Origin of the sequence: Sphingomonas adhaesiva, from assembly GCF_036946125.1 — a bacterium.
GTDB lineage: Bacteria > Pseudomonadota > Alphaproteobacteria > Sphingomonadales > Sphingomonadaceae > Sphingomonas > Sphingomonas adhaesiva_A.
Genome location: NZ_JAQIJT010000002.1, coordinates 155001 through 212468 on the forward strand (window position 1 = coordinate 155001; position 57468 = coordinate 212468).

51 protein-coding genes, 1 pseudogene and 1 other annotated feature (1 of these 53 cut by a window edge) are annotated in these 57468 nt (G+C 66.9%); of the genes and pseudogenes, 29 read left to right on the plus strand and 23 right to left on the minus strand.

The annotated features are described in order from the left end of the window. Positions 1-50: 50 nt before the first annotated feature. From PGN23_RS07235 to PGN23_RS07290, 12 genes are all read right to left on the minus strand, one after another. Positions 51-1571, minus strand: a complete 1521-nt coding sequence (locus PGN23_RS07235) for a hypothetical protein (protein WP_335302225.1) — start codon at positions 1569-1571, stop codon at positions 51-53. Then, on the minus strand, positions 1568-2158 hold the full coding sequence (locus tag PGN23_RS07240; RefSeq protein WP_335302226.1) for a hypothetical protein: 591 nt from the start codon (positions 2156-2158) through the stop codon (positions 1568-1570). Before PGN23_RS07240 ends, PGN23_RS07235 begins: the two co-directional genes overlap by 4 nt. A gap of 9 nt (positions 2159-2167) precedes the next feature. Then, a complete protein-coding gene (locus PGN23_RS07245) occupies positions 2168-2695 on the minus strand; it encodes a papain-like cysteine protease family protein (protein ID WP_335302227.1) in 528 nt (175 codons plus the stop codon). A gap of 37 nt (positions 2696-2732) precedes the next feature. Beyond that, a complete protein-coding gene (locus PGN23_RS07250) occupies positions 2733-4532 on the minus strand; it encodes a hypothetical protein (RefSeq protein ID WP_335302228.1) in 1800 nt (599 codons plus the stop codon). Position 4533: 1 nt separating this feature from the next. Further along, positions 4534-5256, minus strand: coding sequence for a glycoside hydrolase family 75 protein (locus tag PGN23_RS07255; RefSeq protein ID WP_335302229.1), 723 nt, complete (start codon positions 5254-5256; stop codon positions 4534-4536). A 104-nt stretch (positions 5257-5360) separates the two neighbouring features. Further along, on the minus strand, positions 5361-6065 hold the full coding sequence (locus PGN23_RS07260) for a hypothetical protein (RefSeq protein WP_335302230.1): 705 nt from the start codon (positions 6063-6065) through the stop codon (positions 5361-5363). Then, a complete protein-coding gene (locus PGN23_RS07265; protein ID WP_335302231.1) occupies positions 6062-8395 on the minus strand; it encodes a hypothetical protein in 2334 nt (777 codons plus the stop codon). Before PGN23_RS07265 ends, PGN23_RS07260 begins: the two co-directional genes overlap by 4 nt. A gap of 354 nt (positions 8396-8749) precedes the next feature. After that, entirely contained in the window at positions 8750-9796 is a 1047-nt protein-coding gene (locus tag PGN23_RS07270; protein WP_335302232.1) for a ParB/RepB/Spo0J family partition protein, read from the minus strand. Continuing rightward, a complete protein-coding gene (locus PGN23_RS07275; RefSeq protein WP_335302233.1) occupies positions 9793-12102 on the minus strand; it encodes a hypothetical protein in 2310 nt (769 codons plus the stop codon). Before PGN23_RS07275 ends, PGN23_RS07270 begins: the two co-directional genes overlap by 4 nt. Further along, on the minus strand, positions 12099-12461 hold the full coding sequence (locus tag PGN23_RS07280; RefSeq protein ID WP_335302234.1) for a hypothetical protein: 363 nt from the start codon (positions 12459-12461) through the stop codon (positions 12099-12101). Before PGN23_RS07280 ends, PGN23_RS07275 begins: the two co-directional genes overlap by 4 nt. Positions 12462-12467: 6 nt before the next feature. After that, the gene (locus PGN23_RS07285) at positions 12468-13046 is read right to left on the minus strand and encodes a hypothetical protein (RefSeq protein ID WP_335302235.1); all 579 of its coding nucleotides are present in this window, start codon (positions 13044-13046) and stop codon (positions 12468-12470) included. Beyond that, positions 12953-13357, minus strand: coding sequence for a hypothetical protein (locus PGN23_RS07290; protein WP_335302236.1), 405 nt, complete (start codon positions 13355-13357; stop codon positions 12953-12955). The genes PGN23_RS07285 and PGN23_RS07290 overlap by 94 nt, the downstream gene beginning before the upstream one ends. Before the next feature lie 280 nt (positions 13358-13637). On the opposite strand from PGN23_RS07290, the gene PGN23_RS07295 reads away from it, so the two are divergent. The 5 genes and pseudogenes from PGN23_RS07295 to PGN23_RS07315 all read left to right on the plus strand — a co-directional run bounded on the left by PGN23_RS07295 (position 13638) and on the right by PGN23_RS07315 (position 19688). Continuing rightward, a complete protein-coding gene (locus PGN23_RS07295; protein ID WP_335302237.1) occupies positions 13638-15776 on the plus strand; it encodes a MobA/MobL family protein in 2139 nt (712 codons plus the stop codon). Between the two features lie 354 nt (positions 15777-16130). Further along, a complete protein-coding gene (locus PGN23_RS07300; RefSeq protein ID WP_335302238.1) occupies positions 16131-16775 on the plus strand; it encodes a hypothetical protein in 645 nt (214 codons plus the stop codon). Positions 16776-16847: 72 nt separating this feature from the next. Then, positions 16848-17501: a hypothetical protein gene (locus tag PGN23_RS07305; protein WP_335302239.1), complete on the plus strand. Its 654-nt coding sequence runs from the start codon at positions 16848-16850 to the stop codon at positions 17499-17501. A 25-nt stretch (positions 17502-17526) separates the two neighbouring features. Then, positions 17527-18228, plus strand: a complete 702-nt coding sequence (locus PGN23_RS07310) for a MobA/MobL family protein (RefSeq protein WP_335302240.1) — start codon at positions 17527-17529, stop codon at positions 18226-18228. A 251-nt stretch (positions 18229-18479) separates the two neighbouring features. Then, positions 18480-19688 (plus strand): annotated as a pseudogene (locus tag PGN23_RS07315) (IS3 family transposase). Between the two features lie 21 nt (positions 19689-19709). Here PGN23_RS07315 and PGN23_RS07320 read toward each other — a convergent pair. Continuing rightward, positions 19710-20042: a hypothetical protein gene (locus tag PGN23_RS07320; protein ID WP_335302241.1), complete on the minus strand. Its 333-nt coding sequence runs from the start codon at positions 20040-20042 to the stop codon at positions 19710-19712. A 547-nt stretch (positions 20043-20589) separates the two neighbouring features. Next, positions 20590-21606 (minus strand): aldo/keto reductase, encoded by a 1017-nt coding sequence (locus tag PGN23_RS07325; RefSeq protein ID WP_335302242.1) that lies wholly within the window; start codon positions 21604-21606, stop codon positions 20590-20592. A gap of 150 nt (positions 21607-21756) precedes the next feature. Between PGN23_RS07325 and PGN23_RS07330 the strand changes: the two genes are divergently transcribed. The 4 genes from PGN23_RS07330 to PGN23_RS07345 all read left to right on the plus strand — a co-directional run bounded on the left by PGN23_RS07330 (position 21757) and on the right by PGN23_RS07345 (position 24891). Then, positions 21757-22653: an AraC family transcriptional regulator gene (locus PGN23_RS07330; RefSeq protein ID WP_335302243.1), complete on the plus strand. Its 897-nt coding sequence runs from the start codon at positions 21757-21759 to the stop codon at positions 22651-22653. 40 nt (positions 22654-22693) lie between these two features. Further along, complete coding sequence (locus tag PGN23_RS07335) at positions 22694-23611, plus strand: bifunctional helix-turn-helix transcriptional regulator/GNAT family N-acetyltransferase (RefSeq protein WP_335302244.1); 918 nt, start codon at positions 22694-22696, stop codon at positions 23609-23611. Then, positions 23608-24165: a GNAT family N-acetyltransferase gene (locus tag PGN23_RS07340; RefSeq protein ID WP_335302245.1), complete on the plus strand. Its 558-nt coding sequence runs from the start codon at positions 23608-23610 to the stop codon at positions 24163-24165. The genes PGN23_RS07335 and PGN23_RS07340 overlap by 4 nt, the downstream gene beginning before the upstream one ends. Before the next feature lie 72 nt (positions 24166-24237). Further along, on the plus strand, positions 24238-24891 hold the full coding sequence (locus PGN23_RS07345; RefSeq protein ID WP_335302246.1) for a glutathione S-transferase family protein: 654 nt from the start codon (positions 24238-24240) through the stop codon (positions 24889-24891). Positions 24892-24913: 22 nt separating this feature from the next. On the opposite strand, the gene PGN23_RS07350 is transcribed toward PGN23_RS07345, so the two are convergent. Further along, on the minus strand, positions 24914-26077 hold the full coding sequence (locus tag PGN23_RS07350) for an MFS transporter (protein ID WP_335302247.1): 1164 nt from the start codon (positions 26075-26077) through the stop codon (positions 24914-24916). Between the two features lie 97 nt (positions 26078-26174). On the opposite strand from PGN23_RS07350, the gene PGN23_RS07355 reads away from it, so the two are divergent. Beyond that, positions 26175-27077, plus strand: coding sequence for a LysR family transcriptional regulator (locus tag PGN23_RS07355; protein WP_335302248.1), 903 nt, complete (start codon positions 26175-26177; stop codon positions 27075-27077). Positions 27078-27145: 68 nt separating this feature from the next. Here the strand turns inward: PGN23_RS07355 and PGN23_RS07360 are convergent, their stop codons facing one another. Beyond that, positions 27146-27718, minus strand: a complete 573-nt coding sequence (locus PGN23_RS07360) for a glutathione S-transferase family protein (RefSeq protein WP_335302249.1) — start codon at positions 27716-27718, stop codon at positions 27146-27148. 69 nt (positions 27719-27787) lie between these two features. Between PGN23_RS07360 and PGN23_RS07365 the strand changes: the two genes are divergently transcribed. Continuing rightward, complete coding sequence (locus tag PGN23_RS07365; protein ID WP_335302250.1) at positions 27788-28510, plus strand: helix-turn-helix transcriptional regulator; 723 nt, start codon at positions 27788-27790, stop codon at positions 28508-28510. 15 nt (positions 28511-28525) lie between these two features. On the opposite strand, the gene PGN23_RS07370 is transcribed toward PGN23_RS07365, so the two are convergent. Continuing rightward, on the minus strand, positions 28526-30022 hold the full coding sequence (locus PGN23_RS07370; protein WP_335302252.1) for a SulP family inorganic anion transporter: 1497 nt from the start codon (positions 30020-30022) through the stop codon (positions 28526-28528). 55 nt (positions 30023-30077) lie between these two features. Next, positions 30078-30133 (minus strand) — a sequence feature (sul1 is cis-regulatory element that is thought to sense ions involved in sulfur or methionine metabolism; They are found in Alphaproteobacteria). A gap of 87 nt (positions 30134-30220) precedes the next feature. Here PGN23_RS07370 and PGN23_RS07375 point away from each other — a divergent pair. From PGN23_RS07375 to PGN23_RS07390, 4 genes are all read left to right on the plus strand, one after another. Beyond that, positions 30221-30460, plus strand: coding sequence for a DUF3253 domain-containing protein (locus PGN23_RS07375; RefSeq protein ID WP_335302253.1), 240 nt, complete (start codon positions 30221-30223; stop codon positions 30458-30460). A 47-nt stretch (positions 30461-30507) separates the two neighbouring features. Beyond that, positions 30508-30762, plus strand: coding sequence for a hypothetical protein (locus tag PGN23_RS07380; protein WP_335302254.1), 255 nt, complete (start codon positions 30508-30510; stop codon positions 30760-30762). A gap of 200 nt (positions 30763-30962) precedes the next feature. Then, positions 30963-31985 (plus strand): metallophosphoesterase, encoded by a 1023-nt coding sequence (locus tag PGN23_RS07385; RefSeq protein ID WP_335302255.1) that lies wholly within the window; start codon positions 30963-30965, stop codon positions 31983-31985. Positions 31986-32043: 58 nt separating this feature from the next. Next, positions 32044-33216 carry a winged helix-turn-helix domain-containing protein gene (locus PGN23_RS07390; RefSeq protein ID WP_335302256.1) on the plus strand — a complete coding sequence of 391 codons (1173 nt, stop codon included), beginning with the start codon at positions 32044-32046 and terminating at the stop codon, positions 33214-33216. A gap of 8 nt (positions 33217-33224) precedes the next feature. Here PGN23_RS07390 and PGN23_RS07395 read toward each other — a convergent pair whose 3' ends face one another. Both PGN23_RS07395 and PGN23_RS07400 read right to left on the minus strand, forming a co-directional pair. Continuing rightward, positions 33225-33830, minus strand: a complete 606-nt coding sequence (locus tag PGN23_RS07395) for a DJ-1/PfpI family protein (RefSeq protein WP_335302257.1) — start codon at positions 33828-33830, stop codon at positions 33225-33227. Further along, positions 33830-34672, minus strand: a complete 843-nt coding sequence (locus tag PGN23_RS07400; RefSeq protein WP_335302258.1) for a PhzF family phenazine biosynthesis protein — start codon at positions 34670-34672, stop codon at positions 33830-33832. Before PGN23_RS07400 ends, PGN23_RS07395 begins: the two co-directional genes overlap by 1 nt. A gap of 110 nt (positions 34673-34782) precedes the next feature. Between PGN23_RS07400 and PGN23_RS07405 the strand changes: the two genes are divergently transcribed. The 4 genes from PGN23_RS07405 to PGN23_RS07420 all read left to right on the plus strand — a co-directional run bounded on the left by PGN23_RS07405 (position 34783) and on the right by PGN23_RS07420 (position 40315). Then, the gene (locus PGN23_RS07405; RefSeq protein ID WP_335302259.1) at positions 34783-36171 is read left to right on the plus strand and encodes an aminotransferase-like domain-containing protein; all 1389 of its coding nucleotides are present in this window, start codon (positions 34783-34785) and stop codon (positions 36169-36171) included. Positions 36172-36423: 252 nt separating this feature from the next. Then, the gene (locus PGN23_RS07410) at positions 36424-39006 is read left to right on the plus strand and encodes a MobA/MobL family protein (RefSeq protein ID WP_335302260.1); all 2583 of its coding nucleotides are present in this window, start codon (positions 36424-36426) and stop codon (positions 39004-39006) included. Between the two features lie 146 nt (positions 39007-39152). Beyond that, positions 39153-39683 (plus strand): hypothetical protein, encoded by a 531-nt coding sequence (locus PGN23_RS07415; protein WP_335302261.1) that lies wholly within the window; start codon positions 39153-39155, stop codon positions 39681-39683. Then, complete coding sequence (locus PGN23_RS07420; protein ID WP_335302262.1) at positions 39683-40315, plus strand: hypothetical protein; 633 nt, start codon at positions 39683-39685, stop codon at positions 40313-40315. The genes PGN23_RS07415 and PGN23_RS07420 overlap by 1 nt, the downstream gene beginning before the upstream one ends. A 75-nt stretch (positions 40316-40390) precedes the next feature. On the opposite strand, the gene PGN23_RS07425 is transcribed toward PGN23_RS07420, so the two are convergent. Together PGN23_RS07425 and PGN23_RS07430 are read right to left on the minus strand one after the other, a co-directional pair. Next, complete coding sequence (locus tag PGN23_RS07425; protein WP_335302263.1) at positions 40391-40612, minus strand: hypothetical protein; 222 nt, start codon at positions 40610-40612, stop codon at positions 40391-40393. Positions 40613-40690: 78 nt separating this feature from the next. Continuing rightward, entirely contained in the window at positions 40691-41824 is a 1134-nt protein-coding gene (locus PGN23_RS07430; protein ID WP_335302264.1) for a DNA N-6-adenine-methyltransferase, read from the minus strand. Between the two features lie 523 nt (positions 41825-42347). Between PGN23_RS07430 and PGN23_RS07435 the strand changes: the two genes are divergently transcribed. From PGN23_RS07435 to PGN23_RS07480, 10 genes are all read left to right on the plus strand, one after another. After that, positions 42348-44543, plus strand: a complete 2196-nt coding sequence (locus tag PGN23_RS07435) for a S8 family serine peptidase (protein WP_335302265.1) — start codon at positions 42348-42350, stop codon at positions 44541-44543. Between the two features lie 21 nt (positions 44544-44564). Then, positions 44565-45278, plus strand: a complete 714-nt coding sequence (locus tag PGN23_RS07440) for a hypothetical protein (protein WP_335302266.1) — start codon at positions 44565-44567, stop codon at positions 45276-45278. A gap of 12 nt (positions 45279-45290) precedes the next feature. Then, positions 45291-45767, plus strand: a complete 477-nt coding sequence (locus PGN23_RS07445) for a hypothetical protein (protein WP_335302267.1) — start codon at positions 45291-45293, stop codon at positions 45765-45767. Between the two features lie 36 nt (positions 45768-45803). Next, complete coding sequence (locus PGN23_RS07450) at positions 45804-46202, plus strand: lysozyme inhibitor LprI family protein (protein WP_335302268.1); 399 nt, start codon at positions 45804-45806, stop codon at positions 46200-46202. A 451-nt stretch (positions 46203-46653) separates the two neighbouring features. Continuing rightward, complete coding sequence (locus tag PGN23_RS07455) at positions 46654-48015, plus strand: metallophosphoesterase (RefSeq protein ID WP_335302269.1); 1362 nt, start codon at positions 46654-46656, stop codon at positions 48013-48015. Continuing rightward, positions 48012-49040: a GTPase-associated system all-helical protein GASH gene (locus PGN23_RS07460; protein WP_335302270.1), complete on the plus strand. Its 1029-nt coding sequence runs from the start codon at positions 48012-48014 to the stop codon at positions 49038-49040. The genes PGN23_RS07455 and PGN23_RS07460 overlap by 4 nt, the downstream gene beginning before the upstream one ends. Positions 49041-49108: 68 nt before the next feature. Continuing rightward, complete coding sequence (locus PGN23_RS07465; RefSeq protein ID WP_335302271.1) at positions 49109-50056, plus strand: TRAFAC clade GTPase domain-containing protein; 948 nt, start codon at positions 49109-49111, stop codon at positions 50054-50056. Beyond that, on the plus strand, positions 50053-50898 hold the full coding sequence (locus PGN23_RS07470) for a hypothetical protein (RefSeq protein WP_335302272.1): 846 nt from the start codon (positions 50053-50055) through the stop codon (positions 50896-50898). Before PGN23_RS07465 ends, PGN23_RS07470 begins: the two co-directional genes overlap by 4 nt. A gap of 1 nt (position 50899) precedes the next feature. Continuing rightward, a complete protein-coding gene (locus tag PGN23_RS07475) occupies positions 50900-53542 on the plus strand; it encodes a GAP1-N1 domain-containing protein (RefSeq protein WP_335302273.1) in 2643 nt (880 codons plus the stop codon). Positions 53543-53852: 310 nt separating this feature from the next. Further along, positions 53853-54932: a DUF4062 domain-containing protein gene (locus PGN23_RS07480; RefSeq protein WP_335302274.1), complete on the plus strand. Its 1080-nt coding sequence runs from the start codon at positions 53853-53855 to the stop codon at positions 54930-54932. Positions 54933-55075: 143 nt separating this feature from the next. Here PGN23_RS07480 and PGN23_RS07485 read toward each other — a convergent pair whose 3' ends face one another. Continuing rightward, positions 55076-56254 carry a Fic family protein gene (locus PGN23_RS07485; RefSeq protein ID WP_335302275.1) on the minus strand — a complete coding sequence of 393 codons (1179 nt, stop codon included), beginning with the start codon at positions 56252-56254 and terminating at the stop codon, positions 55076-55078. Between the two features lie 264 nt (positions 56255-56518). Further along, on the minus strand, positions 56519-57468 hold the end of the coding sequence (locus PGN23_RS07490) for a hypothetical protein (protein WP_335302276.1). Its footprint extends 1078 nt past the window's final position; the window shows 950 of its 2028 coding nt (coding positions 1079-2028); its start codon lies off the right edge, out of view; its stop codon occupies positions 56519-56521.

Consider the following 57468-nt stretch of genomic DNA (forward strand, 5'->3'; position numbering starts at 1 on the left):
GTCCATCGACTATGAAAGTCTGGACCAAGGTGACCGTCCGGGCGTTGCCGCTATTGTCCTCCTTGCGCCTGTTGGAGGGCGATTTCCGCCTTGAGCCGCGCAAGTTTGGCGTTGAGCAGCGTGGTCTCGGCGTTGAGCGAGGTGGTCTCATCCGCGACCGGGTCGTCCGGGGCGGGGCGGGAGGCGGCGAGGGCGGCCTGGTATTCCTTGAGCGCCTTTAGGTAGGCTGTCTTGGAGTTCAGCCGCGCCGTTGGGTCGAGGATTGTGCTGAGGTTCGTCGCCGTATCGGCGAGCGCGCCCGTGGCTCCTTCGAGCGGCGCGGACTTTTGTTCGGTGCCGTAGGATTCCAGGCTACCGTCCGGCGCCAGCTCCGCCGTGAAGCTCGTCGTGCCGAAGGCGCGGCTTCTGAACGGCAGCACGTTGACAAAGCCCAACTGAGCGACCGGGCCGTCGAACGAGGCGATCACCGACGTCGGGTCAGCCGTTCCGCATGGGGAGTTCGAGCAGACGACCAGTCGGCCCCTCGCCATCATTCGGTAGTGCAGGCCGGGACTGCTGGTGTCCGGCAGGCGGTAGGCGGCGTCGCCGGGCTGGATCTTGACCGGGTTGGCCGGATCGGGGGCTGGGCCTCCCGTCCGCATGTCCGCGCGCGACGGCGCTCGCCCGAATGTCCCGCGTCGTTCGATCTGGAAGTAGACGGGCCGCGGGCGGGGAGCGGACGCCGGGTCGAACCACTTCGCGAACGCCGCCGCGTCTGGCAGCAGCGGCGCCCCGGAGAACTCCGCGCTGGAAGTCGGCCACTCCAGCTTGCGGACGATCGAGACCTTCGCCAGTGCGCTCTCGAGCGCCGCCGCCAGGTCCGTCTGGCGAGACTTCGCTTGCGCGAGCGCGGTGTAGGCACGGTCAAGATCCGTTCTGGCGGCGTCGGTGACGGCGGACCCCAACGCCGCGATCCGTGCGTTGGCCGCCGTCAGCGTCTCGGCTGCGGCCTCGACTGCAGTGTTCGCGGCGTCGAGGTTGCCCTTCGCTGCCTTTGCGGCTGCAAGCGCCTTTGCGCTATCGGCCGAGCAGAAGATGGTTGCGGTCGGGGAAGGCGAAGGCGGCGCCCCGGCTCCGGCCAACAGCGGAATGACCTTGGTGGCCGTCCTAACCAAGTTGGCGACCACTTGGGCCGACCTGTCCTCGACGGACGCGTTGATCGATTGCAGGTTGTTCGTGCCTTCGTAGTACTTGACGCCGAAGCTCGTCACGCTGGTCGGCGTCTGGAGAAGTCGCGGATCGATGATGAAGGCGAGCGTGCCGTCGTCTGCGGTTCCCGCCAAGGCGTCGACTTTCACCAGCACTTGCGCATCCGCGCCGTTGTTCGCCGTCGGGTTGGCCGGATCGGGGCAGTAGCCGAGCCGCCAGGTCACGGTGGTGGCCCACTGCGTGAACGGAAGGGAGTATCCGACGCCTTCCCGTTGCCCTTCCGGTGTCAGCGGCGTCGAGACGAGCGTGCCGGTGCAGCTTGCGAGCGCGAGGGCCGCCGTTGCGGAGGTGAGCGCTTTCCTTCTCGTCACTGACGTCATCATTCTTCCCCCTCCAAGTCGATCCTGAGCCCCATTCCCGGGATTGCGGGCGTCCGCGATAGTGCCTCGATGAACGTACGCTGCTCGACTGGACGCTTCGTGATGAATTCCTCAATCCATCGCGGTGCGGAGAGCACGAGGACGTGGTCGAGTCCGGGTCCGTCCAGCCACAGTGCCGCGACCTGATGCGACGGCGCCATGATAAGGCGTGCGATGCCCTCGTCCGGGACGTTTTCGTCGATCCACGCCATCGCGGCGCGGATGTCGCCAGCGAGGGACGAGTGCGAGATCTCGGCTAGCTCGACAGGCTGATCCCCACCGTCGGGGGTCTCGCTGCGGGCGTATGCCGGCACCGCATCGCCGACGTAGATCTGGTGATGCCATCGGCCCTGGTCCAAGACGCGGCGTCCGAGTGGTCCGCCGTCCGGATCAAGGATGGCTTCCTCGGTCAGCAGTAGGATCGGCAGGCTCTCCCCGAGGGCTGGTTGGCCTTCCAGCGGCGCGACCGCGGTCAGCGCCCCGAGCGCGGGGCCGAGTTGCGCGGCGACGCATGCCCTCGTCTCATCACTCAGTTCAGGCGTCGAGACCATCGCCGCTCCTCAGAAGGTGAACGTCATGATCCAGTCCCCCTCGCCGTGCGCGGTCGCGAGATCCTGGAACCGGTACGTGGCTTGGGCGACCTTCTTGTCTGGATCGAGCACGCCGTAGCGGCCCTGCGCGAGCTGCGCGATGACGAGGGCCACGTGCGTCGAGGACGATCCCTTCCAACGGTAGCAGACCTGAACCGGCTTCCCGGCGGCCAGCTCTTGGATCAGCCTCGTTTCAGTTATCTGTCCGTCGACCGGAAAGGTCGGCAGACGCGGTGGATACACTTGGTCCGGCCACGCAACCTTGTCGCAGCCGTGCGGTGCGCCGGGACTGGGGCAGCAGGCCAGCTTGAACTTCTGCGAGGCGAGCGAACACTGCGTCTCGTTTATCCCGTGGGCCTGCATGAGCATCTCGCCGCAGGCCGCCCAGCACCAGTTGTTTTCCGTCTGCGACACGTAGCGGTAGGCGCCGGCGGCGCGGGCGACGACCGCGCGGCGCTCGACGGGGATCCGGATGCGGTCAGCCCGCAGCAGCGCCATCAGGACGCCCGGCTCGTCGGCATGGCCTTGGCGCCGCTCACGCCTTGCGCCGCTTCCGGATGCACGGGACGTCGCTCCGTCCTCTGGCCCGCCGCAGTTCCCAGCCTCCGAAGAAGGAGGGGTCGTACACCGACCAGCACACCCCGTCGCACGAACTTGAGGACTCGAGCATCAGCCACTCGTCGTTGCCTCCGTCGAGCGTCATGGCGCTGGCGAACAGCATGACGTGGTTGACCTGCTTCGTATGGGTGTTGAGCGCGTCGCCGGGGCGCAGGTACTCGGGAGCGGGCAGGGCGGCGTCGCAGACTAGGTCGCCCTCGAAGTTGCCGAGTGAGGCAGTGCTGAGCCGAGACGCGGCCGTCCGGCCGTTCCATGCGATCTGGACGAGGCCCGAGCAGTCGACGCCGAGGTCTCCCTCGAAGCCATCGGCGAGGTTGCCCGGTTGTGAGCCGGCGCCGCTCCTCACGGCGGCTAGGGCGTTCGACAGCGCGGCGGGTGTCGCCTGCATGAGCCTGTCAGCGTCTCCCGGCACCCCGGCTTGGGCGTAGGGCACGCCGGTGCGCTCGAATGTCCCACGGGTGAGCCGCACGCCGCGGATCGGCACGAAGTTCGTGGAGGAGCCGGTGACCGTGCAGCCTTGGATCACACGGCAGGCCTCCGGCATCCGCGTCGTGTCCACCCGGAAAGGGAATTTCGCCAGCGCGGCCACGTTGGCGAAGATCCGCTGGCTGTTGAAGGAGCCGGTCGGCCTCGGCTCGTCGGCCGCGTATTCCTGTGCCGGCGGCGTGGTCTGCGAGACCGCCACTAGGTCCGCCGACGAGCGGCCGGCGATCGTGTCCTGTGTCGCGTCGCAGAGCGGTGTCGTCGTCGGCAGTGCGGACATCAGCCTGCCGCACGAGAACAGCTTGAACACGGGGACCGCGCCCGTGCCGGCCGCCTTCCCCATCACGAGCACCTCGCCGGTCGAGAGTATGGCGATCGGGCGCTGGCCCAGCTTGCTGCGGATCGTCGATGGGTCGAACCGCAGCTCCCTCACGGGCTGACGGGTGGCTGCGGAGAACGCTAGCAGCCGTTGCGTCACGTTGACGGTGCCGCTTTCCGCCCGGGCCGCCTCAGCGGTCAGGACGAACCGGTAGCCGCCGGCCGGCTCCAGCTCCCGCGCGCTGATCATCCGGTAACGGGCATCGGCCGGTGATCGGACGATTAGCTGTTCGGTTGGCGCGAGCGCGGACGGCCGGTTTGTCAGGATGATCGTCCTAGCGGGATTTTTAGCCCCTCTCACCGCGCGCTCCGGCGCCGCGGCGTAGGGACGTCCGGAGCTGACGACGGTGCCGCATGGCGGAGCGGTCGCCGGTGTCCACGCCTGCGTGTCAAGGATGGCGCCGGCCTGCACCTGCGTGTCGGCGCCGGCGGCCAACGTGGCCCGGTCGATCGAGTAGACCGTCGTGCGCAGGTTCTCGGGGCGCACCAGGTAGCCGGCGGTGCCGGGATCCGGCATCGACTCGATGAGAATCTTGTCGGAAAGCGAGTGGATCCGCCACGGTCGGAAGGAGACCGGCAGCGCGCAGGCGCCACGGCTGCTGATCCGGGTCGCGAGCGTCTCGTCACTTGCGGCGTCGCGGACCTCGAAGATCCGGACGGCGGAGAGCAGGGGGTCGACGATCGCGACGACGTCCCCGGTTGCGGCCCGCGTGCGGCCGACCCGGACGATGTGGCTGGGTCCTGCTCCGTCCGAGTAGAGCCTGATGGTGTCGACGCCGCTCGACTGTGCGTTGGCGTTCGCGGCGGTTCCCGAGACGATCGCCAGTGCGATCCGAAGGATGGTGGATGCGCGCATGTCAGCTGATCCCCGGCGTGTCGCGCAGGAGGCCGGCCACCTGCGCCGCGATGTCGGCGTTGCTCCGCGGCCAGATGGCCACGCCCGGTCGCCGGCTGTCCGGGAAGACGATGTACTGCACCTTGTCGCGTGGCAGGCCGGCCCCGGTGCGGGGATTGGCGCCGGGGAAGCCGAGCGCCGCGAACAGCGCGATCGAGCCCTCACCGAGCCGCGCGTCGTCACCCCCGCCGGCGTCGCCGATGATGAACGCGGTCGTCCGTCCCGACGCCAAGTGCGTGGCGAAGCCGACGTCCCCGGGTCTGCCGATGTGCGGCAGCGCGCTTATTCCGGATGGATTGACCACGTAGGGAACGCTGGTCGCATCGACGAACGTGGTCGGATCCGTCTTCCTGCCGCCGGGACGCCTAAGCGCGGTCGCCGCCACGAAGAAGCCCGCGGTGGCTCCGTCGGGCTGCACGTAGGCGGTCGAAGAGTCGGCCGGATCCGGCACGAGCACGTCCCTCCACCAGCCGCTGTTCGGATATCCGGCGTTGCCGAGGCAGTCGAGGCCGACATGGGCGTCGCGTCGGCAGTTTTTGCCGAGGTCGTCCGGATGATAGGCGTTCGGTGCGCCGTCCGCGTCCGCGGCTGCGTGGGATGTTTCGTAGGCATAGGCTAGGTAGTCGACCTGCCTGAGTATCCGTATTCCGCGGAAGTCCTCGGCCTCTTCGAAGTCAAGCTGCATGCGCAATCTCCCGAAAGGATCGATTGACGAGACGGGATGCCATCTTCAGCAGCCGGGCTCCACGCCAGCCGGAGCGAAAATTCATTGGGGGCGCTCCCGCCATCTCAGCTTCCGCCAACCGGCGCCGGCGGTTCGCTAGGATAGCTCCGCAGCGCGGCGACGACTGGAGCTATCAGGTGATGCCGATCGGCTTCGGAGGTGGCGCCCAAGTAGCCAGCCTCGTCCAGGATGTTGCCGGCAAGCATGGTGATGGCGGACAACCTCGTCGCGTCGCGTTTGATGAGGACTGGCTGCGGTCGGGGCTCAGCGTCGGCCTCACCGGATCTGGCGAAATTGCTGAGACGGGTGAGATATTCGCCAACCCATGCCGTGGCGGCCTCGCTGGACCGGCGTCGACGTTCCAAGGCTCGGGGGATCAGGGTGACGGCGAGGCCGGTGAGGAATGCCCCCAGCGCGGAAAGCAGCGCGATGACGAGTGGCCTGCTCTCATTGGACGGCGCAGCCACTACCGCGCCGCACGACGGAACGGCCCGTCCGCCAAGGGAGCTCGGCTCCGCCCAGATCGGTCCTGTTAGATCTTCTGCGCTCCTCGCGACGATGACGCCTCCGCGATCGGCGGTAGGCGTACTGCACTGGTGGTTCATGGAGGTCGACATGCACAGCCGAGCAGTCGTCCCAGGGGCGACTCCCATCACGACGACGGTCCGGCCGCCGGCGTAGATGCTGCACGCCATTGAGGCCTGTACCTGCGCACTGGCTGGCGGCGCGAATGCCGCCGCGGTCATGAGTATCGAGCCAGCGCCGCTCATTGACCGACCCTAGCGGTGAAGTCCTCGATATAGCGACGGGCGAACCGCGCAATTCGGGGATCGGCGTTTTTTGACGTGACGATCCTGTCAACCGTCGCCGCCACGGCCGCCCGGATCTCCTCGAAGAACTTCGGGGGGCTATTCGCCTCGGCGGTGCGTATTAGCCGGAGAAACAACCAGCAGTGATATATCGAGGCGGCGACCCATTCATGACGCTGCGACGAGCGTCGGTAGACATCCTTGCCGAAGCGCTTGATCCCGCGCGGAAGGAACGTTCCGAAGAAGACGTTCTCCAAGTAAATCATGTTGGGAACGAGGTTTGCCCGCAGCATGTGCCCGAAGGTCGTCGCCTCGTAGCCGTAGGCTCCGGCCTCGAAGTTGTGACCCGCGATCATGTTCTCGCGGATCAGGATGGCGATCGAGAAGTCGAAGAACGGGGAGATGCGCCAACCGCGCTTTGCGAACTTTCTCTCGATCTCCTCGAGGCGGAGCGGTTCGGGACCGCTTTCGACGAGCAGGTCAAGGATACGGAGTTTCTCCAGCAGATACTCGATGTCTTCGAATTTCTCGTAAGGGATATGGTAGTTGAAGACGTTGCCGACATATCCGGACTTCAGGTTGTTGTCCCGCAGCACCCTCTGCAGGTAGCTAGGTTCCGCGCGATGCCGTTGAAGGTCAATGCCGTTGCCCTCGATCCTCACGAAGTTGGCGAACCGCTCGTTCTTTGCGTGCAGGAGCATGTCGACCAGTCGGTAGTCCTTGCGTTCGAGCAGCTCCTTCGTTTCGGACCGTAGTCGGGCCACGAGGTTGGCGCGCGACCGTTCGTCGCCGGCCTTTTCAATAGACTCGAGGGCTGGCTGGAAAAGTTCCTCGAGGACGTTCCTCGCGAAGTGGATCCGATACCGCACGTTCTGCATGAACAGGTTGTCGAGCTGCCGTGGTCTTAGCGAGAGCACGCGACCGAGTTGGGCTTGGACCTTGGAAAAGAACTCGAGGATCTCCTCACGTGGCACCGTCGTGGCAGGGTCGTCACCGGCGAAGAGCGGCGCGCGGGTAGCCTTGTCGACGATGTCACGGAACTCGGCCGGAACGACGTAGAAGGTGGGCGTGTTGAGGTCGGTCAGGGCTTGCGAGTAGTTGCGCCAGAACAACTCATGCGTGTTCGGACGCATCGTCACCTGAAATGAGGGGTAGAGGTAGCTGCGGGTCTTTGGAAGATGAAGACGCCGGTTTTCTTCGATCAACCACTGAGCGATTGCATCTAGGTTCTCGCGATGATTAGTGTAGCCGATGAAGTCGCTGATCTGGACGTAGTCTAGACCATCAAAAATGACGTATAGGTTGATTTTCTTTTCGACCACGAACTGCGAGTAGGGTTCGAGCGCCGCTTGCCTTCTGGGATCGGAGAGCACCTCGTAGTACCAGCGCCGACGCTCCCGCAGGTTCGAGGCAGTAAAGTCGGTGATGGCGAGCCGGACTTCCTGGATCGTCCCTGCGATGTCGACCCCTTTGCTGGCCTGCTCGGCGGCAGGACCGAAGCGTCTCTCGATAAATCGGACGAAATCCTTCTGCACGCCATTGTCGCGCAGATCTATCTCGGGCCAGACGCACTGCTCGATCGCTGCGAACGTGCTCGGTTCGCCGCTCGTGGAACCGGCGCTGCAAATTTCAGACCATGCGGCGTGGAAAATGTCCCGCATGACGGAGGAGAACACGACCTGCTGGATCAAGGCGCGTAACTTGGCGCGTTGCTCTTGGCTGGCGTCCGGCCCGTGCTCGTACTGCTTGCTTATGTGGTCATCGAGCTTGCGGTACTCGATGCGGCTGATGACGATCCGCTCCTGCCGCATCAGCGGATGGTAGCGCGTCTTCAAGAGTTTGTTGAACGTCGTCTTTCCCGAACCGACAGCGCCGATAAGGACGGTAATCTGGTCCGCGGTGTTCTTGACTGGAAGGATTAGATCCCGTTCGACCCAGCTGTCGATTGCCTCGCTGCTGCGGTTGACGATCGAGCCCTCCGAGAAGCCGCCTGCCTCGGCGCGACGCATGAAGCTGCGAATCGTGCGCTGCCGGGGGAACTGATAGCGATGGTCCCAGTCCGCGATGGCTACCTCGCCGAACTTGAACTTGCGGAAGTCGGCGTCGAGCGTGCGGATGTGGGGCTTGAGATCGGGCTGCGCCGCGATTCGTTGGAGATCGCCATTGGCGGGCGGCGGGATAGCCTTGTTTACGAATGAGGCGTGCGACCACTCATCGTAGAGATCGTCCTGCGTAAACGGCGCCAGATTTCTGGCGTCGAATATGTCGCGCAGGAAGTCCTCTGCCTCCATGGCCCCCCCCCCCCAACGCACGATGCCCCCACCGCGCAGGGACGAACCTGCCCCGAGCCGAGCTGCAGATCAACGGTCATCGAAAACTAGCATCAGAGTGGAGGTAATTAATACGTTCTGATCGAAGCAGAGCCCCGAACCGTCGATGTCTCAGATCCCCTGATCCAGAAGCTCGTGTGGGCAAGTGGCGCCTTCGCGTACCACGCTGGCTCAACCCGGGCGAGCGCGCTCGTCCTGGCGTGTCACCGCAAGCCTCGTCGCGTCGAACCCGGTCGCAGCATCGTCCCGGATGTGACCGCCGATCAGGTGCGGGCAGCATTGAACCATTCACTGCCGTCCGATGGCTTAGGGTGGTCAGATCGCTGCGAGCGCGCGGACCAGCGCGCTGAGGGCGGTGATATCTTCCGGGGTCGGCGAGGGCGCGGCATCGAGCCGGGCAATGAGTGCCCGGGCGCGGTCACGCAGCGGCACGAGCATCGTCGCGCCTGTCGGTTCGGCGACGCTCGGCCCCGGCAGCCCGGCGGCGGCGGCGCAGCCGAGTACCGCGCGGGCGGACGCCGGTGCGGCGATGGTGAGGAGCGCGGCACGCACCGCGGGCTCGTCGGCCTTCCAGCGCATGAGCGCGCGGTGCGCATCCAGGACGCGGATCGCGCGCCGGTTGGCGATGAGCGCGAGTATCTCGTTGGGCAGCCGGGCAGGGGCCATCGCCTTGTTGAACCCGCCCGCCGTCAGCCCCGCCCGGCGTGCGAGCAGCGCCTGCGATGTGCCGCCACGCGCCCAGGCGGCGACGAAGAAGACCGCGCGCTCGTAATCGGACCAGCTTGCCGAGGTGGCGACATGCGCGACGAGGAAGTCCATCGCGTCGGCGGTGGGGACCAGCGTCGCGCGAACTGGGCGATCGAGCCCGCGCTCGCGCAGGCGCTGGATTGCGCGGTGGCGGCGCGAGCCGTCGAGGATGAGGAAGCGACCGGGCGCGGTGGCATCAGCTATGATGCAGACCGGCACGAGCTGGCCGTCGGTGGCGATGGCGTCGGCGAGATCGTCGAGGTGCGGGTCGCCGTCGGCGAGACGCGGATTGATCGGGTGCTGCGCGAGCAGATCGGCGTCGAGTTCGAGCAGCTGACCGGGATCGGCCGGCGGGATGGCCGGAGCGACCACCGAAGGCTCGCCGTGTTCGGCGGCATAGGCATCACGCTCGTGCTGAAGGTGCGCCTTCGACCCGCCGACCACACGCGCGAGACGACCGATCCCGACCGACAGGATCGGCGCATCGCCGCGCAGGTCATCGATCGCGGCGCGGATCTCCTCGCGACGGGCGGCCGGGCGCCGCGCGGCTGCGAGCGTGGGCATGGGGGCGGTGCCGGCGAGATCGCCGAACAGGTCAGGCTCGGCCGCGCTCATCGCAACACCGCGAAGTCGGGGTCGGCGGCGATGCCGACGAAGCCGTGCGCGAGCCAGGTGACCGCGAGTGCGGTCTGCTGGGTCGGCAAGAGCGCGGCGATCAGTCGCGGTGCCCAGGTCGCGAAGCCGGTGAGTTCGAGCATCAGGGCGTCGCGCCGCGTCGCCGGCTGGCCGCTTGCCGGTTCGGGGGCGGGCTCCTTCACTGCGCGCTGGAACGTGCTCCAGAACGGCAGGTCGTGTTCGGGATTGTACCAATAGGCTGGCACGCACTGGTCGGCAGCGGGAGCCGCGTCGATGGCGGTGTCGTAGCCGGCGCACATGGTCTTCCATGCCGGCGTGTGGCGCGTCTCGGCGGTCAACTTCTTCTCGAAAGCCGCGATTCGTGCGGTCTTGTGCGCCCTGATGATCTTCTGGCCACGACGCGCCGGGCCGCGCCGGCAATGGTTCAGGGAAGCGGGTCCGTCCGCCCTCGTGCGCTTCCTGAACCGTGCGACTTCCTCACCTGACGCATCGACGACAGCAAGCATCAGCTCGGTCAGCTCGAAGATGCTCCAGTCGATCTCCAGCGTATGGGCGCCCCCTCCCAGCGTCACGGCTTTGGCCCCGCGCCGATGCGCGGCGAGGATGGTCTGGAGACTGGCGGTGACGAACTCGATCGACGTCATGCCGAAGAAGCGCGGCAGGTCCTGGCGCTCACGATCGGTCGCGGTGGCAACGGCGGAGGTCGTGAACGCGGCCCCGGTGGTCGCGACCGTCGCGACGTTGCGGTGAGCGAGCTTCGACGCCCAGCGGATGCTGCCCTGCTGGAGCATGGGCAGGGAATGGGCGGGATCGAGCGGCTGCCCGGCGGCATGCGCTTTATACACGGCGTGCGAGAACGCGAATTCGCGCGCATAGGTCGCGAAGCCGTGGTGACTGGCGAGCGCTGCTTCCATCCTGCGCGACGTCGCAAAGGCGCGGTGCGCCTCGCGGATCGTCAGCCGAGGCTCGATTGCGGGCAGACCGGCTTCCTCCCGATCCGTCAGCGGCCCGCGGGTCCGCACGACGAGCTCGCGCAGGATGGCCCGGCAGCGCTGCAGCTCGAGCAGCACGGTGACCCCGTCGGCAAAGCCGCCTGAGAAGTCGGGGAAACCGCGGTGGCGTGCCGCGAGCCATGGAAAGAGCCGTACAGCCTCGGCGACGCGCGCGCTGTGCAGCAGCATGAAGATGCGCGCGGCGTCGATCCGGGTGATCGCGGCGATCCTCCTGTCCCGGCCTGATTTATCAAGCCCCAGCAGATTACCCGACTTGTTGAGGTCGCGAGGTAGGAGCTCGATGGCCGTATCCGGTTTGGTCTGCGGCGATTTCGGTTCCTTGATGTTCGGGATATTGCCTCGCAGGGTCGACCATGATCCCGGCGCGCCGGCGTGATGATCGCGGACGAAGACCAACACACCGTCGATAAGCGTACGTGCGAGGATCAGCGCCTCGCTGACCTGCTTGTTGCGGTAGGCGAGCCTAGGAGCGGTGTGACGTGGTAGCCGGATCAATGTTGCTACCCTGACGATCAGCCGGGCGGAGGCCATGACGGCGAGCCGGGACTTGTCCAGCTCGCCCTTCTCTTCTTCGTTGCCCGGCTCATGCGGCATCGGCTCATCGGGCTTGACGGCGACGCGATGTCGATCGAGCAGCTCGAGCAGCGTCAGGCAAGCGCGCACCGCGTCCGCGCTGCGTTCGCGGGCGACCTCGACCAGCCGGAGACACTCGTCCGAGGTTTTCGTGCCCGACATCGCGACCCGAGCGGCATCGCGCGCGACCTCGGCGGTCGTAAGCGCATCGCTGGCCTGCAAGGCGGCGATCATCACTGCCCCGAGGGTGCCGCCCCCGCGCAGCACGTCCTTGGCGATGCTGATATCGCGCAGGGTGCAATTGACCCGCCGCATCACGGCAGGTGCGGAGGCGGACGACAAGGCCGCCTCCTCGTCCTGTGCCACCGTCTCGTCGAGCGACGCCGGCCAGCGCGGCAGGCGCCCGTAGAGCACCGAGGCGGCGCTCCGCAGCGGATCGTCGTCGGCGATATAATAGCCAATCTTCGGCAGCCGCAAACCGGCGATGCGCAGCGACCCTGCGTCGCCGAGCTCGCCGTCGAAGTCCCAGCCGCCAACCATGACGTCGGTCGGACTGACCCCTGTCGGAAGCCGGAGTGGCGCGATGACGGCGGTGGGCGTGCCGTCGTCGTGGAACAGTCGCGGCAGCTCGACCGCGAGCCGCTCGAGGAGCTTCGGCACGTCGATGCGCAGGTCGTCGTCGAGATCGCGTATGGTCATCGCGCGCTCTCCGCATCGTCGGGATGGTCGCCACTGCGGCGGCGCTCGGCGTAGGCTGCATCGACGGCCTGCCAGCGTCGCCATGCGGTCCATACCGCCATGACATTGGCGTCGCGGACCGGCGCGAGCGCTGCCTCCTCGGCCTCGCGCCAGCGCTGCACGATGTCGGCGTTCTCTACGATCTCGTTGTGAAGCCTCACGATCTCGCGCTCGCGCGCCCTCAGCAGCGCCGGGCGGTTGGGATCGAAGCTGCGCATGATGACGCCGAGCGCCTCCTCGAGCCGCTGCTGCTCGGCGATGATGGGCGCGATGTCGGTGATGGTGACGGTCCGTCCGCGATAGGTGGTGGTGATCTGCACGGGGGTTTAGTCCTCTTTGGTGAAGCGAAGGTTGGCGTCGTGGGCATCCAGCCACACGGCGGCATCGCCGCGGCGGACGAGCGCCGGCATGGGCAGGTCGAGCGCCGCAGCGGTGGTGCGCACGAGTTGACCCTGGCGGGCATTGGCGAGCCGGCTTGGCCAGGGGTGGTCGGGATGGTCGACCTGCCACGCCGCGAAGCGCGCGCAGTCGTCACGATAGGCTGCAACTGCGCGCCGGTGGCGGGCGTGCGCACCGCGCGCACCGAGTTCGACGCGGTGGCGCGCGACTAGCGTCGCCAGCACCATGCCGGCCGCCGCGAAAACGTCGCTATCGGCGAACGCGGTGCCGAGCGCCGCCAGGTCGGATAGCGGCAATGCCCAGATGCCGTCCCACGCATCGCGGTCGGCGGCGTCGAAGCCGAAGATGACGAACGGCGCGCCCAGACCGAATTTCGGCGCCGCGCGCCAGCGCGGTGGCAGATCTGTGTCTATCAGCGGCCGTGATCGTGCAGCAGCGCTGCGCCGGCTTCCTCCAAGGCGGCGCGGTCGCGCGCGATCGCGGCGGGAAAGCGCTGAAGAAGACACTCGTCCTCGCCTGCCTCGGCGAGGTGCGCGCAGAAGGCCGGCCACGATTGCGCCAGCAGACCGGCGGCTGCGAGGATGTCCGCACTCCCGAGACCGCAGGCGATCGCCAGCCCGCCGGCGGTCCACCAGTGATGGTGCGGGTGGCAGGTGACCTCGGTGTCGGCGGGTGCGTCGAGCAGCGCAGCGATGTGCGCCAGTTCATCGTCGATGGCAGCGAGTGCGGCGTCGATGTCGTCGAGTGAGGGCAGGGACGGGGGCAGATTGGGGGACATGGGCGACTCCTTGTCGGAGCCGTCATCGCGCTTGAGCATCGGCTGACCCACGCGCGTGAAACCGCCCTTTTTCGCGGTGCCCTGGTCACTCCCGGCGTCGCGGATCGCTGCGCGCCCACGCGCCTCGCTCTGGCGATGCTTCGCTGCTGAAGCACGAGTCGGGGCCGGGAGCGAGCGGGCGTGATCGTCCGTGGCTTCAGACCCCGGGTGAGCAGGCAGGTGTCAGTTGGGGGTGGGGGCGCAATAAATGAAATCTGCGATTTCGAGCCCGCGGCCTTCCGGCCGCCGGTCTTCCCCACCCCCTTTTGCTCATGTCGAGATGATGGTCGACGGCACCTGGATCGCGGAGGGCGACCGCGTCGTGAAGCGGGCGCTGCGTCAAGATCGAGGGGTCGAGCGCAAGCGCACGCGTGACGAAAAGCAGAAGAAGGGTAGGCGGCTGCATGCCGCCTGCGAGGACGCGCGCATCGCGCGCCGGCTGGCCAAGGAACTGGCCGAGTGGGAGATCCGGCACCGACGTTGGGGGGCCTCGGTCAAAGTGCACAGCGAGCCGAAGAAGCCGGCCCGCGGCACGAAGAAGCTGGCCAGGCTGGCGTCTCCTAGCCGCCGCCGCAGCGAGCCTAGCTATTTCACCGTGCGCGATAGCCAGGGGCGGATCGGCATCTACATCCGCGGCGATTACGTGCGCGCCGGTGGCAAGGGCGGGAAGCACGGCTGCGCGGCGGACGGGTTCTTCTACACCATCCGCGATGGTGCGGCGCTCACCGATGCCGAGGGCAACGCGCTCATCATCTCGAACCTGGGCAAGGATGCCGCCGAAATCGCCACCGCCTGGATGGCGGTCGAGGCGGTGGCGCGTGCGACGCGCGCGAACGCCAAGATCCAGTTCCGCTTCGTCCTTGCGCTGGACGCCGACGCGAGCGAAGCGGAGATGATCGACGCGGTGCGACGCTTTGGCGAGATCTTCGAGGCGCTTGGACTTCCCTATAGCGCGGTGATCCACAAGCCCGATCCGGGCGGCGACGACCGCAACTGGCATGCGCACTTTCTGACGTCGTACCGCCCGGCCGAGCAGGTCGCGCCGGGCGAATGGCGCTTCGCCGACGACCTCGTCACGGCGCTCGACGGCACGGAAGGGATGAGCACGCTGCGCCATCTGTGGGCGCACGCCCAGACCGGCGCGGCCCGGCGCGCCGGACGCGATGTCGAATATACCGGGCTGTCGCACGTCGCGCGCGGACTGGACCTGGAAGCGCAGACGCACTTGGGCCCGGCGCTCAGCGACCTGATTGCACGGGGGCAGCACGTGCCCGCACACGCGCGCAACCAGCAGGTTGCGGCGCGCAACGCAGAGCGCCTGCGCCGGCGTGACCTCGAGCAGCAGCGCGCCGCGCTGCACAAGATCCGTGAAGCGGTGCTGGAACAGTGGGCGACAAGGTCGGCGCGCGAGGCGGCGATGGGCACCACGGCGTTCCCTGAGCCCGTGGCTGCCGCTACGCGGCGAACCCCGGCATCGCCCGTGCGTGTCGTTGAACCATTCAACGTGCGTCCCACGGTCCGTGAGCGGGTGCCGCTATCGGCTTTGCCGCCGCCACCGCGGATGGCCCGGTTCGGTGCGCTGGAGGTGCGGTCGGTACCTGCGCAGACGCCGATGACGCCGCGCCGACCCGCGACGGTCACGACGCTGCCCGCGACACCGTCGACACCGCTGCCCGCAGCCCGAACCGCCGCGACGATGGCGCCCCCCGTCATCGTGTCTCCGACGTCGCCCCGTCTGGCCGCTACGCTTCGGCGGTTAGATGTGCCGCCCACGGCGGTGCGGGCCAGTGCGGTGATCCATCCGACCGCTTCATCCCCCGCGGTAACCGGGCGCGATGCGACGCTGGTGTTCGATACGCCCGCGCAGCGCGGGCGGCCGCCGCGTGAACCCGCCGATCTGTTCGACATGCCATATATCGCGGCGGAGCCGCGTGCGGCCGCGGCGATCCGGAGGCTTCCCGCGCCTGCCAGCGATGAACCCATCCCGGCATGGTGGGAGCGGGTCGAGCATTATCTGGCGTGGCTGGTCTGGCGCGAACGCGAGGACGAGCGTGCGCGCACACGGCTCGGCGGCTATGCGGTCCTGCCGCCGGCCTATCGCGCCGCGGTCGAGGCGGTCGAACGTGATCCGCAGCTCATCGTCGAGGAGCAGGCACACCCGAAGGTGCGCGCCGGCGTACCGCGCGACCTCGCCGAGCAGATCGAGGCGGTCGCTGGTGATCCGCACTGGCGCGAGTTCCTGCGCCGCGTGCGTGCGGTCGCGCTCGAGCGCGAGGCGCGCGCGACCCGCCCGATCCCGCCCGTGCTCGACAATAACGATGCGGGGTCGTCGCCTGCGGGACACTCGACGTCGCCGGTTCGAGATCCGCGCGGACCCGCGCGCCAGCGGGTGAGGGGGCTTCGCCCACGCCGGTCATGAGCGCGGGGACAGCAGACCACATGAGAAAAGGAGAAGACGGATGGACCGTAGCGCACCTGCCGGCCTTCGCTGTTCGGCACCCCATCACGGCAGCGATGAAAAGCAGGGGCGGCGCAGGGCAGGGGCCCCACGCCGCGGGAAGGCGAAGGAAGCAGGAGGGAGCAGAAGGTCGGAAGGGAAAAGAAGAAATTTCCTCTCCACCGGCTGCTTCGGTTCGTTCGCATCCGCGCCGTGCCGCTCGTCTCCCTCTCGAGGGCTTCCCCCAGATACCGGTGCGTCGTCCACCCGCTCATGTGATCCTAGGATCGCGTGACCGGAGCCTGCGGCGTGGCCGGCCCATCCCGGATCCATATCATGTCTCATTACACGCTTACCGCGCTTGCTATCGCGACCGTCGATCCTGTCCACCTCGTCGCTGGCGCGCACCTCGAACACCCCGTCGGGCTCGCACTGTTCTCCTGCCATGTCGGCGAGGGGCGTACCGACTTCTCGCTCCACTGCTCGGTGCTCCAGCACGGCGACCATCCCGGCGAACTGCTCGGTTGGCTCGATCGTCATCTGCCGCCGACCGGTATCGTCACGGGCTATGCGCTCGACGAGCAGATCCTGCCCGCGCTGACGCGCCTACCAGGCAGTGCCGGCTCGCCCGCACTGGCGATGCTTGCCGGCACGCGGCCACGCGTCGTCATCAATCTGCGCGGGATCGATGACGATGGCGAGCTGGTGTCCTTGGCCGAGGCCTGTGCCGAGATCGGCGCACCGGCTTCGTGTCGCGACGCGCACGATCGCTTCACCGATTGGGCGTGGTCGCGGCTCGCGCCGGTGATGCACGCGCTCCAGACCGACGCCATCGCCACGATGAAGCTCGTGCTGCGCCAGATCGCCGCCCGCACCGCGCTCGGCCACGAGGTGGAGGCGCGGCTGCGTCCCGGGCTCGAGCTGTGGCTCGCCGCCAGCGACCTGCCCGCCGCGCAGATCCATCGCTCCTGCACTGCCTGAGGCGCTTGACGTTCTTCTCACCCATACCGGACGCCGATCCCGGCGTCCTCCTCCACCAAGGAACTCAATACCATGTTCACCGACCTTCTGCGCCTCGAGGCGCAGGGCTTCTCGCGTGCGTCGACCGCTATCGCGCTGCGCTCGGTTGCCACCTGTCCCAATCTCTTCTTCCGCCCGATGTCGCGTCCCGTGATCGGTGTGGCACTGCTCAGCGTCGTGCCCGAGCCGGGCGCTGGCTTCCATTTCCATGCGCAGGCGACCGCGCTGCGCGATGGCGCGCTCCCGGCGACGCTCGCCGACTGGATAGAGCCGCGCCTGCCAGCAACCGGCCCGCTCATCAGTTGGGAGACCGACGACACGCTCGTCACCAAGCTACGCGGGATCGCGGACGGGACGCGGCACCCCCGGCTTGCCGCGCTCATTGCCGATCCTGGCGAGCGGCTGCGCGTGCTCCCGCGCGTGCTGATGGGTCGTCATCGGCGCGGCACCGCACCCGGCGTGCCGTGCTTCTGCCGCTGCAGCGCTGAATGCCAGCCCGAGCTGCCCGCCTGCTTTCTGCCGGATCCGGACCAGACCGAGCGCGAACTCATCGACGAGGCGGAGACCGCCTGGGCGATGTGGGCCGATCTCCACGCGGCCTTCGACGATCATGCCCATCCTGCGCGCATCGCGCTGCGCTGCCTCGCCGAGCGCCGCCGCGCCCGCGGCGACACGCCGATCCGCTGACACCCTGCAAACAAGGACTTCGACCATGAATAGCGTAACCAACATTGCCCTGCACGACCGCCGTCCCGTCAGCATCCGTCCGATCTCGGCCCATGGCCTTGCGACCATGTCGGGTGACCGCCGCGCGACGCACGTCGGTGCCTATGCCAATTACGTCTACATCACGCGCCAGCGAGGGCAGGATTCACGCGGCGTCATCGACTATCGTCACCGTGGCGATCTGATCGCGTGCGGGCTGGAGCTGCCCCCCCGCCATCCGGTGTGGGCCGGGGAACCCGGTCGGATCTGGCGCGAGGTTGATACCGCGTGTGAAAACGCCGCTCCCGATGCGGTGCGGGCCTGGCATATCGTTCTCACCTTGCCCGATGACCTGCCGGAGCCGGAGTGGCAGCCGGTGGTCCGCGACTTTGTACGAGACACGCTCGTGCGCCGGGGGTCGGCGGTCGCGTGGGCCCTTCATGCGCAGCGTAATAAAAGTGGCGGTTGGCTGATCCGCCCGCATGCGCATCTGCTGATGACCACGCGTGGGTGGAAGCATAATGCCAGTTTCGGGCGAAGCATCCCGGCATGGCATGGCGCGGCAGTGAGGAGCGCGATCCACGCCCACTGGCTTGCACTTTTGCCTCAAGGCATGCGGCATGCGGCAACCGTGCCGTACCAGTACGGTGGCTACACGCCGGCGCATCCCGATTGTTCGAGGATCGCTCACTTGCTTGGTAGCATGTGATCTACGGACGAGAGAACTCACGGTGTCGATCGGCGGCGGCCCACGGGAGCTTGAGGAAGCTATGTCGCCCGCCAGCAACTTCCAACCAACAAGTTAAGGCGGCTGCTCGTCCCCGCAACCAGCTTGATCTGTTCAGCCTCGAACGCTCCAGCGTTCGGGGCTTTTTTCTTTTTAGAGCTGCTGCCGGTGACGTGACCCCCGTTTCTTCATCCACCTGGACCTAGAGACCGGCCCTTGAAGGGACGGACGGAATGAAGCGGAAGCAGTTTTCGGAAGAGCAGATCATCGGGATCCTGAAGGAGGCCGAGGCGGGTGCGGTGGTGACGGAGCTGTGCCGCAAGCACGGCATGTCTAGCGCGACCTACTACGCCTGGAAGGCGAAGTTCGGCGGTCTGGAGGTATCCGACGCGAAGCGGCTGAGGTCGCTCGAGGAAGAGAATGCCCGGCTCAAGCGGCTGCTTGCGGACACGATGCTCGACAATGCGGGGTTGAAAGACCTGCTGTCAAAAAAGTGGTGACGCCCGCCGCGAAGCGACAAGCGGTCGCGCATCTCCAGGCGACGTTGGGGATGAGCGAGCGGCGGGCGTGTACCGTTGTCGGAGCGGATCGCACGAGCATGCGGTATCGCTCGTGCCGGGCAGATGATGGCGACCTGCGGTCGCGGCTGCGCGAGCTGGCGCAGCAGCGCCGGCGGTTCGGCTATCGGCGGCTGCACATCCTGCTTCGCCGGGACGGCATCACGATCAACCGCAAGAAGACCCAGCGGCTCTACCGCGAGGATCGTGCCGGAACAGGCATCGATCCGGGGGATCGATGACCCGGCATGACTGACGGTGCGTCGCCGTAAAGGACGAAGGCGTGCTACAGGCAGCCGGGCACCCGCGCCGGTGCTGGCGCTCCCGAACCAGCGCTGGAGCCTGGACTTCGTGCACGACCAGCTCGTCACCGGCCGGCGGTTCCGCGTGCTCAACATCGTCGACGACGTGACGCGCGAATGCCTCCGGGCGGTGGTGGACACGTCGATCTCGGGCCGGCGCGTCGTGCGCGAGCTGGCCGATCTGATCGCCGAGCGTGGCAGGCCGAAGATGATCGTCAGCGACAATGGGACCGAACTGACCTCCAACGCGGTGCTCGCCTGGTCCGGCGATACCGGCATCGAGTGGCATTACATCGCGCCGGGCAAGCCGACGCAGAACGGGTTCGTCGAGAGCTTCAATGGTCGCATGCGCGATGAGCTGCTCAACGAGACGCTGTTCTTCACCATCGGTCAGGCCCGCTCGATCCTGACGCGCTGGGTCGACGACTATAACACCGAGCGGCCACACTCCTCGCTCGGCTACGATACCCCGGCTGCGTTCGCTGCCGGGCTCGAACAGCAACGGGCGGGGTTAACCCCGCCCGTTGCTTCACCTGCGCTCACGCGCGACAACACCGGTCAGTCTCTGGTTGCCGCTGGATGAAAGGCGGGGGTCACGTCAACGTCAGCAGTAATCGGCGAGATACTCCTCAATCGCAGTCATGTCACAGTTGTCGACTCCGCGCTTTGCCAGTTCGGCATGGTCGGACTTGGATAAGGTGTGTGGGCGATCCGGCCGTCGGTTGATGCGATACGCCTCCGCCAGCGGGCGAGCGTTCTCGTCCATAAACCGAGAGTGGCTCTGGTTGCTGAAGGCGTCACCGAGGTTTCGGGCCAGCTCCTGCTCGAGTTCGCGGCGGAACGGCGCCTCGATCTCGATGCCAGTCAGAAATGTTCGGTCGTCCGCCAGCATGCCCTCGACGTCGCGCTTCGCCGCGGCGAACCGTGCCGACAACATCGCTGCCCGCCACCCGCGACCGCCGGATCGGCGGTCTGAAGCGCGATAGGTAGCGGCTTGCTGATAATATTTCGGAAATGGATACGGCGTCGGTAGACATACCGGCCGGCGATGCGGACCGTGTAGGGAATGCGACACATGGGATCGTTACCTTCCCGCGTGTGCCGGTGCCATCTGCGCTTGTCATATGACCAGCTCCGGAGTCGACAAACGCTAAAAGGCAGATTTCCAATAGCTTGGAGCTAAAATGGTCGGGGAGACAGGATTCCTCCAAATTTTCCCCGGTTCGCCAAGTCGTTGATTCCACGTCAACGAACAACTCGTCTCTCTGCGAGTTGCACGGCGAGGGGTACAAAAGGGTGCACAAAATGGCAAGCGGATGATGATCGGCCGGCGGCGCACTTATTATTAACGCTACTGTCGTGAGATCCGCGCACTGGCTCGCTTGGCATCCGGCGTGGCCGTCGCCTGCCGCCCGCTTGTCGCTGCTGGAGCCACGGTGTCGTCGCGCATATGAAGAGCGTTGACGCGTGGCCCAGGCAGGTCCTCACGCGCGATAGCCGCCTTGCCGTTCGAGCATCCAGCCGGGATATTCCGCCGGCAGCTTCGTCACCGCGTCGAGCGCAGTCAGATCGTCGGCGTCCAGCGACACCTCCGTTGCCGCGATATTGTCGCTGAGCTGGTCGACCCGCTTGGCCCCAACGATCACGCTCGTCACCACCGGCTGGTGCAGCAGCCAGGCGAGCGCCACCTGCGCGACGGTGCAACCCTTCGCCCCGGCGATGCGCCGCATCTCAGCTAAGGCCGCCGAACCGCGCGTGCGGTCGACCGGCGGGAAGTCGAAGGTCGCGCGCCGGCCGTCCGCCGCCTTGCCCTCGCCGTCATACTTGCCCGACAGATAGCCGCCGGCGAGCGGGCTCCACACCATCAGTCCGATCTTCTCGGACCGGAGCATCGGCGCAATCTCGCGCTCCAGATCGCGGCCGACCAACGTGTAATAGGCTTGGAGCGACAGGATCGGTGCCAGCCGCCGCGCCTCGGCGATGCCGACCGCCTTCACGACCTGCCATGCCGCCCAATTGGACAGGCCGAGGTAGCGGACGTGACCGTGGCGGACGAGCGTATCGAGCGCCTCCAGAGTCTCCTCGATCGGCGTCGCGGGGTCGAAGCCGTGAATCTGGTAGATATCGATATGGTCGAGCCCGAGCCGCTGGAGGCTCTGCTTGCACTGGCTGATGATATGGCCGCGCGAGGCACCACGCGCATTGGGTCCGTCGCCCATCGGCCCGAGCACCTTGGTCGCGACCACGACATCGTCGCGGGCGACGCCGAGGTTCTTGAGCGACTGGCCGAGGATGCGCTCGCTCTCGCCGCCGGCATAGACGTTGGCGGTGTCGATGAAGTTGATACCGGCATCGAGCGCGGTCTTCACCAGCGCGTCGGCCTCCTCCTGTCGGAGCTGGCCGATCTGCCCCCACATCCCCTCGCTGCCGCCGAAGGTCATGGTGCCGAGGCAGAGTTCGGATACGAACAGGCCGCTGTGGCCGAGCTGGCGCATACGCATGGATCATTCTCCTGATGGGATCGGATGCGCAGGAGATAGGCGGCGGAGGGCCGGCCCGGCGACGCCGATCCGATCAATGTCCTGCCCGATCCTATCAACGTGACGAGCAGGCCGGTGCATCGGCGCGGATCACGCGTTAGCTTACGATCGATGACGACGCTGACCGACCTTGCCCCGCTGATCGAGCGCCACTGGTTCGCACATGGCCGCGAGACCCCGATCGACGGGCTGCTGCTCACCCGCGCCGAGACGCCGAGCGGCATCATCCGCTCGGTCTATCGCCCGTCCTTCTGCCTCGTGGTGCAGGGCGCCAAGACGACGATGCTCGGCGAGACGCCCTATCGCTACGCCGCCGGCCAGTGCCTGCTCGCCTCGGTCGATCTGCCGGTGGCAGCGCGGATCACACAGGCGAGCGTGGAGGCGCCCTATCTCGCGCTGTCGCTGGCGATCGATCCGGCGATGGTCACGGAACTGCTCGCCGAACAGGCCGGGGCGCTGGTGGACGCGCCCGCCTTTGCCGCCCTCTCGACCGCCGACCACGATCCGGCGGTGTGCGATCCTCTCAGGCGGCTGCTCGACCTGCTCGATGCCCCACGCGACGCACAGGTGCTGGCACCACTGATCCGACGCGAGATCGTCTGGCGACTGCTCGGCGGTGCGCTGGGACCGGCGCTGCGCCAGATCGGGCTCGCCGATACCCATGCCGCCCGGATCGGCCGCGCCACCGCCCACATCCGCGACCATTATACCGAGACCTTGCGTGTGGCCGATCTGGCGGCGCTGGCCGGCATGAGTGTCCCCGGCTTCCACCGCCACTTCAAGGCGGTGACGACGATGACCCCGGTGCAGTTCCAGAAGCAGGTCCGCCTACAGGAAGCCCGCCGCCGCCTGATCGCCGCCGAGGAGGTCGCCCGCGTCGGCTTCGCGATCGGCTACGAGAGCCTGTCGCAGTTCAGCCGCGACTACCGCCGCCTGTTCGGCGCGCCGCCGGGCCGGGATGCCGCCGCGATCCGCGCGCAACTCGTGCCGGAGCCAGCGCTGCCGTGATACTTGACTCCGTCAAGTAACTAGGTCCAGCATGACGACCATGGAAGACGCAGACGTCACCGCGGTCCGCCGGTTCAACCGCTTCTACACGCAGACGATCGGCGCGCTGGACACGCGCTTCCTCGGCACCGATGCGAGCCTGCCCGAAGCGCGGCTGCTGTTCGAGATCGCGACACGTGAGCCGGTCACCGCCAGCGTGTTGCAGGACGTGCTGGACATGGACGCAGGCTATCTCAGCCGCATGATCGCGCGGTTCCAGGCGCGTGGCTGGGTGGTTCGCGTGGTGCGGGCGGATGATGCGCGCGCCCGCGACCTGCGGCTGACCGAGGCAGGGCGCGACGCCTTCGCGATCGTCGACGAGCGCCAGCGCGCGGCGGTCAGCGATCTTCTTGACGAGGTGCCGGGCACGAGCCGGCGCGACCTGGTCGAGGCACTGACCCGCGCCCGCCTGCTGCTCGACCCGGCGTCGGGCGGACCGTTCCGTATCCGCCCGTTCCGCACGGGTGAGCCGGCGCTGATCGCCGCCCGGCAATCGGTCCTCTACGCCGAAAGCCACGGCTGGGGCCGCGAGCTCGAGGTGATCGAGGGCGAGGTGACCACGGCCTTCCTGCGCGACTTCGATCCCGCCCGCGAGCAATGCTGGGTCGCGGAGATCGACGGCGTGATGGCCGGGGCGGTGTTCGTGACCGACGAGGGTGACGGTCTCGCCCGCCTGCGCCTGCTCCACGTCGAGCCGTTCGCGCGGCGGCGCGGGATCGGAGAGGCGCTGGTCGCGCGATGCATCGGCTTCGCGCGCGAGACCGGCTATACCGCGCTGACGTTGTGGACGCATACCGTGCTGGAATCCGCCCGCCGCATCTATGCCGCGCAGGGCTTCCGCTGTGTCGAGACGGCGATGCACGATCGTTTCGGCGAGCCGCTGCAGGGAGAGACGTGGCGGCTGGAGCTGGTGGCATGAGCGGTGCGCTGACGATCCGCCTGGCCGTGGAAGACGATCTGGACGCGCTGCGCGACCTGATGACGCTGGCGATCGAGCGCGGTCAGGCGGCAGTGTTGACACCCGCCCAAGTCGTCGCGAGCCGGGCCGTGATGGGGCTGGATACGCAATTGGTGCGCGACGGGACTTATTTCATCGTCGAGGAGGAGGGCGTAGCGGTCGGCTGCGGCGGATGGAGCCGGCGCGCGACGCTCTATGGCGGCGATCACAGCGCCGCCCTGCGTGACCCGGCACTGCTCGATCCGACGACGGACGCCGCCCGCATTCGCGCGATGTACACCCACCCCGATCATGTCCGGCGCGGCATCGGCCGCATGGTGCTCGACCGGTGCGAGCAGGCCGCCGCGGAGGCGGGTTTCACGGCCGGCGAACTGATGAGCACAGCCAGCGGCGAGCGGCTCTACGCCGCGTGCGGCTATGGCCCGCTCGAACGCGCCGACGCGGATGTGGATGGCGTCATCGTGCCGCTGATCCGGATGCGGAAGGCCCTTCGCCCGGCCGGAGCCGGCGGGTGACCCGGTTGCCCGCGCTTCCCTGCGGCGTGGTCGCACGATAGCCTGGGTGTCGATATCGAAAGGGGATCGCCAATGTCCACGCCGTTGCGGCTCTTCTACGCCAGTGGCGCTTGCTCGCTGGCACCGCACATCGCGCTGGAAGAGAGCGGTGCGCCGTTCGAGCCGGTCCGGGTCGACATGGCGTCGGGCGAACAACGCATGCCCAAATATCTGCGCATCAATCCAAAGGGGCGCGTGCCGGCACTGGCGGTCGACGACTGGGTGCTGACCGAAAACCCGGCCATCCTCCAGTTCATCGCGCGCTCCTTTCCGGAGGCGAATCTGTGGCCCCAGGATCTGCGCGATCAGGCGCGTGTCGTGGAATGGCTCGGCTGGATCGCCTCGACCGTCCATGTCGCCTACGCTCATGTCCGCCGCGCGGAACGCTATGCCGACAGCGAGGCGGCGCTGGCGGAGGTTCGAGCGAAGGGCATGCAGACCTGCCGCGAGCTGTGGCAGGCGGTGGACGCCCGGCTCGGCGCCGGACCATGGGCGATCGGCGAGCGCTACACGGTGGCCGACGCCTATCTGCTGGTGTTCTGGACATGGGGGCGCGGGTCCGTGCTCGGCTTCGACATGGCGCGCGAGTTCCCGGACTGGACCGCGCACGCACGGCGGATGGCGACGCGGCCGGCGGTGCAGCGAGCGTTCGAGCGCGAGGGACTGACACTGCCACCCGACGCCTGATACGCATCGCCGCCGCCGCCGTTCAGGCCGGGCACGCAGCGACGCGGGGCTGACGCCGGAACACCAGCAGCATCGCCAACGCGACGGCCGCCATCGCGGCGCCTGCCAGCGATACGATCGGCAGAGCCAATCCGGCGCCGATGACCCCGCCACCCAGTGCCGCGCCGATGGCGTTGCCCAGGTTGAACGCGCCGATGTTCATCGCGGAGGCGAGGTTCGGCGCGTCGGCCGCCGCATCCATCACCCGCATCTGCAAGGGCGGGACGATCGCGAAGCTGGCGATGCCCCAGATCAGGATCGCGGCGGCAGCGGGGACCGGCCACTGCATCAGCACGGTGAAGACCAGCAGCGTGACGGCCAGCGCGAGCAGCATCATCGTCAACGCGCGGTCCACCGAACGGTCGGCCAATCGTCCGCCCAGCGCATTGCCGATCGTCGCGCCGACGCCGAACAGCATCAGCATCGCGGTGACGTAGCCGGTGGAGCCGTGCGTCACGTCGCGCAGGATCGGCACGATATAGGTAAAGACGGTGAACACGCCGCCGAAGCCGATCGTGGTCAGCGCCAGCGCCGTCAGCACCGGCCCACGCTTCAGCACGCGTAGTTCGGCACGCATGTCGCCGCCCTCCGCCGGCGGCAGTGCCGGCAGCGCGAGGCGCAGCGACAGCATCGCGACCGCACCCACGCCTGCGATGCCGGCAAAGGCGGTGCGCCAGCCGAGCACCTCGCTCGCCCAGGTCGCCAGCGGCACGCCGCCGATCGTCGCGACGGTTAGGCCGGTGAACATCGCCGCGACTGCGCCGGCGCGTTTGTCCGCAGGCACGAGGCCGGCGGCCACCACCGATCCGACGCCGAAGAAGGCGCCATGGTTGAACGAGGTGACAACCCGCGCCGCCATCAGCATCCAGTATCCGTCCGCCAGCGCCGACAGCGCATTGCCGAGCGTGAAGATGCCCATCAGCGCGATCAGCAGCGTCCGCCGGTCGATCCGGCCGGTGGTCAGCGTCATCAGCGGCGCGCCGATCAGCACGCCCATCGCATAGGCGCTGACCAGCAGGCCGGCGGCGGGGATCGACACGCCGAGGTCGCCCGCGATGTCCGGCAGCATGCCCATGGGCGCGAATTCGGTCACGCCGATGCCGAAGGCGCCGATCGCCAGCGCCAGAAGGGGTGGATGGAGCCGCACGCGCCCGCCTTTCGTTGTTGCTCCGCGTGAGATGATGACTTGCGTGCGAACCGTGTAGCCGCAGAATGGGACCAGCTCTTGTGCTTGGGAGTCACAGATGGACGTGACCGGACGATCGGGCGAGATGGCGGTGTTCGCCGCCGTCGCGGAACATGGCAGCCTGTCCGCTGCCGCCCGCAGCTTGGGACTGACGCCGTCCGCAGTCAGCCGGATCGTCGCGCGGATCGAGACGCGGCTGGGCGTACGGCTGCTGGTTCGCACAACGCGCGCGCTGGCGCTGACCGCCGAGGGCCAAGCCTATCTGCGCGCCGCACTCCGCATCCTCGCCGACATGGCCGAGGTCGAGGATGCCATCGCCGATCAGGCGTCGCCGCGTGGGCGGCTGCGTGTCACCGCCTCGCTGGCGCACGGACGGCTCTATGTCGTGCCGCTGCTCGGCGACTTCACCGCGCGCTATCCCGGCATCCTGGTCGACCTGAACCTGTCGGACCGGATCGTCGACGTGCTGGGCGGGCAGGCCGACGTCGCGGTGCGCTTCGGCCAGCTCGCCGACAGCCCGCTCACCGCCCGCAAGCTGGGGGAGACGGGGCGGGTGGTGGTCGCTTCGCCCGATTATCTCGCCCGCGCGGGCACGCCGCAGGTGCCCGACGACCTTGCCGCCCACAACTGCCTGAGCTTCAACTTCCGCCGCGCCGAACCCGGCTGGCCGTTTCGCGAGGACGGGCAAGACCGCGCGCTGGCGGTGACGGGATCGATCGAGGCGAACAACGGGGAGTCGCTGGCGCAGCTTGCCCGTGCGGGCGTCGGCATCGCACGGGTCGGACGGTTCGCGGTGGAGGAGGATATCGCCAGCGGCGCATTGGTGCCGCTGCTGGAGGCGTTCAACCCGGAGGACCGCGAGCCGCTCCACGCGCTGTTCGTCGGCGGGTCGACGACGCCGGCACGGGTGCGGGTGTTCGTCGACTTCCTGGTCGAGCGGCTCGCTGGCCGGGTCGAATAGGAGGTTCCCGACTCGCTTCTGCCGCCCGGTGCATCGCGCACCGGGCCGCCGCCGATGTCGACGGGTGGCTATTTCCCGTCGCTGCCCATGCGTTCGCCGCACCGCGCGACCCAGTCACGAATGGCCGGGTCGGCGGGCATCATGTCGGTGAACCAGAAGAAGGGCGAACTGCACAGCATGTCGGCCGCGGAGAAGCGCTCGCCGAGCAGCCACGGCCCCTTGCGCAGCGGCTCGGCCAGTCGCTCGATCATCGTGTCGAAATCGCGCAAGCCTGCGGTGATCGCGGGGTGGCTGACATCCGCCCATTTCAGGATCAGCAGCGGTTCGATGACGCCCTGATAGTAGAACAGCCACGACAGATAGGCGCCGCGCCCCGCCTCGTCGGGCAGCGGCCCCAGGCCGGCATCGGGATAGGCGTCGGTCAGATAGAGCATGATCGCGCCGCGCTCGCGCACCGCATCGTCGCCATCGGTCAGATAGGGCACCTTGCCCTCCGGGTGCGGATTGGCGGAATCGCGGCTGCCCGATCCGTCCTGTCGCGCGATGCTGACCTCGCGCATCCCGATGTCGGCGCCGAGCATCCCGACGAGCGCGACGACCGTGTCGGACCGGGAATTGGGCGAGTAATAGAGGGTGCGCATCGATTGCTCCTTGCGTTGGATGACGCCGTCCATTTACCGGGCGACTCCTGACAATTTCGGGCAGCAGGGATGGCACGATCGGATCGCCTGATGCGGTTGCTCGACGCGTTGCGGCGGCTGCCGAAGCCGGTGACCGCGACCCGCCTCGCGAGGGAGACCGAGGTGTCGACGCGGCAGCTCTACCGCGACATCGCGACGCTGCGCGCGGGCGGGGTGCTGATAGACGGGACGGCGGGCTACGGCTACACGCTGACCGAGGATCCGGCGTTGCCGCCGCAGAGCTTCTCCCGGCTGGAGATCGAGGCGCTGATGCTCGGGGCCGCGAGCCTCGGCGACTTCGGCGACGAGGCGCTGGCGACGGCGGGGCGCAATGCGCTCGCGCGGATCGTCGCCACCTTGCCCGACCGGCAGGCGCGGCAGGCCGCGCATGCGACGATGCGATCGTGGCGCCCGCCAGAGCCGCGCGCCGCCATCACGATCGACCTCGACCTCCTGCGCGAAGCCTGTTGGGACGAGTTTAGCGTCCGCATCGCCTATCGCGACAAGAGCGGGCGGCGGACCGAGCGCGAGATCCTGCCGCTGGGCCTGTCCTACAGCCCGAAGACGCTGATGCTGGTGGGCTGGTGCCTGTTGCGCGAGGCGCACCGGACGTTCGAGGTGCCGCGGATCGAGGCGCTGGCGCGCGGCGGGAGCAGTTTCCGCCCCCGCCGGGTGCAACTTCTGCGCGACTATGTCGTGCTACGGACCGCGGAGTGGAAGCGGCAGGAGGAAGAGGCGCGCCCGCGATCGTAGCGCGGCCGACACCGCTCAGTGCGGCGCGAGCCCCATCTCCACGCCGGTCTTGTCGTGGAGCGCGAAGCGGTCGATCAGGTCGGCGCTCGCCCGATTGTAGCCGACCACCTCGACCAAGCGCCCTTCGCGGCGTAGCCGGGCGACGATCTTGTCCAGCGCGCCGACACCCGAGATGTCCCAGAAATGCGCCGCGGTCACGTCGATGACGATGCGGCTGGCGCTGTCCCCGGCCTGGAAGGCGCGGGTGAACCGATCGACCGAGGCGAAGAAGATCTCGCCTGCCACACGGTAGGTCGCCTCCGTGCCGTCCGGTGATACCGATCGCTCGACCGAGAACATGCGCTGCACCTTTCCGGCGAAGAAGATGCCCGACAGCAGCACGCCGGCCAGCACGCCCAGCGACAGGTCGCGCGTGGCGACGACCACCACCACCGTCGTCAGCATGACCACCGACGACGTGGGCGGATGCCGCCGCAGGTTCGGAATCGAGTTCCAGCTGAAGGTGCCGATCGACACCATGACCATGACGGCCACCAGCGCCGGCATCGGCACCCGCCCGACGAACGGCCCCAAGACCGCCAACAGGAACAGGAGGAACGCGCCCGCGACGAAGGTCGACAGCCGCCCGCGCCCGCCCGAGGTGACGTTGATGACCGACTGGCCGATCATGGCGCAGCCGCCCATGCCGCCGAACAGTGCGGCGACGATGTTGGCGCCGCCCTGTCCGGCACATTCGCGACGCTTGTCGCTGTCGGTGTCGGTCATGTCGTCGACGATCTGCGCGGTCAGCAGCGATTCGAGCAGGCCGACGGCGGCCATCGCCAGCGAATAGGGCAGGATGATCCGCAACGTGTCGACCGTCAGCGGCACCTGCGGCCAGGCGAGGCTCGGCAGGCCGTCGGGCAGTCGCCCCATGTCGCCGACCGTGTTCACCGGCAGCCCGAACCCGATGCTGATCGCGCTTAGCACCAGGATCGCCACCAGCGGCGACGGCACCGCCTTCGTCACGCGCGGCACGCCGTAGATGATCGCCAGCCCGCCCGCGACCATCGCATAGGTCTGCCAGCCGACGCCGGTCAGTTGCGGAAGCTGCGCCATGAAGATCAGGATCGCCAATGCGTTGACGAAGCCGGTGATGACCGAGCGCGACACGAACTGCATCAGCAGGTCGAGCCGCAGCAGCCCGGCGACGATCTGGATCAGCCCCATCACGATCGTCGCGGCGAAGAGGTATTCGACACCGTGATCGCGCACCAGCGGGCCGACGAGCACGGCGACGGCCGCGGTGGCGGCGGAGATCATGCCCGGTCGTCCGCCGATCAGCGCGATGGTGATCGCGATCGCGACCGAGGCGTAGAGGCCGACGCGCGGATCGACCCCGGCGATGATCGAGAAGCCGATCGCCTCCGGGATCAGCGCGAGTGCGACGACGATGCCGGCAAGGATGTCGCGGCGGGCGGCGGTGCCGTCAGTGAACCACTGGCGGCGATAGGTAGCGAAGTCGAAGGTCATCGAATGTCCACAACAGGGCACGGGCGCCGGGCGGCGCATCTCATCGGGTGCGTGTTGTTGTCCGGCGGATCGGCGGCCGGAATAGCCACCCGGGATTTCACCGGGTCCTTGCGAATGACCGCCCCATAGGCGAGCCGCACTGGTCGGCGCAACCGCCTGCGACTTGACCCGGGGGCGTGCGGGGCCAAGGTAACGCGGATGATCGATCCGCGCGCCGCGACACTGGATCTACTCGCGCGCCGACGCGCAGGCGCGACGATCTGCCCGAGCGAAGTGGCACGCGCCCTTTCCCGGGACGACTGGCGCGCTGCGATGCCGTCCGTGCACGCGGCGATCGACGGGCTGGTCCGCGACGGGGCGGTGCGGCTGAGCTGGAAGGGGCAGCGGTTGGCGACGCGATCGGGACCCTACAGGATCGCCCTTTCCGGCAACGATTGAGGCCGGTTCCCCTCCCGCGTCGATCGGGAGTGCGGTATCGCCCGGAGATGGCGAGAAAGAAGCGCTACCTGACCGCGACGATGGCGGATGGTTATGTGAAGACGATCGGTCCCACCGCCGCGCCGTTCACGCATTACTGGCGGATCGTCGCGCATCTGCGCGATGGAAAGACCGAGGTGTTCTGGGGGCACGCCACCTCCGCCCGCGAGGCGGCGAGCAAGAAGGCGCTGACCGAACAGGCCGCGAGGCGCTACGGCTGGCGCAGCTTCGATTTCGAGATAGCCGAGCTCACCGAACATTGACGCCCTGCATCGGGAGGCCGATCGCTGGTCGCCTCCCGCGCCGGGCGGCGTTAAGGTGTTGCGATTACCGGCAGCCGCTTGCCGATGCTCCCTGAAGGATGCCGATCATCTTCCTCATCTTCCTGATCCCGGCGCTCTACGTCGCGTCCCGCACCCTCTGGCCGCTGGCGCTGCCGTTGTGGAGCAAGGTCGTCGTGGCGGTGCTCCTGCTGGGCGTGTCGCAATATCACCTCTGGAGCCGGCTATCCTCGGGATCGGTCTTCGCACCCGAGTTCCCGCGCCCGATCGTGATCCTCTTCAACTGGGCCTTCGGCGCGCTGGTGCTGCTGATGATCCTTCAGATCGTTCTCGATCTCGGCTTGCTGGCGACGGCCGTCGTCCGATGGCAGCGCGCCGGGTTACCGGATGCGGCGCGCTATGGGGCAGTCGGTCTGGCGACGCTGGCCAGCGCGATCGCGGTCGCCAATGCGGTGCGGGTGCCGCCGATCAGGGACGTCGAAGTGGCGATCGCGGGTCTGCCGCCGCAGTTCCAGGGATATCGCATCCTTCAACTGACCGATCTTCATATCAGCAAGCTGTTCCCGGCCGCCTGGGCCAGCGCTGTCGTGGCGCGCGCCAATGCGGCGGGCAGCGACGTGATCGTCGTCACGGGTGATTTCATCGATGGCTCGGTCGACATGCGACGCGAGGATGTGGCGCCGCTTCAAGCGCTTGAAGCTCCCGACGGCGTCTGGGCGATACCCGGCAACCACGAATATTTCTTCGATTACGGCGCGTGGATGCGGCACCTGACCTCACTCGGTTTCCGGATGCTGCCGAATGCCCATACCGTCGTCCGGCGCGGTGGCGCGGAACTCGTCATCGCGGGCGTGACCGACCTGTCCGCCCCGAGCGTCGGCGAGGCAGCCCCGGACGTGGGGCTGGCGCTGCGTGGTGCGCCGGCCGGGGCGCCGATCGTCCTCCTCGATCATCAGCCGCGGCGGGCCCGGGACGCTGCGGCGAAGGGCGTCGCGCTCCAATTGTCCGGCCACACGCATGGCGGCATGATCGTCGGTCTGGACCGGCTCGTCGCCCGCGCCAACGCCGGTTTCGTCGCGGACCGCTATCAGGTCGGCGACATGACCCTCTACGTCAGCAACGGCACCGGGCTGTGGCCGGGCTTCGCGCTCCGCCTCGGTGTGCCGTCGGAGATGACCCGCGTCACCTTGCGGGCGAAGTCGTGACGGATCGATGCCGCCGCAACTATTGACGGTCGCGCCGGACCGCCACCATCAGCGCCCTATGACCATCTCGCTGGCCGACGCGCGACGCATGGCCCTCAAGGCGCAGAGCTTCGGCCGGCCACAGCCGCCACGGGTCACCGCGGCGCACCTTCGCCAGGTCGCCGATCGCACCGGCCTGTTCCAGATCGATAGCGTCAACGTCCTCGCTCGCGCGCATTACCTGCCGGCCTTCTCCCGGCTCGGCGATTATGATCGCTCGCTGCTCGAAGGCTCCGCCTGGGGTCCGAAGCGTCAGCGCCGGTTCTTCGAATATTGGGCGCATGAGGCGTCGTTGCTGCCGCTCGACCTTCATCCGTTCCTGCGTTGGCGGATGGCGCGCGCCGACCGGGGCGAGATCGGCTATCGCGCGCTGCGTCGCTTCGCCACCGAGCGCCGTCGCGAGGCGGACGCCGTGCTTGCCCGCGTCGCCGCCGAGGGCCCGCTGACCGCCGCCGACTTCGAGAACGGCACAAGCCGCAGCGGCTGGTGGGAATGGAGCGACGTCAAGCACGCGCTCGAATGGCTGTTCTGGTCGGGCCGGATCACGATCGCAACACGGCGGGGCAGCTTCGCGCGGGTGTACGACCTGCCAGAGCGGGTGCTGCCCGCGGCCATTCTCGCCATGCCGACGCCGACCGTCGCCGAGGCGCAGCGTGCGCTGATCGAGCGTAGCGCGCGGGCGCTCGGCATCGCGACCGCGGCCGACCTGCGCGACTACTACCGGCTGAAGCCCGACGAGGCCGATCACGCCATCGCCGATCTGGCGGAGGATGGCGTGCTGGTCCCCGTCCGTGTCGAAGGCTGGAGCCAGAAGACGTGGCGGCACCGCGACGCTTCGCCGCCCCGGCGGGTGCGCGGGGCGGCCTTGCTGGCGCCGTTCGATCCACTGATCTGGGAACGCAGCCGCACCGAGCGGTTGTTCGGCTTCCGCTACCGGATCGAGATCTACGTGCCGCAGGACCGGCGCACCCACGGCTATTACGTGCTGCCGTTCCTGCTGGACGAGGCGTTGGTCGCCCGGGTCGACCTCAAGGCGGACCGGCAAGCGGGCGTGCTGCTGGCGCATCGCATCACGCTTGAGCCAGGGGCGCCCGACGATACGCTGCCGCGCCTGGACGTCGAACTGGAGCGCATGGCGACATGGCTCGGCCTGTCGGGTGTTCGCATCGGGGCGATCGTACGTCCCAGTTGATCCGTCATTCAAGCGTCGGCGAGCTCGCCTGCGATCACGGCCAAGGCGTGATCCACGAACCGGTCCTTTTCACCGACCGGCGCGACATAGTGCAGCGCCTCGCGCGCCAAGTCGGGCGAGCCGCCGCGCGCGATCATCCAGGCGGCGAGGTACGGTGCCGCGAGGCAGCCGCCGGCCGTGGCGACGTTGCCATGCGCGGCGAAAGGGGCGTCGATGACCGTGACGCCCGCCTCGACGACCCACGGCTTGGTGGTGAGATCGGTGCAGGCCGGCAGATCGCCGATCAGTCCCAGCTTCGCCAGCAGCAGCGTGCCCGAACATTGCGCCGCGATGAGTTGCCTCGCCGGATCGAGGCGCAGGCGCGCCAGCATTGCCGGATCGGCGGCGATCTCGCGTGTGCAATAGCCGCTGCCGATCAGGACCGCGTCCGCCTCCTCGACGAATTCGAGCGGGCGTTGGCGGTGCACGATGACGCCGTTCGGCGACGTCACCGTCGCGGTCGGCGCGGTGATGTGCGCGGTCCAGCCATGCGGGCGCAGCCGGTTGAGGATCGCGGCGGCGACGAACGAGTCGAGCTCGTTGAAGCCGTCGAAGGTGAGGATCGCGACCTGCATCAGCCGTGCACCGAACCGCTGAACATGGTCCTCGTCGCGCCGGCGACCCAGACCTGTCCGGTGTCGTCCTGCGAGACGTGGATGCGCCCGGTGCGTCCCAGCCGGGTGCCTTGCGCGGCGACGTAGCTGCCGCTCGCGCGGCCGCTGGCGAACAGCCACTGACCGACCGAGGCGTTGAGGCTGCCGGTGACCGGATCTTCGATCAGCCCGCCATGCGCGTCGGTGAAGAGGGCACGCAGTTCGAACGCCACGTCGCCACCGGGGACGTGCGGCCCGACGATGCCGATGTCGATATGCTCCGGGTGATGCCGCGCCGGTTCGACCGCCAGCACCGCCTCGGCCGATTCCAGCAGAACCGCGATCCAGCCGGGGCCATTGTCCGCCCAGGCAGCATCGACGATCGCCGCGCGGTCGATCCGCAGCAACTCGGCGACTTGGGCGATCTCGGCCTCGGTCGGCGTGCCGCCGCGCAGCAGCGGTGGGGCGGCAAAAGCAAGCTGATCGCCATCGCGCCGGATCGTCACCAGTCCGACGCCGCATTCCTGCACGATCACGCCCTCCTGCCTGGGCTGACCACCGGCTTCCGACCACGCATGCGCGCTGCCCAGCGTCGGGTGGCCGGCAAAGGGCAGCTCATGGGCCATGGTGAAGATCCGGACGCGATAGTCAGCGGCCGGATCGGTCGGCGGCAACAGGAAGGTCGTCTCCGAGAAGTTGAGCCAGCCGGCGATCGCCTGCATCTCCTGCGAAGACAGACCCTCGGCGTCGGCGATGACCGCCAGTGGATTGCCGGTCAGCGGATCGGTGCCGAACACGTCGACGAGGCGGAAGGGGCGGGTCACGGTCTCGGTTCTCCTGCAAATGGTGACGCGTGCTACCCCGCGGCGGCTGATGCGAACAGGCACGGACCGATACGATCGTGCCGAACTGTATTGGTGGAAACAGCAGCACGATGGGCATCCAGGCCGACAAGACCCGCACCGGCATGGTGGCGCGCACGATCCGCGACCGCATCGAGGCGCGGGCGTTGACGCCGGGCGCGCGGCTCCCGTCGATCCGCGCGATGGCGGAGACGAGCAACGTCGCGCGCTCGACGGTGGTTGACGCCTATGACCGGCTAGCTGCCGAGGGGGTGATCCGGTCGCGTCCCGGGTCGGGCTTCTATGTCGCCGCGCCGCTCGCACCGCTGGCGCTGGATCGGCTCGGCGCCACGCAGGAGCGCGAGGTCGATCCGTTGTGGATGCTGCGACAGTCGCTGGGCGAACAACGGCATGACCTGATGCCGGGATGCGGCTGGCTGCCGGACGACTGGTTGGCGAGCGAAGCACTTCGCAAGGCGATGCGCGCCGCTGCGCGGGCCGGCGGCGACGGCGTGCTGGCCGGCTATGCCTCGCCACGCGGCTCGCTGCAGCTTCGCGTCCTCTTGGCCCGCAGGATGGCGGATCAGGGGATCGAGGCCGGCCCCGACCAGATCCTGCTGACCGATAGCGGCACCCATGCGCTCGATCTCGTCTGTCGCTTCCTGCTGCAACCGGGCGACGCCGTGCTGGTCGACGATCCCTGTTACTTCAACTTCCTCGCGCTGCTGCGGGCGCACCGGGCCAAGGTAATCGGCGTGCCGATGACGCCGACGGGCCCCGATGTCTCCGCCTTCGCCGAGGCAGCCGCGGTGCATCGTCCGCGTTTCTATCTGACCAACTCCGGCATCCATAACCCGACCGGCACCTCGCTCGGCGCGCCGACCGCGCACCGCCTGCTCAAGATCGCCGAGGCCCACGACATGACTGTCGTCGAGGACGACATCTTCGCCGATTTCGAGCATGCGGCATCGCCGCGACTGGCGGCGTTCGACGGGCTCGACCGGACGATCCGGATCGGCAGCTTCTCCAAGTCGCTGTCGGCGGCGGTGCGCTGCGGGCACATCGCCGCGCGGCCCGACTGGATCGAGGCGCTCGCCGACCTGCGCATCGCGACCTCGATGGCCGGTAGTCCGCTGGCGGCCAACCTGCTCCATGCCGTGCTGACCGACGGCAGCTATCGCCGCCATGTCGAGGGCGTGCGCACCCGGCTCGCGCGGGCCACGGCGCGGGTGAGCAAACGGCTGCGCGCGGCCGGCATCGAGCCGTGGATCGAGCCGGCGGCGGGCATCTTCCTGTGGGCGCGGCTGGCGGACGGTGTCGATGCCGTCGACTTGGCCCGCCGTGCCATCGGCGACGGCATCGTGCTGGCGCCCGGCCCGGTGTTCAGCACCAGCGGCGGGTGGCGCGACCACATGCGGTTCAACGTCGCTATGAGCGACGACGATCGCCTGTCCGCTTTCCTGGAACGCGCGCACCGATAGCCGCCGACGCGAACGTGGCCATCGCGTTGTTCCGATAAGTGGTACGCGCAAGTCGGTGAGCGACGAGGAAAGCGGCCGCATAGTGAGGGAGGAGGAAATTCAGGCGCAACAGCGCAATTTGGCGGGGCGGCCAAATTGCGGTGCGCCGCCGGTGCCTGATCGGCCGCGGCGGGTCCTCCAACCTGACGGTTTCCGGAAGGCGGTTCGAGAGGGGTATTGTGTGGTCCGCGGGGCGCGTCGACAATCAGGGGCATGTCGACGTCCGGGTCCATCGGTGAAGAGCCTGCGGTGTTCGCGCACCACGTGCGTGCGCTTCTCGCCCGGCAGCGGCGCGAGGACGAGGAAGCGATTGCCGGGTCCCTGAAGCGGACCGGCTTCCGCGCGCAGGGCGACGATCGCGAGGGCCGCGGTTTGCAAGTCCGCCCGCTTACAGCCGGCCGCGAGCGGACGGTGGACTTCCATGCCGCCAGCCCGCTGACCCGCCGCGATCGGCAGACGGGCGGGTTCCGGGTGCCACACTTCGACGTGAAGGCGATCGTGGCGATCCACCCGCCGTCCCGGAACGGCGTCGCTCATCCGCGCTGCGGCGGCGGGGGGATGAGCGCCGCGGCACACTTCGACTATGTGACCGATGGGGCAAGGATCGGACTGGCGACCCATATCGACTATATCCGGCGCGAGACCGGCGTCGACGATCCGGCCGGCGAGATGCTGCTCGACATGCTGGACGAGCAGCATCTCCGGGCAGAGAAGAACGAGCTCGCCTGCTATACCAACATCCCGGGCGGCTGGGACCGGGCACGCAGCCTGTTCGAGGCGGCCGAACGCGCCGCACCGCCGCCGAAGTCGCATCTGCTTCAGGCCTCGACCGCGCAGGTCACCAGTTTCGAATATCAGCTGAAGTTCGGCGGTGCCCCGACCTGGTTCCGCGAGATGACGCGGCGATTGCAGGCGGAAGCGGCCGAGGTCGAGCGGGAGGCGATCGAGCGTGGGTGGCCCGAGCGGCATCGCATGGTCACCATCGCTGAGGTGTCCGGCGAGGAAGCCTATGAGCGTCTCGACTGGTTCGAACGCAGGCGATTCGCTCGCGATCTCGTAACGTGGAAGCAGGGCCGAACCCAACGATCGCAGCACCGGTTCGTCGGCGAACTGCCCGATGGTCTTTCAGCGTTCGATCGCCACGAGATACTGTCGCGCTTCTGCGGCACGTTGGCGGATGACGGCTGGATGGTGGTCGGCGCGATCCACCAACCCGACCGCCACAACGATCGCCGCAATTTCCACCTGCATGTCGATGGCGTCGATCGCCCGGCCGAATGGCTCGACGATCCTGGCTGTTGGGACTTCGAATATGTCGAACGACGCAACGGAAAGGTCACGCATCCGAAGCGTCAGAAGAAGGTTCGCTACGAAGCGCCACCCGCCGGGCTGCTGCGGGAGCGGTTTATCACGATCGTCAATGAGGTGGTCGGCGATCGGCCGCACGTCGTGCGGTATCTGCACGGGACCTATGCCGACAACGACATCGGGCTGACCCCGCTCGAGCATATGGGCAACCGGGCCACCGGGCTCGAAGCACGCGGGATCGAGACGGAGGTGGGATCGCGCAACGCCCGGAGGATCCTCGCCGATGAGGCCGCGGCTTGCGAGAAGCGTGCGAACGAGGCGGAGGCGGCGCTCGCCAGTGAACTCGCGCTGATCCGAACCATCGTCGCGAATGATCTCGCCGTCATGGCCGCGGTCGAACGCTACGAACGATTGGAACGGCGTCTGATCCGGCGGCGGCTTCAGCGCGAACTCACCGACGTCGTTATCACGATGGCGCGGTCGCGGGCGGAGACGGTGGTGCATACGCTGACCCCGACGCCGGGGCGCCCTGTGACACCGCGCAAGGGAGACGACCAACTGCTCGCCGATGCTCGGGCGCACCTTGCATGGGTCGAGCGGAACAGCCCTACGCCGGACGAGCGGGAAGCGGCGCGACGGGTGGAGGAGGCGCTCGCCGCAAGGGCAGCGGACCAGTGGGCAATCGTCCTGTCGGCAACGGCACGGGTTGGGCAAGCGCCGGCCATGGACGCGGTCGTTTACCTTCCGCGCCATCATGCGCCTGCGGCGGCGGCCACGGCGTCGCGGTTCGACGGTCCGAAGCGGGATCGCTTGCGCGCCTGGCTGCGCAAGCACGCCGCTGATGGGGATCTGCTGATTTTCGATAACGGCGAAGCGCGGCTCGGCCGCAGCGTTCCAAGGGCGATCGACACGCTGATGCGGCAGTTTGCTCACGAACCGAGCTTCCAGCGACTGCTGTTGGCGGAGCGGCACCGGCGGGCCGATCGCGAGTTGCTGTCGGGCTCCGCTCCGTCGAAGGGGACGCCAAGCACGTCTTCCGAGTCAGGCAAGCCGCGCCCGATGCCATCGAGCGCTCCGTCCACCACGACGGTTGGAACCCTGCCGATCCCAGAATCGGGCGAGGCGGAGTTCTCGTCCATGGTCATGGGCACGACTTCTGTTACGCCCATCGCGCCGCCCACGGCCTCCCCGAGTGCGCATATCGCGGCGCGGCAGGCGCATCGGAAACCTGACGTTTCCGGATCGCCGCCTGACAAGCTGCCGAACCGGGTCACACCGAGCCGGCCGGAGCGGGCGGCTTCCATCGCGACGAAGGACGCTTCTACCAACCGCGCGCCCTCTACGCCGGAGACGGTAGAGAAGTTGAAGGTCAGTATCTTTGATCAGGCATCGTCGTTGCCGACGGCGGGCGGGAAGATAGTGGGACCCAAGGGGCCGGCAAGTCCCGCGCCACCGCTCAGTCTGCCCACCAAGGGCCCCGAGCGCTAGCCCGTCGCGTGCATCCGGGAAGATCCGCCGGGGCCGGCGGAAGGAAGATTGGGAATCGCCTGCGGCTGTGCCGTGAAGGCGAAAATGAAGGTGCGGAAGGGTGGCGCGCAGCCCGCCACCTCCCGCATAATCCCAAGGACTTTCTTGTGTATATCATGACCAAAGAGCGTGCGCTGGCGCAGATGCGTGCGCTGACCGCGACCCAGGCGCTCGCCATGCTGGTGGGCTGGCAATCCGACCCGGCGACTCGGCTGCTGCTGCGCCCGCCGTTCAGCGAATGGTTCTACGCCGCCTCCGCCGATCTCCTGCTGGTCCCATCGATCGAACCGACGCGCGGCGATCTCGCCATCGTCGAACGGGGCATGCGCGAAGCGCGTTGCGACGCACTCGTCGTCAAGGCGTCGAGTGAAGGTCGGCGCACCCTCTATATCGCTTACGGCCAGTGGGGTCGGCAGGAGAACGCCTGGTGCCACGGCCGGCGGCTCTGGCTGTCGCCGCGTGGCGAGGCGTGGCTGGTCCCCGACCCGCACGACAGCGACGATCCGCACCTGTCGATGCAGTTGACCGAGCGCCGGCTGCAGGTCGCGTCGCATCCGCCCGCGCGGGACGAGCAGGAGGCGATCGACGGCCTCGACCGGGCCGACGCCTTCCTCGCGCAGTTGTGGGGGGACCGCTGATGACCGTGCTCCCGTGGATCAGCCCTGCTGAGGCCGATGACATGCTGTTCGACGATCCGCTCGGCCCGTCGCCCAATTTTGGCTTCGCGCTTCTGCGGCCGACGGCCAAGGGCAAGCGCAACACCACCGCCGACATCGCCCGCGCCAAGCTCCAGCCGAGCAGGCCGGACGATGCGGCCTGGGGACCGGACGGGCTGTGGCCGATCAGCTGCACCACCAGCCGGCTGGTGCCCGCGCCCGGTGTCGCGCTCGAGCCGGATGCGCTGGAGAGCGTGTTCGAGGGCTATGACGCCCGGGTCAAGCCGCACCAGAAGCTGCTGGCGACGGTGCTGACCATGCGCTTCGACCACGGCTGGCAGGCGACGGATATCCTGTCGCTGGTCGGCATGTACGCGTTCCAGCATCTCGCGCTCGACCGCCGGCTGACCAGCCTCACCGTCGTCCATATGCCGGGTGACGAATTGTCGGCGCGCCGGCCGCATGCGCATTGCGTCGTGCTGGCGCGCGTCCATCGCGCCAGCGGATGGGGCGAGCTGCACCGCGATCTGGTCGCCAATGACGCGCAGGCTACCTTTCAGGCCGAGTGGGAGACGTTCCGTGACGAGTGGGAGCCGCGCTTCGCGCCCGGCTGAGCAGGCCGCCGAGCATCCGCGACAGGCGTCGCGGGTGCCCTCGGCCGGGGCGGGCCGGTGCCCGCCGGAGGGGGATCAACCGATGAAGTGTCCCCGATTGGGGGATGAGAAATCGGGAAGAACCAGATGACCAACACCGCCGCCGCCCGCGCTCACCTCGCCGCCGTCTCCACGATGCTCCTGGGCAACCGCACGCTGCGGCCGTCCGCGGCGCTGCTCGCAGGTGAGCGCCTCGATCAGTTCGCGCGGCTCCGGCTGGGGCAGATGGCCTGCGACGCGCAGGCCGACCTCGTCCACCTCACCTTCGAGGAGCAGGCGGGCGACACCGTGATGACCGACATCTCGATCTTCGTGCCGCGCGACCGGATCTGCTTCTCACACCCCGGCTGCCGGCTGTGGCTGTCGAAGACCGGGTCGCGCGCGCTGCTGCTGCCCCAGCCGCACGTGCGTGGCAGCTTCCGCCTCGCGCCGGCGGAGATCGTCCACCTGCCCTTCAAGCCCGCTGACGCGGACGCCGAGCAGGGCATCGCCCGCGCCGAGGCGCGCCTGCGCCGGCTGGTCGAGCGCGGTGTCGATGTCGCGGGCCGCGTCGTCATCAACGACTGGCCGATCTGGTAGTGAGGCGAGCCCGTGCGAGCGGGCCAGCCAATACCCCTCGGCGATCTCCGCCCAGCGTGCCCGCTGCTCGGTCGAGCTACCGAATGCCACCAGCATCAACGAATGGGGCGTGTGCTGCGACCGGCCGCGGATGTCGGCGAAACGCACCCGGCCCCGCAGGAGGAAGATGTCGGCCTCGACGGTCAACGTTTCGTGGAACCAGCGGGAGTCGGTGCGCGCGGGGACGAGGCAGACGACGCTGCCGACATTCCCGCACGACCATTGGTCATGCGCGCGTTTCAGCCAGCGCAGCGTTTCGCTGAAAGGAGGATTGACGAAGGCGAGCCCGCCCGACCAGTCGTCGACGAACCCGTCGCCGCCTTCTTCGAGCAGGATGCGGCGCTTCGCGACCACCGGGCTCAGCGCATGACCGCACGGGTCAAGGTCGATCGCGCCGAACGCATGGTGGACCTTCGCCAGGAACTCGGGCGGGGTGAAGCGGATGTCGCGGTCCGCTTTATCGCCCTCGCTCCAGTAAACGCGTTCCTGTGCCCGGCGCCGGGCCTGAGGCGCGAGCACGGTCAACAGGCGGAGCAGGCTGGCGACCGATCCGCCGCCGCGCTCGAGGCTGGCGAGCGTCGTGCGCGACATGCGCGCGCGTGACGCCGCCTTCTCCAGCGTCCAGCCACGCCGAAGCCGGCTGGCGCGCAGTTTCTCGCCAAGGGTGTTGCCCGGCCCGAGACCGGTCAGCCGGAAGTCGGTTGCGATCATCACCGCGACAAGGGTCTCGACCGAACCGACGCCCCGCTCGAGCCGCTTGATCTTCTGCAACGGCACGCCGATGCGCGCCGCGAGCGCCGTCTGCGACACGCCCGCCGACCTGCGGGCCTCGATGAGCGCAGCGATCAACATCAGATACCAAAAGGGTTCATATCCTGGTCGATATGAGCAGCCCTATACGCTGGGTCAATACTTGCCCGAATTGCGAGGGCACGGGCTCCATTACTTCGCTAAAACGCAAGAAGAATGTCGTGTGTTTGCGACAAAAGTAAACATCTCTTTACCATGTCAGGAACAGTCGACATCGCGTCGCGAAGATTTGCGTTGCCGACAGGCGGGCAGATCGCCTAATCAACGCCCGTTCGCCAGCAGGCGGACCGAGGCGTGACAACCTCGTCGGTAAGTAGCCGTAAGCCCGGCCCGAATCCGTTCGGCCGGGAAGCGGGTGTGTATGTCCAGGGCGCAAGCCTAAAGACACTCGCGCCTGTCTTACCGCAGGTTGTCACCTCCCGGCTTTTGGGCCGGCACCGCCTCGATTTTTACATGAGGCGGTGCCGCCGGCTGGAGCCGACCGGCACCGACGCGAACGGGGGTTCGGGCGTTGGGTGTTGATCGACGGAAGCGCGAGTGCCATGCGCGCATAGCAAACATATCGGTGATCTCGGCGGGGCTGCTGCTTGCCGCCTGTGGCGGCGGCGGTGGCGTCAACTCTGGCGGATCGACCGCGCCGCCGACCTCCACCCCGGCACCCACACCCGCACCGAGCCCTACACCGACATCGTCCGCCGACAGCGCCGAATACAAGGCCTCGGGCGCGGTAGTGATCGCCAAGGCCGCCTACGCCTATGACCGCGGCATCACCGGCAAGGGCGTGACGATCGCGGTGCTCGACACCGGCATCAACCGCGCGACGCCCGAATTCGCAGGGCGCATCTCGGCGGACAGCACGGGCTTCGAACAGCGCGTCGCGCGCTGCGGCACCTGCGCGGCTGAGACGCTGGCGCCCTATGCGATCGATGACAAACAGGGCCACGGGACGACCGTCGCCTCGGTCGCGCTGGCGGCGCGCAACGGATCGGGGCCGCAGGGGGTTGCACCCGAGGCGACGCTGCTGGCGCTCAAGATCGTCGGTGCTGACCTGTCGGGCCAGACCGCCGGCGGCACCGGGCCGATCCCGGAGAGCGGAAGCGCGAACGCGATGCTGATCGCGCCGGCGATCCGCTATGCCGTCGAAAAGGGCGCGTTCGTCAGCGTCCTGTCGCTCAACGGCTTCGGCACGGGGCAGATCGCGCAGGACCAGCGCGCCGCGATGGATCAGGTACGCCTCGCCGACCGGCTGCTGGTCAATTCCGTCGACAACGCCACCGGGCAGGACAGCTTCACCGGCCAGTTCGCGGAGAACTTCGTCGGCACCGACAGCGCCAACAAGGACTGGTTCCTGTTCGCGATCGGGGTCGACCAGAACGGCAACCCGCGCAGCGCCAACGGCAATGCCGGCCCACTCGCCGACCGGATGCTCGCGGCCGGCGGCAACAACGTCGAGGTCGTCGACAAGGACGGTAACGTCGTCAGCGTCACTGGCAACAGCTTCGCCGCACCGGCGGTCGCCGGGGCGGCAGCGTTGCTCAAACAGTATTGGCCGCAGCTGGGCGGCAAGGCGATCAGCCGCATCCTGCTCGACACCGCCACCGATGCCGGGGCGCCCGGCGTCGACGCCGTGTTCGGTGCGGGCATCCTGAACGTCGAGAAGGCGATGCAGGCGCAGGCGCCCGCTTCATCGTTCGCGGCGGCCGATGCGGTGCTGACGCGCTATTCCTCGCTGACGACCTCCGCGCCATTCGGAGGATCGGCCGCGGCGACGACACTGACCGATCAGGTCGGTGGCATGACGGTGTTTGACCGCTACGGCCGGGACTATGGGATGGTAGCCTCGACCGGCGTGCGCGCTCGCGGGTCGGGTCTGCTTGCCGGCGCGATGGTCGGGCAGACGGATGTTTTCTGGCACGCGGCGCGGACAGAAGCCGCACGCTTCGGCTTCGCGACCAACGTCGGCGCCTATTCAGGGCTTCGTCCCGCCATGCCGGCCGTCGTCTCCTTCGCGCCTGCCGCCGGGCAGCAGGTCACGCTTGGCACCAACGTCGCGATCGGCGGCGGGACCGGACTGGCGGGTTCGCCGCTGCGCGGCATCGCGTCGATGCCGGTCGGCAGCATGTCGGTATGGTCCGGCGGGGGTTGGTCGGCCTCCTTTTCGAGCGGGACGTCTCGGGACGGCCGCCTCCGGCAACAGGTCATTGGCTTCGCCATGCCGCTGGGCCTCGGGGTCGAACTGTCTGATCTGGCCGAACGTGGCCAAGTCCTCGGCATGCGCGGTGACGCGACGCTCGGCCTGACCGGCGCGCGGACCACGCTCGCCACGCTGATCTATCGCCACACGCTGGCAGGCGTCGACCTCACCGCCCGCGCCACCGCCTCCTCGACACGGGCGTCGGGGGGCTCGAACCTGCTGCGCTTCGGCGGACCGCTGATCGGTAGCGCCTTCGTGCTGGAGGGTGCACGCGGCCTCTTCGGCGGTCGCGCGACGCTCGGGCTGTCCTCGCCGCTTCAGGTCGAGCGCGCCCGCGCGATGCTGCTCGCGCCGGTGTCGTTCGACCTCGTCAGCGGTGCGCTCGCGACCCGCACCGTCGCGGTCGATCTCGCCCCTGATGCTCGCGAGCTGGACCTCGAACTGGGCTGGTCGACCGCACTGTCGCCTTCGTCATCGCTGCGGTTCGGTCTCGCCCACGCCTTCGACGCGGGCCACGTCGCGGGCGCGTCCGACACCGCCGGCTTCGTCACCATCGCCATCCGCTGAACGAAACCAGGAGCAGGAACCATGAAGAAGACGCTCACAGCCGCGGCCATCGTAATCGCCGCCGCCACCGCCGCTGGGCCGCCGGCTGCGGCGACACCTCAGGCCGTCAGCGGCGCGGAGACGGCGGCGTTTCCGCTCGACGTGGCCGGGGTCAGGCTCGGCATGTCGGCGAGCGAAGCACGGGCCGCACTCATCAAGGCTGGCTATGCGATGCCCGCGACCAACGGCGTGAGCTATGGCCCGAGTTTCGCGGCCCGTGTCCGTGCAGAGGCGGCACGGCGTCGCACTGGCGCCGCTACATCGCCGGCAATGACCGACCGGGTGATGACACAGCTCCAGGGCGTCGGCCCGAACCGCGAGACGATCACCGTCGGGCTGACCGCCGTGCCCAACGGCGGGTCGACCGTCACCAGCGTCTTTCTGACGATACCACAGGATGTGATGAAGGGTGATGTCTTCCTGCGGCAGGTCACCGCAAAATACGGCAAGCCCGATGGCAGCCGGGATCAGGGCATGACGCTCGCCTGGTGCAGCGCGCCGCTCAAATCCGTCTGCGGCACGATCACGCCGTTCCAGCGTCGGCCCGGGGCGCTGCCGAACCTGACCGCGTCTGTCGTCTACAACGACAACACGATCCGGCTACAGGACGGCACCGAGCAGGATCGCGACCGCGAGCGGGCCTTCGCCGCGGCGGTCGATCGCGCGGCGCCCAAAACCGACCGGGCGGCCTTCTGAGGGCGCACAATCATGATCGCTGTCATCGGAGCCGTCGCGATCGTCGCGCTGTTGATGCTGGTGGGCGTGCTCAACGCCACCGGCTTCTTCCGCGCGCTGCCGCTGATCCTGCTGCTGGGCGCGATGTCGTTCGTCGCCGCGATGGTCGCGAAGGTGAACCTCGGGCCGGAGTGGACGGTGTGGGCAGGCCTCGGCGCGCCTGCTGCGCTGCTGCTGTGGGCGGTATGGCGACCGGGATCGTCGCGCGCGAAGCTGTGGATCATGAGCGGCGCGTCCTTCGCCATGAACAGCCTTAAGTGGTTGGCGGTCATCGCCTGTGGGCTGACGCTGCCGGCGAATGGCTTCCACTTCGACATATGGCTGACTCGCGGCTGGCCGTGGGTGGCGCTGGCGGTAGCGGCTTGGGCCGTGCAGGTGTTGGTGGACCGGGTGACCATCCGGGCGATCGCCAGAGAACCAGGGGCGGCGGATCGGGTAGAAACATTGTAGATCAAATCGCGTCGGCTGGCCGTAGGGGAAAGAGGTATGTCGATCATCATCATCGCCGCGCTGCTGTCGGCGGCCAGAAATCCATGTGACGGCTCGACGACGCGCGAAGTCGAGCAATGCCTCGCCGCCGATCTGGCCCGTGCCGATGCCGAGCTCAATCGATACTATGCAGCGGCAACGAAGCGATTGACGGAGCAACAGGATACGGCCGCCCTGGCGAAGCTGCGCGCGGCGGAACGGGCTTGGATCGCCTATCGTGACGCGGAGTGCGATGCCGTCTACGACTCATGGGGTCAGGGCACGATCCGCGGTGCCATGAACCTGGGTTGCCGGATCACCCTCGCCGAAGCTCGCACCGCGACGGTCTGGCGCAACTGGCTGACCTACGCCGACAGCACGCCGCCCATCCTGCCGAAGCCGAGGGCTAGTTATTGACCGACCCTCGGGACAGCCGGCAGGTATCACTGGCGAAATCCGACGCGCGTTCGTGGTGAAGCGAGCCGCCCGTCTGCTTTCGGGTGCCTGTATGGCGTAAGCGACCCTTCGTTCATTGCCCTCTCTTCCGCGGCTTCACGCCTACGGTCAGTCGTTCAGAGTCATTGGCGCAGCGCCTAAAGCTAGCCGCTAGGTTAGGGCGAGAAGCGCGCTGCAAGCCTTCATTGATGGTCAACCTGCTCTTCCAGACAAATCGACGTCGGACGCGGTATGCCTCTCGCTTGAATCACGTACCAGCTGGGCGCTAACCGTCGCTGGAACCCCCCCAGCGTCATCTTCTGATTTTCAGCTCCACCGGTAGATTTTCTCCGTCAGCGGCCGATGACGATAGAAATGGAACGGAACAGCAACTACATCTGCCATTGCGGCCAGGGCTCGGCGCGATGGGGGAATGATGCCGGCGATCTTCGTACACGTATCCGATATCCACTTCGGTCAGGAGCGGGACCACTCGGTCCACATTCACGACGATGTGAAGATGCAATTGATCGAAGACGCGGGCGAACTCGTCGCATCGCTGCCCGGCGGTGTGGCGCAGGGGATCTTGGTAACCGGTGACATCGCCTACTCAGGGACGGCCGAGCAGTATGATGCGGCGGCGTTATGGCTCGACGAACTTGCCGAGCGCATCAGCTGTCCCATCCACCGCGTTCAGATGGTGCCGGGGAACCACGATCTAGACAGGAACAAGCTTTCGATCGGCGGCACCGCGCTGCTCGACTATATCCGTGGTGGTGGTCCGGCGGAATACGAGAAAGTCATATCGAACCCGACCGACCGGGCGACGTTGTTGGCCCGGTTTGAAGACTACAACAGGTTCAGCTTCGGGTATCGCTGCGGCCTTGATGACGAAGCGAAATTCGCGTCCAACCTCCGCATCGAGGTCGGTCCGAACCGGTGGATCCGGTTTGTTCGGCTCAACTCGTCGCTGCTGTGCACGGGTCGTGAGAAGGAGGACGATCCCGAACTGATGATCGGCTCGCGGCAGTTCACGCTGCCTCGACATGTCGGAGAGGAGAACGTAGTTCTTGTCCACCACCCACTCCACTGGTGTAAGGACGCCGACGAGGTGCGCGACTATGTCTATAGTAGGTCGCGTGTGTTCATCTCCGGGCACGAGCACGACCCCAAGGTTGATGTCGTGCCCGTGTCGGACGGTTGCGACGTGATGATGCTCGCCGCCGGTGCCGCGGTGCCCTTCAAGTCAGACAACGTCTTCACCTACACCTACAATGTGATTGAGTTCGACTGGGACGAGGCGACCGACGCGTTGGCCGTGACCATGCATCCGCGTGCTTGGAACCCAACCGGGACGTGCTTCGAGGCAGATGACAAGCGGTTGGGCGGCAAGGATCCGCGTTTCTTCCTCGGCTGCCCCAACTTCAAGAAGGCAGGGCCGCCTGCCGCTGGACGGCCGGGCGATGCCGTCGGCGGGGAGATCGTCGAACGCGAGCCTATAGCGGAGGAGGTTCGTGCCGAAACCGCGTTCGTCGAGCAAGGGGAGGACCCGTCCGTGCCGCCGACCGCCAAGGGCTACGAACTCGCGCTTTTGCGCTTCTTCCGTGATCTGGTCGAGAGCGAGCGGCTGCGCATCCTCGTCGATCTGGATGCGATTCCCCCGGACTCAGACGAACGCATGACGCAAGGCGTCGAGCGGAGGCTGTTCGACTGGCTAGTGAATCAGGGCCGGCTGTCTGACGTTGTGGCGATGATCGACGGGAAGATATCAGAACGAAAGGACGGGGACGCGTGACGGACAATATTTCGGTGCATATGCGCATAACGGGGATGGTGCCGACCAACGAGGACGTGGATTCTCGTCGGGCGGCGGCGTCGGCGCTCTCGTCCGCATGGTTGAAGTTTAAAGACTCGAGCCAGATCGTCTCTAAGTCCGCGGAAATTGCCGAGGCGCTTGGCGGTGATGGCACGCCCGGCGAGCAACTTGGCACCGAGGTGCAGAAGGCGGTTCAGAAGAAGGCGTCAGCTTTCCTGTACAACGAGCGACCACTTGAGGTGGGGGTCGTTGCCGGCATGGCCGCAGTGACGATGCTGTCATCTCATCCCAACACCAACGGTTGGACGACGGTGGACGTCTACTCCAACGCGTTGTGGCTGGCACTGGCTTTCCAGCCCGTACTTCAGGACGAGAAGCGCGAGAATCTGCGGCAAGAGGTCCTTGACCTCGCTCGGCGTCGGAGCGTCGCCAGTGCCGAAAGGGCACGCGAGCGCGACACTGTTCCGGGCATGGGCGCCCTGACTGTTGAGATTGAGAGTGGGACCGTCACGAACAATTTTCAGGATGCGGCGCTCGGCACGATCAACGCACTTCGTCGGAACGCTGCGCTAGACCGCGAGGAACTGGACTTCATGTGGTGGTCGCTCCTCGCGCGCAGCCGGTTGGTAGGACGCCCGCTGGGCGGCATGTCGGAACCGTTGAGGCTGGTTGCCTCCGGAATCGAGGCGACCGTGTTGCTCCGCCGCTTTCCTGCAGAGGTCCATCGGGACCTCGTTCTACGCACAGTAGACGCCGATCCCGAACTCGACCTAGCGGGACTGCTGGCCGAGATCGGCGATGATCGAGAGCGGCTCGTCTCTGGGTTCGTAGTTAACAACGTTGACGCTCACCCCACTGTTTTCCCATTGCTCCATGCGATCTCGACCGGTGGAGCCAATGGCGCTGGTTCGGACGTCAAGCGGCCAGCGTCGATCTGGGGTGCGCGAGCATTGCTTGAAGGAGCGCTGACTAGGATGATGTCGACGGGAGCCCTCAACCAGTGAGCGCAGCCTGCAACTTCGACGGCTGCGCGGTCGGGGAGACGGGCGTGTGTGCGCTTGAGCGAGACCCAGTGACCTGCGACCATCGGGTCGGCACGGTCGGGGGTGACGCAGTCGGCGCTTCGCATGGCACTGATGCCTTGCCGGAGGCAGACGAAATCGGCGGAGCGGTGCTGGAACGCCCTTCGAGCACGGCGTCGTTTCCATCCAGCCACACGCTCGGTCCTGACGTCATATCCGACATGATGGCGTCCCGTTACGTGACCATGGTCGGGATTCTCGGCGATCCGGATTCCGGCAAGACCGCGTGCCTGGCGAGCATATACCTTCTCGTCGCGAATGCGACGCTCACCGGCTGGACGTTCGCCGACAGTCGTAGCCTGATGGCGTTCGAGGACATTGCGCGCGGCGCGCGCGACTGGAACGCCGGGACGCCGCCCGACCAGATGACCGTGCACACCGAGATGTCCGACGATAGGCGTCCGGGCTTCCTCCACCTACGACTGGTCCGGAAAAGCGACGGTCGGCGCGTCGATTTCGCCCTGCCGGATCTGCCGGGTGAATGGACCACCAAGCTGATCAGCAGTGCGCAGGCGGAGAGGTTCGGCTTCATGAAGTCGGCCGAGGCGTTGTGGATCGTAGTCGATGGCCGTGCGCTCGCCGACAAGGAACGTCGCCAAGGAGCAATATCTCGGGTCGGGCAGCTGGCCGAGCGGTTGAAGGCGCTCTTCGATGGTGCTGTGCCGCGACTGGTGATCGTGGTGACCCATCGCGACAGTGGTGAGTTGGCGCAAACCGTGTCTACCCGTCTTTTGACGGAACTTCAGCGTCGTGACGTCGAGTTCACGGTTGTGCAAGTCGCTCCGTTTTCAGAAAACAATGCGGTGAGGGCGGGGTTCGGGATCGACGATCTCATCGCCGCGACGGTCGGGACACCGCGCGCGGCGCCTGACTTTTGGCCGTCGATATCCCCTTCCGACGGTGCAAGGGCGTATCTCGCATTTAGGAGGGACCGATGAGCCGTTCGGTTGTGCTTATCGGCGGGCCGGATTCGGGCAAGACTAACTATGTCGGTCGCGCTTGGCCCGCACTAGATGCGAAGATGGGCCGTCTTCAAGCTGCGCATCAGCCGACCGACATAACGTTTGTCCTCGAGGTGACCGACCACCTCAATTCCGGACATTTCGCGCCACGATCCGAGCTTGCCGACTCCCGTCGTGACTTTGAGGTAGTTGTCGCAGAGCGTAAGGGCGGACCGGAGACGACAATCGTCATCCCTGACATCTCAGGTGAGCTCTGGTTGCGCGCGGTCGAGGATTCGGAGATCGCCGTCGACTGGATGGATGAGCTCACGCGAGCCGATGGCGCGTTGCTGTTCGTCCGCGTCGGGTCTGATCAGGATGTCCGACCGCTCGATTGGGTCACGTCGAAGAGGATGATGGCCAAGCTGGGCACACCGGATGACCCCAGCCTCCCTACTCAGGTGATGTTGTGCGAACTGCTCCGGTTCTTGGAGGTTTCACTCGTCGATCGGTCCGATGGAAGCCGCCCGCGCGTGGCGATTGTGGTCAGCGCCTGGGACGCCGTCGATGCCGAAAAGTTCGCGGCTGGCCCCCAGGCCTACCTTGAGCGCGAGTATCCCCTGCTCGCTGGAAGGCTGGATGATGTCGAGCGGCTTAACGTCCGCGTCTTCGGGCTGAGCGTGGTCGGTGGCGACCTGAAGACGGACGAGGAATGTCGTGACGCCGTTCAGGAAGGCGGGCTTGATGGCCGCGGCTGGGTGTCCGACCAAGATGAGAAGGGCTTATGGACGCGTGATCCGGACCTGACGTTGCCGGTAGCCTGGGTCGTCGGCACCTGATGTGAATACCGTCGAGCGCCAGGTTCACGGGTATCGCCAGGGTCACCAGTTGCTGGCGGCGTCCGTGCGGCTCCCGAAGGAGGATCAGTCGACGATCGACCGCCTGTCGGACGTCGCTGGACCCCTGCGCCCGCGCGAGCGCTTTGAACCCTATCTCACAGCCTATCCGTTGCCGAGCAGGGATAAATACGTGCTCGCGCGAACTTGGCAGGATTTGACCGTTACCCGGGCGGGGTGTGTCCGCACGGTCAGCCTCATCATCGACATTACCGAATGGTCGGCAGCCGAGAGCATCCTGCCGTATCTTGACCTGCTGAAGCTCGATTATCTACCCACAGACGGTGACGCAACCGCGGCACCATTGCCTGCGGCCACTGACAGGCCGCTGCCACCGACGACCCACTTTGAGGGAAGCGAGCTTCTGGAAGCGCTCTTCCTCGAGGACAGCGTCCCGGTTGTGGCGTTCGACGTTTCAGATCCTGAGATTGTCGCCACGCGGCTTCTCACCGCCTTGTGGCCAGCAATGCGTCGAGAGTTCGCATTGTCGACGTTCGCCTTGTCGCCGCGAAAGGTCGGCGGTCGCGACTTCGATCTGGTCTTCGCGCCCAAGGACGCGCGATCGAAGTTCGCCGATTGGGCGGGTCGGCGGATCGACGGTGGGGCTCCGGTGTCCGCGCGCCATCGGTGGACCAGTTCGATCGTCGACCGCGTCTTTCAGGGGCCGAGGCCGCGACTCCTGACGTCGGACGAGATCGGTCTCGTCGGTGGAGAGGGGAGTTTGGTCGACAAAGCCGCCGCGCTTCGAATCGCGCTCCTTTGGGACGAACTGCTGGCGAAGCTCGATACAACGCCAACTGCCGCGCTTGGGCTGCTCGACATCGCGAATTCAGGAAAGGTCCGCGAAGCATCCGCGCTCAAGGCCTTGGAACCAACGCTCGGACAAGCCATCCGGAGCGCCGCGGTATCGCTGCCCGATGACGAGGCATGGGGATTCCTTGGGGCAATCACGCGCAAGATGCACGGGCGATCCATGGTGGAGGGCTCGGCGGCCGTTCGCTCCTCGATCGGCAAACTTGCGCAGCGGTCGCCCGAAGGTGCGATCGCGCTCGTGTCTCAATCCGACGAACGGGGGATTGTGGCGCCGCTGGTGCCGATCATCGCAGATGGCATCGGGAACGGGCTCTCGCCGCGTGCGGTGCGCGCGCTGCTGTCCGCGCCGGCGCCTGTGCTGGGCGCGCTGGTGTCGAGCAGCGGCCATCTCGCGGCCAGCGTCGCCGACGATCGGGACCTGATCGAGCGTTTGGGGGTGGTTCTTCCCGAACTCGACCAGGGAACGGCGGATGCGGTGAGTGGCGAGATGCTCCCGCTGCTGCTACACGACTGGCAGCTCCCAGCGGCGGGACCGCTGTTTGCCAGACTCGACGCTAACCAGCTGGCGGCCGAGGTGACGCATTTAGGGCTGGCCGGCGGTCTAGATGCTCCCGGCTTGGTGCGGCATTGTATCTCGTTCGCGCGGGGGTTGGGGTCGAAGTCTGCCGTGCTGACCGCGCTGGCCGGGCTGCCGGATACCGGATCCCGAAATGAGCTGCTGAGGGAGGCCATCGACCCGTCGAACGACGACAGCGTCTGGCTGGTCCGGCAGTCAGGATTGAACGGGGACGTGATCGCCGACCTGCTGGTAGACCTTCTTCGGCGGGCCGACGACCGCCAGCTCGGCTCCATCATGGACGACAGCCGTGTGAGCGAGCGAGCGGTCACCGCCGCCGAACGCCGGGCGCCGGATCTACTGCGCAGGTTCATGATGATAGACTCGCTACCGCTCGAGGCATTCGTCAGCGTGGCCCTGAGGGTCTTCGATACGACGGATGGGAAAGATCGGGTGCAGTTGGCGCGTCGGGCGCTCGAACGCACCCTCGGCGGACACTTCGGGGGAGATGAGCTGGGCTTCGTGACTGCGATGCTGAGTGCGGTCGGCGACGAGCTCGACGGCGCCTGGGCGGCGCGGCTCGGTGTCTCACGCACCGTTCCCGCCAATGTCGCCGGTCGTAACCTGAAGGCATTCCGCAAAGCTACGCAGCCCGCCCGGCTCCGTGTCGTCTGGTCCGTCAACGAAGTAGCCGAGGTGCTCCGGGGTCGGCAGGCGTTCGACCTCGACGCGTCTGCTGCCGAGGCATGCGCCCACATTCTGTTCGAGGCAGAGAAGGTAACGCCGCGTGCGGCTGTCTTGGCTGCAGGACACCTGCTGCCGATGTTGATGCGGCAACCTCGGGATCCCGTCTCTCTAATCGTCGCGGCCGCCTTCCCGATGATCTACCGCGAACTCCGCAAAAAGGATGAAGTCCCCGATCTCCTGAAGTTCATACCATTTTTTGACTGGGATCGCTGCAAGGCGGCACGTCAAGAGCTTGTCACGGCGTTCATGTCGTCCGCCTGGGCACCCGGCGATCTCGCTCTTACTGCATGCAGGTGCGACGATATCGGTCGAATATTGCGCAAGACCGCCAAGACCAACGGCGGGGAGGGATACTTGAGCAGGGTTGTCGGCGACTTGGCTCGGCTCCCGGACGGCTGCCGCGTCACGATTCAGAAGGCGGTTGCTGCGATTCGCGAGGATGGCACGTCCAAGTATGACTGGCGCGACTAGAGTCTAAGTGATCTGAGCGGCATCGGTAGGGGATCCCTAAGGCCCATGAAGTCTGATTCAAGCTTCTTGCCGTGCGGAGGTCGGCAGGTGTCGGTTGAGCCTACGCGGCACATGGCTCTGTCGAGCAAGTACGCGCAGACGAAATTGCAGAATAAAGTGCGATGCTCGCCTGCCCGCAGGTGCCAGCATCCGGTTGAATTCGGTCAGCCCATTCGTTCGGCGCTGGAACCCTGGTTTCGTTGAAAGCGATCGGAACCGCCCGTATGTGCCTACTCACGACCAAGGACTGCCTTGGCTAAGGGGACGAACCATGGCCAAGCCGCGAATATTCCTCAGTTCTACCTGTTTTGACCTCGGAGATGCTCGGGCCGAGCTGACGTCGCACCTCGAAGGGTGTGGATTTGAGGTGCTGAACTCACAAAGCGGAAAGTTCGGCGTGAAGCCGAAGGTGCATTCGCATGATGCTTGCCTAGTGATGATGGAACAGGCGGATTATGTGGTGCTTATCATCGGCGGGCGCCGCGGTGGCACCTATGTCGGCAGTGAGAAGTCGATTACGAACGAGGAGATCCGCGCGGCGCAGAAGCTAGACCGACCAATTTTTGCTTTTTTGGACAAACGCGTCGATGCGCTACGGGCGACCTACCGCAAAAATCCTGGCGCGGATTTTACCCCGACCGTAGATGACGTTCGTATCTTTGATTTCGTCGACACGATCGCTGCAGGGCACGAGGATAACTGGCTGCGCCTCTTTGACAACGTGACCGATATAAAGTTGGCCCTTACCGCCCAGTTCGCCTACATCTTGCTCCTCTACTCTCAAAGTCTGCGGAAGAAGGCCGCCAAGACGCCAGCCAAAGGGCTCAGGACGGTACCTTTTCCAGCGTCACTCGACGGAGTTCCCGGGGACGACGAAGCCGAGCGCACGGTAGCTCGCGCCGGGTTACGCCAAGTTTACGACTGCCTGAAAGCCTTGCTTGCTGCCGATGTAAAGGACAGCATTAAAGGCGAGCAGTTGAAGTCAATTTGGGTGATCGCTCGCCACGGCGACGCCGACGATCGGCGCATCAAAGTGCGTGAAGATCGGTTCAAGGCCTCCGCTTGGGGAAAGTATCGCGGCGAACGGGTGTTCGCGCAGATGACCGATTGCGGGATCAACGGCGAGTATGATTTTGATGAGGACAGCCTGGGACGTGCGTATGGGACCGTGGAACTGGTCTTCGACTCGAAAAAGCAAGGAACCTATCCTGCCCAAGCACTCAAAATGTGGGTCACCGCGCTGATCAAGCGGCATGGTGAGGACGATTCTCTCGACTTCTTCAGGAGGCTCGACATGCGCGTGTTCGAGGAAAGTTCAAAGACCAAGAAGGTGGGAAAGACGAAGGGCTGAAACAGGCCCCCTAAGCCACCAGTCAGCAATCGGCCGCATCTCCGCCGCTGCGGCTCCCTGAACGAACGGCTGCTTCCGGATGGCGCTTAGATGCCGCTTAATGGCGCATTGTGGGTCTCGTCGCCGATCACACGGCGGCTCACCTATGCGGCATTCTGGATCGCGGTTTGCAGCAAGGAAGACAACGCTCCGAGGTCACCGGCGTCGGCCTGCCTCAACGCAAGATAAAAAGGCGGTCCCTCATCGATAACCAGGTCCTCGCTCAGATTGAACAAGTCGCGCGCTTGGATCGATGCTAGTTCGCGCGCGACGCGACCGTTTCCGTCGATGAACGGGTGAATGACTAGCAAACGATGCATGAAGGTTGCGAGCGCCTCGATGCGCTTCGGATCGTCGGCGTCGATAAGCGTCTCGTAGCTGTGCGACCAACTTTCAACGAGCTCGTCCATAAGCGCCGGGACCTCATCCCAAGGCGGAAACTCCAGACCGTCGAGCACGGCCCCGGTCGGATCTCCCAGCCAAACCTGCGTTTGTCGGTACCTTCCGTAGTGATGCACGGATGTGGTGACGACCCTTCGGTGGACATATCGGACGAGAGAGGTCGAGAGCTGTCCCGAAAGGGTGGCACTCGGTCGGTGGGCGAGCGAAGCGGAAGCCGCTTCAACGGCATTCGCCAGCTCGACAATCGCAGCATCTGGATCGGCACCGCCCACAGCTCCCAGCACAACTGCAGTAGTTTTCATTGCAAGCTGGACTTGGGCTGAGGCGCCACGCTCAATCTTCGCAGCCAATCGATCGATCGCGCGGCTGTTCTCTGCAATGGCATCCGCGACCTCGTCGCGAGTAGCCGCGAAGAAGGCGAACTGCTCCTCCGCTGTCATGGAGATTCGCAGATGGCGCAGCCGAACCCCGTAGCCGCGCGGACTATCGAGAGCCACCCGCAAATATTCGAGGTGCATGACGAGCGCGCGCTTGCCCTCTTTGCCCGCAAGGGTCTCCAGCGTCGTCCTTTCCGTGGGAGAAAGGTGCTGGTTCGTCATGAAGATAAAGCCATTACGGCCATGCTTTTTTGAGGCAGCTAGGTCGTCAGTGAACTTCTTCTTGGACTTGGCGAAACTGACCGGATCGTGAGGGAAGTAGCATGCGGTGACGAAGGTGGTCCCATCCTTGCTGCACAGTATATCCTTTCCACCGTCCTTGCCTCCGCGAGGCTGCTGCGGGTCTACATCCTTGAAACCATTCAGGCGAAGAATGTCCGCGCAGAGTCGCTCGGCGGTGGTGGATTGCTGGTCCCATGTCTTTAGAACGATGGTGGTCGGCAAATCGGTTGTTTTAGGCATGCGCCTCGTCGCATTTGTTCTTTGAGCGCGCACGGTCCCACGTCGGCGGTTCTTACGCAACGCTACCACGAGATTTTCTAGGCGATTAGCGGCTGACTTGTACGCTCCAGACCTCACTCGCTTCGATGGCACCCGCGGGACCTGAACCAGCGTCCGCTTTCGGGCAGCGTTCGAGCGGCAAGGAATGACCGACTACTGGGTCTTTCTGACACCCAGGCTAGGGGAGTGAGTCGGCCAGGGACGGCCCTACGTCTTCCCGATTGGAGCCGCTCCATTCAAGCTTCCCGACTTCGTGGTCTTCAAACGTGGTCGCCGCCACGACGCGCCGTGACGAAGCCGATCCAATGGCCGGATCCTGATCGGCAGATGGGGCTCGATCTGGGCGGTAAGGGGCGTCAGGAGCATCAGAGCGCCGAGCTTTAAGTCCAGATCTGCCTCATCGTCATAGGTGCTGGCGGTTTCGGTTTCGCCTTCGTGACCGAAGATATCGCAGCGCAGGCTGTCGCTGACGCGGCCTTTCAGCATGGTGGTGGCGAGGCCGCGGTAGCTGTGGACGTCCTTGTCCTTCCACGCGCCGCCGATACGGCGACGCCATTCGGTGCCCTCGGGGAACGCCCAGCGCCGCAACTTGCTGAAGACGGTCTTGTAGAAGGTGCTCGCGAAGCTGGACGAGTCGGCCGACACCATTTCCGGAAAGAGCATCGTGCAGCCGGCGCGCCGCAATTCACCGATATAGTCTATGAAGCCGAGCCGGATCAGTTCGGGATGGATCGGCAGCTTGCGGATCGACTGGACATTCTTGAGCGCGCGATCCTCGGTATAGTCGATGACGAAATAGGGGATCGGGTCCTGCTCGCGAACTTCCGCCAGCCCTAGGCCAGCGAGTTCGGAGCTGCGGCCGCCATACAGGGGCAGCATGAGCGGCAACCAGTACCAGGCGTCATGGATGATCTCGGTCCCGGGCGTCAGGCGATGGTCGATCCCCTTGGTGCCCGTCCAGATCGGCGCGGACAGCAGCCGCGCGACCTCGGCCTTCGTCCAGTTGGCGCGCTTGTCACGCTTGCGCTTGCGATCCTTGCGCGGGCCCTTGCCCTTACCCTTCCGTGCCGTCTTGAACAGAAGCGGGATCGCAGGACGATGCCCCGTTTCGTCGCCATCCTCGCCCGCGGCATGGTCGAGGACCGACGTCACCCACG

Bases quoted from the DNA above. Each gene is read 5' to 3' on its own strand.
- PGN23_RS07235 (WP_335302225.1), bottom strand. From the start codon at position 1,571: ATGATGACGTCAGTGACGAGAAGGAAAGCGCTCACCTCCGCAACGGCG.
- PGN23_RS07240 (WP_335302226.1), bottom strand. From the start codon at position 2,158: ATGGTCTCGACGCCTGAACTGAGTGATGAGACGAGGGCATGCGTCGCC.
- PGN23_RS07245 (WP_335302227.1), bottom strand. From the start codon at position 2,695: ATGGCGCTGCTGCGGGCTGACCGCATCCGGATCCCCGTCGAGCGCCGC.
- PGN23_RS07250 (WP_335302228.1), bottom strand. From the start codon at position 4,532: ATGCGCGCATCCACCATCCTTCGGATCGCACTGGCGATCGTCTCGGGA.
- PGN23_RS07255 (WP_335302229.1), bottom strand. From the start codon at position 5,256: ATGCAGCTTGACTTCGAAGAGGCCGAGGACTTCCGCGGAATACGGATA.
- PGN23_RS07260 (WP_335302230.1), bottom strand. From the start codon at position 6,065: ATGAGCGGCGCTGGCTCGATACTCATGACCGCGGCGGCATTCGCGCCG.
- PGN23_RS07265 (WP_335302231.1), bottom strand. From the start codon at position 8,395: ATGGAGGCAGAGGACTTCCTGCGCGACATATTCGACGCCAGAAATCTG.
- PGN23_RS07270 (WP_335302232.1), bottom strand. From the start codon at position 9,796: ATGAGCGCGGCCGAGCCTGACCTGTTCGGCGATCTCGCCGGCACCGCC.
- PGN23_RS07275 (WP_335302233.1), bottom strand. From the start codon at position 12,102: ATGACCATACGCGATCTCGACGACGACCTGCGCATCGACGTGCCGAAG.
- PGN23_RS07290 (WP_335302236.1), bottom strand. From the start codon at position 13,357: ATGCTCAAGCGCGATGACGGCTCCGACAAGGAGTCGCCCATGTCCCCC.
- PGN23_RS07295 (WP_335302237.1), top strand. From the start codon at position 13,638: ATGATGGTCGACGGCACCTGGATCGCGGAGGGCGACCGCGTCGTGAAG.
- PGN23_RS07300 (WP_335302238.1), top strand. From the start codon at position 16,131: ATGTCTCATTACACGCTTACCGCGCTTGCTATCGCGACCGTCGATCCT.
- PGN23_RS07305 (WP_335302239.1), top strand. From the start codon at position 16,848: ATGTTCACCGACCTTCTGCGCCTCGAGGCGCAGGGCTTCTCGCGTGCG.
- PGN23_RS07310 (WP_335302240.1), top strand. From the start codon at position 17,527: ATGAATAGCGTAACCAACATTGCCCTGCACGACCGCCGTCCCGTCAGC.
- PGN23_RS07320 (WP_335302241.1), bottom strand. From the start codon at position 20,042: ATGTTGTCGGCACGGTTCGCCGCGGCGAAGCGCGACGTCGAGGGCATG.
- PGN23_RS07325 (WP_335302242.1), bottom strand. From the start codon at position 21,606: ATGCGTATGCGCCAGCTCGGCCACAGCGGCCTGTTCGTATCCGAACTC.
- PGN23_RS07330 (WP_335302243.1), top strand. From the start codon at position 21,757: ATGACGACGCTGACCGACCTTGCCCCGCTGATCGAGCGCCACTGGTTC.
- PGN23_RS07335 (WP_335302244.1), top strand. From the start codon at position 22,694: ATGGAAGACGCAGACGTCACCGCGGTCCGCCGGTTCAACCGCTTCTAC.
- PGN23_RS07340 (WP_335302245.1), top strand. From the start codon at position 23,608: ATGAGCGGTGCGCTGACGATCCGCCTGGCCGTGGAAGACGATCTGGAC.
- PGN23_RS07345 (WP_335302246.1), top strand. From the start codon at position 24,238: ATGTCCACGCCGTTGCGGCTCTTCTACGCCAGTGGCGCTTGCTCGCTG.
- PGN23_RS07355 (WP_335302248.1), top strand. From the start codon at position 26,175: ATGGACGTGACCGGACGATCGGGCGAGATGGCGGTGTTCGCCGCCGTC.
- PGN23_RS07360 (WP_335302249.1), bottom strand. From the start codon at position 27,718: ATGCGCACCCTCTATTACTCGCCCAATTCCCGGTCCGACACGGTCGTC.
- PGN23_RS07365 (WP_335302250.1), top strand. From the start codon at position 27,788: ATGGCACGATCGGATCGCCTGATGCGGTTGCTCGACGCGTTGCGGCGG.
- PGN23_RS07370 (WP_335302252.1), bottom strand. From the start codon at position 30,022: ATGACCTTCGACTTCGCTACCTATCGCCGCCAGTGGTTCACTGACGGC.
- PGN23_RS07375 (WP_335302253.1), top strand. From the start codon at position 30,221: ATGATCGATCCGCGCGCCGCGACACTGGATCTACTCGCGCGCCGACGC.
- PGN23_RS07380 (WP_335302254.1), top strand. From the start codon at position 30,508: ATGGCGAGAAAGAAGCGCTACCTGACCGCGACGATGGCGGATGGTTAT.
- PGN23_RS07390 (WP_335302256.1), top strand. From the start codon at position 32,044: ATGACCATCTCGCTGGCCGACGCGCGACGCATGGCCCTCAAGGCGCAG.
- PGN23_RS07395 (WP_335302257.1), bottom strand. From the start codon at position 33,830: ATGCAGGTCGCGATCCTCACCTTCGACGGCTTCAACGAGCTCGACTCG.
- PGN23_RS07405 (WP_335302259.1), top strand. From the start codon at position 34,783: ATGGGCATCCAGGCCGACAAGACCCGCACCGGCATGGTGGCGCGCACG.
- PGN23_RS07410 (WP_335302260.1), top strand. From the start codon at position 36,424: ATGTCGACGTCCGGGTCCATCGGTGAAGAGCCTGCGGTGTTCGCGCAC.
- PGN23_RS07420 (WP_335302262.1), top strand. From the start codon at position 39,683: ATGACCGTGCTCCCGTGGATCAGCCCTGCTGAGGCCGATGACATGCTG.
- PGN23_RS07430 (WP_335302264.1), bottom strand. From the start codon at position 41,824: ATGTTGATCGCTGCGCTCATCGAGGCCCGCAGGTCGGCGGGCGTGTCG.
- PGN23_RS07440 (WP_335302266.1), top strand. From the start codon at position 44,565: ATGAAGAAGACGCTCACAGCCGCGGCCATCGTAATCGCCGCCGCCACC.
- PGN23_RS07445 (WP_335302267.1), top strand. From the start codon at position 45,291: ATGATCGCTGTCATCGGAGCCGTCGCGATCGTCGCGCTGTTGATGCTG.
- PGN23_RS07450 (WP_335302268.1), top strand. From the start codon at position 45,804: ATGTCGATCATCATCATCGCCGCGCTGCTGTCGGCGGCCAGAAATCCA.
- PGN23_RS07455 (WP_335302269.1), top strand. From the start codon at position 46,654: ATGATGCCGGCGATCTTCGTACACGTATCCGATATCCACTTCGGTCAG.
- PGN23_RS07470 (WP_335302272.1), top strand. From the start codon at position 50,053: ATGAGCCGTTCGGTTGTGCTTATCGGCGGGCCGGATTCGGGCAAGACT.
- PGN23_RS07480 (WP_335302274.1), top strand. From the start codon at position 53,853: ATGGCCAAGCCGCGAATATTCCTCAGTTCTACCTGTTTTGACCTCGGA.